This window comes from Paenibacillus lutimineralis (assembly GCF_003991425.1).
Taxonomy (GTDB): Bacteria; Bacillota; Bacilli; order Paenibacillales; family Paenibacillaceae; genus Fontibacillus; species Fontibacillus lutimineralis.
On the sequence record NZ_CP034346.1, the window covers coordinates 4,959,504 to 5,017,174 of the forward strand.

The 57,671-nt window shown below is 46.6% G+C and carries 46 protein-coding genes (2 of these 46 cut by a window edge); 16 read left to right on the forward strand and 30 right to left on the reverse strand.

From position 1 onward, the window contains the following. Positions 1-134, reverse strand: partial view of a Tex family protein gene (locus EI981_RS22040; RefSeq protein WP_227011935.1) — the 5' portion only. 2,020 nt of this gene lie to the left of the window's left edge; 134 of the gene's 2,154 nt are visible here — the first part of the coding sequence; its start codon is at positions 132-134; its stop codon lies beyond the left edge, outside the window. 230 nt (positions 135-364) lie between these two features. Continuing rightward, on the reverse strand, positions 365-733 hold the full coding sequence (locus EI981_RS22045) for a DUF4190 domain-containing protein (RefSeq protein WP_127001914.1): 369 nt from the start codon (positions 731-733) through the stop codon (positions 365-367). Positions 734-1,031: 298 nt separating this feature from the next. Here EI981_RS22045 and EI981_RS22050 point away from each other — a divergent pair, with 298 nt between their 5' ends. The 3 genes from EI981_RS22050 to EI981_RS22060 are packed head-to-tail and all read left to right on the forward strand — an operon-like array spanning position 1,032 to position 4,326. After that, positions 1,032-2,450 (forward strand): efflux RND transporter periplasmic adaptor subunit, encoded by a 1,419-nt coding sequence (locus tag EI981_RS22050; protein ID WP_127001916.1) that lies wholly within the window; start codon positions 1,032-1,034, stop codon positions 2,448-2,450. Further along, the gene (locus tag EI981_RS22055) at positions 2,450-3,157 is read left to right on the forward strand and encodes an ABC transporter ATP-binding protein (RefSeq protein WP_127001918.1); all 708 of its coding nucleotides are present in this window, start codon (positions 2,450-2,452) and stop codon (positions 3,155-3,157) included. The genes EI981_RS22050 and EI981_RS22055 overlap by 1 nt, the downstream gene beginning before the upstream one ends. After that, on the forward strand, positions 3,154-4,326 hold the full coding sequence (locus EI981_RS22060; RefSeq protein WP_127001920.1) for an ABC transporter permease: 1,173 nt from the start codon (positions 3,154-3,156) through the stop codon (positions 4,324-4,326). Before EI981_RS22055 ends, EI981_RS22060 begins: the two co-directional genes overlap by 4 nt. A 142-nt stretch (positions 4,327-4,468) precedes the next feature. On the opposite strand, the gene EI981_RS22065 is transcribed toward EI981_RS22060, so the two are convergent. From EI981_RS22065 to EI981_RS22080, 4 genes are all read right to left on the reverse strand, one after another. Further along, positions 4,469-4,819 (reverse strand): type II toxin-antitoxin system PemK/MazF family toxin, encoded by a 351-nt coding sequence (locus tag EI981_RS22065; protein ID WP_068779893.1) that lies wholly within the window; start codon positions 4,817-4,819, stop codon positions 4,469-4,471. A gap of 3 nt (positions 4,820-4,822) precedes the next feature. After that, positions 4,823-5,104 carry a CopG family ribbon-helix-helix protein gene (locus EI981_RS22070; protein ID WP_082790021.1) on the reverse strand — a complete coding sequence of 94 codons (282 nt, stop codon included), beginning with the start codon at positions 5,102-5,104 and terminating at the stop codon, positions 4,823-4,825. A 243-nt stretch (positions 5,105-5,347) separates the two neighbouring features. Beyond that, positions 5,348-6,532, reverse strand: coding sequence for an alanine racemase (alr, locus tag EI981_RS22075; RefSeq protein ID WP_127004889.1), 1,185 nt, complete (start codon positions 6,530-6,532; stop codon positions 5,348-5,350). 213 nt (positions 6,533-6,745) lie between these two features. Then, complete coding sequence (locus tag EI981_RS22080) at positions 6,746-7,879, reverse strand: outer membrane lipoprotein-sorting protein (protein ID WP_127001923.1); 1,134 nt, start codon at positions 7,877-7,879, stop codon at positions 6,746-6,748. A 645-nt stretch (positions 7,880-8,524) separates the two neighbouring features. Between EI981_RS22080 and trpS the strand changes: the two genes are divergently transcribed. Beyond that, positions 8,525-9,511 (forward strand): tryptophan--tRNA ligase, encoded by a 987-nt coding sequence (trpS, locus tag EI981_RS22085; protein WP_127001925.1) that lies wholly within the window; start codon positions 8,525-8,527, stop codon positions 9,509-9,511. 69 nt (positions 9,512-9,580) lie between these two features. Here the strand turns inward: trpS and EI981_RS22090 are convergent, their stop codons facing one another. From EI981_RS22090 to EI981_RS22125, 8 genes are all read right to left on the reverse strand, one after another. Beyond that, positions 9,581-15,592: an S-layer homology domain-containing protein gene (locus EI981_RS22090; RefSeq protein WP_127001927.1), complete on the reverse strand. Its 6,012-nt coding sequence runs from the start codon at positions 15,590-15,592 to the stop codon at positions 9,581-9,583. A 248-nt stretch (positions 15,593-15,840) separates the two neighbouring features. Beyond that, positions 15,841-16,074, reverse strand: coding sequence for a hypothetical protein (locus EI981_RS22095; protein WP_127001929.1), 234 nt, complete (start codon positions 16,072-16,074; stop codon positions 15,841-15,843). A gap of 128 nt (positions 16,075-16,202) precedes the next feature. Continuing rightward, on the reverse strand, positions 16,203-17,435 hold the full coding sequence (locus tag EI981_RS22100) for an MDR family MFS transporter (protein ID WP_127001931.1): 1,233 nt from the start codon (positions 17,433-17,435) through the stop codon (positions 16,203-16,205). A 117-nt stretch (positions 17,436-17,552) separates the two neighbouring features. Beyond that, on the reverse strand, positions 17,553-19,271 hold the full coding sequence (locus EI981_RS22105) for a cache domain-containing sensor histidine kinase (protein WP_127001933.1): 1,719 nt from the start codon (positions 19,269-19,271) through the stop codon (positions 17,553-17,555). Between the two features lie 72 nt (positions 19,272-19,343). Further along, complete coding sequence (locus EI981_RS22110; protein ID WP_127001935.1) at positions 19,344-20,933, reverse strand: response regulator; 1,590 nt, start codon at positions 20,931-20,933, stop codon at positions 19,344-19,346. Positions 20,934-21,082: 149 nt separating this feature from the next. Then, positions 21,083-22,774, reverse strand: coding sequence for an extracellular solute-binding protein (locus EI981_RS22115; RefSeq protein WP_127001937.1), 1,692 nt, complete (start codon positions 22,772-22,774; stop codon positions 21,083-21,085). 115 nt (positions 22,775-22,889) lie between these two features. Continuing rightward, positions 22,890-23,783 (reverse strand): carbohydrate ABC transporter permease, encoded by an 894-nt coding sequence (locus tag EI981_RS22120; protein WP_127001939.1) that lies wholly within the window; start codon positions 23,781-23,783, stop codon positions 22,890-22,892. 30 nt (positions 23,784-23,813) lie between these two features. Next, complete coding sequence (locus EI981_RS22125; protein WP_127001945.1) at positions 23,814-24,776, reverse strand: ABC transporter permease; 963 nt, start codon at positions 24,774-24,776, stop codon at positions 23,814-23,816. A 365-nt stretch (positions 24,777-25,141) separates the two neighbouring features. Between EI981_RS22125 and EI981_RS22130 the strand changes: the two genes are divergently transcribed. Both EI981_RS22130 and EI981_RS22135 read left to right on the forward strand, forming a co-directional pair. Further along, a complete protein-coding gene (locus EI981_RS22130; protein WP_227011536.1) occupies positions 25,142-26,509 on the forward strand; it encodes an amino acid permease in 1,368 nt (455 codons plus the stop codon). Between the two features lie 160 nt (positions 26,510-26,669). After that, entirely contained in the window at positions 26,670-28,928 is a 2,259-nt protein-coding gene (locus tag EI981_RS22135) for an alpha/beta hydrolase family protein (RefSeq protein ID WP_127001949.1), read from the forward strand. Between the two features lie 129 nt (positions 28,929-29,057). On the opposite strand, the gene EI981_RS22140 is transcribed toward EI981_RS22135, so the two are convergent. Then, on the reverse strand, positions 29,058-29,609 hold the full coding sequence (locus EI981_RS22140) for a GbsR/MarR family transcriptional regulator (protein ID WP_127001951.1): 552 nt from the start codon (positions 29,607-29,609) through the stop codon (positions 29,058-29,060). 385 nt (positions 29,610-29,994) lie between these two features. On the opposite strand from EI981_RS22140, the gene EI981_RS22145 reads away from it, so the two are divergent. The 6 genes from EI981_RS22145 to EI981_RS22165 all read left to right on the forward strand — a co-directional run bounded on the left by EI981_RS22145 (position 29,995) and on the right by EI981_RS22165 (position 34,430). Continuing rightward, entirely contained in the window at positions 29,995-31,215 is a 1,221-nt protein-coding gene (locus EI981_RS22145; RefSeq protein WP_127001953.1) for a quaternary amine ABC transporter ATP-binding protein, read from the forward strand. Beyond that, positions 31,208-32,050, forward strand: coding sequence for an ABC transporter permease (locus EI981_RS22150; RefSeq protein WP_193556397.1), 843 nt, complete (start codon positions 31,208-31,210; stop codon positions 32,048-32,050). Before EI981_RS22145 ends, EI981_RS22150 begins: the two co-directional genes overlap by 8 nt. A 2-nt stretch (positions 32,051-32,052) precedes the next feature. Further along, a complete protein-coding gene (locus EI981_RS22155; protein WP_127001955.1) occupies positions 32,053-32,970 on the forward strand; it encodes a glycine betaine ABC transporter substrate-binding protein in 918 nt (305 codons plus the stop codon). 319 nt (positions 32,971-33,289) lie between these two features. After that, positions 33,290-33,517 carry an LSm family protein gene (locus tag EI981_RS22160; RefSeq protein ID WP_127004893.1) on the forward strand — a complete coding sequence of 76 codons (228 nt, stop codon included), beginning with the start codon at positions 33,290-33,292 and terminating at the stop codon, positions 33,515-33,517. 269 nt (positions 33,518-33,786) lie between these two features. After that, positions 33,787-33,921, forward strand: a complete 135-nt coding sequence (locus EI981_RS30020) for a hypothetical protein (RefSeq protein ID WP_257791996.1) — start codon at positions 33,787-33,789, stop codon at positions 33,919-33,921. A gap of 20 nt (positions 33,922-33,941) precedes the next feature. Further along, positions 33,942-34,430, forward strand: coding sequence for a DUF981 family protein (locus EI981_RS22165; RefSeq protein ID WP_237172677.1), 489 nt, complete (start codon positions 33,942-33,944; stop codon positions 34,428-34,430). A gap of 44 nt (positions 34,431-34,474) precedes the next feature. Here the strand turns inward: EI981_RS22165 and EI981_RS22170 are convergent, their stop codons facing one another. Then, the gene (locus tag EI981_RS22170) at positions 34,475-37,783 is read right to left on the reverse strand and encodes an FtsX-like permease family protein (RefSeq protein WP_127001957.1); all 3,309 of its coding nucleotides are present in this window, start codon (positions 37,781-37,783) and stop codon (positions 34,475-34,477) included. A gap of 13 nt (positions 37,784-37,796) precedes the next feature. Then, entirely contained in the window at positions 37,797-38,498 is a 702-nt protein-coding gene (locus EI981_RS22175; protein WP_127001959.1) for an ABC transporter ATP-binding protein, read from the reverse strand. A gap of 207 nt (positions 38,499-38,705) precedes the next feature. Between EI981_RS22175 and ybaK the strand changes: the two genes are divergently transcribed. Then, positions 38,706-39,176 (forward strand): Cys-tRNA(Pro) deacylase, encoded by a 471-nt coding sequence (ybaK, locus tag EI981_RS22180; RefSeq protein WP_127001961.1) that lies wholly within the window; start codon positions 38,706-38,708, stop codon positions 39,174-39,176. A 12-nt stretch (positions 39,177-39,188) separates the two neighbouring features. Here ybaK and EI981_RS22185 read toward each other — a convergent pair whose 3' ends face one another. The 8 genes from EI981_RS22185 to EI981_RS22220 all read right to left on the reverse strand — a co-directional run bounded on the left by EI981_RS22185 (position 39,189) and on the right by EI981_RS22220 (position 48,944). After that, the gene (locus EI981_RS22185) at positions 39,189-40,511 is read right to left on the reverse strand and encodes a F390 synthetase-related protein (protein ID WP_127001963.1); all 1,323 of its coding nucleotides are present in this window, start codon (positions 40,509-40,511) and stop codon (positions 39,189-39,191) included. Further along, positions 40,508-41,347 (reverse strand): SDR family NAD(P)-dependent oxidoreductase, encoded by an 840-nt coding sequence (locus EI981_RS22190; protein ID WP_127001965.1) that lies wholly within the window; start codon positions 41,345-41,347, stop codon positions 40,508-40,510. The genes EI981_RS22185 and EI981_RS22190 overlap by 4 nt, the downstream gene beginning before the upstream one ends. Then, positions 41,344-42,180 carry an MBL fold metallo-hydrolase gene (locus tag EI981_RS22195; RefSeq protein ID WP_162616245.1) on the reverse strand — a complete coding sequence of 279 codons (837 nt, stop codon included), beginning with the start codon at positions 42,178-42,180 and terminating at the stop codon, positions 41,344-41,346. The genes EI981_RS22190 and EI981_RS22195 overlap by 4 nt, the downstream gene beginning before the upstream one ends. Further along, positions 42,164-43,165 carry an NAD-dependent epimerase/dehydratase family protein gene (locus tag EI981_RS22200; RefSeq protein WP_127001969.1) on the reverse strand — a complete coding sequence of 334 codons (1,002 nt, stop codon included), beginning with the start codon at positions 43,163-43,165 and terminating at the stop codon, positions 42,164-42,166. The genes EI981_RS22195 and EI981_RS22200 overlap by 17 nt, the downstream gene beginning before the upstream one ends. Beyond that, positions 43,162-44,313 (reverse strand): ATP-grasp domain-containing protein, encoded by a 1,152-nt coding sequence (locus EI981_RS22205; protein ID WP_162616246.1) that lies wholly within the window; start codon positions 44,311-44,313, stop codon positions 43,162-43,164. The genes EI981_RS22200 and EI981_RS22205 overlap by 4 nt, the downstream gene beginning before the upstream one ends. After that, complete coding sequence (locus tag EI981_RS22210) at positions 44,303-45,286, reverse strand: beta-ketoacyl-ACP synthase III (RefSeq protein ID WP_127001973.1); 984 nt, start codon at positions 45,284-45,286, stop codon at positions 44,303-44,305. The genes EI981_RS22205 and EI981_RS22210 overlap by 11 nt, the downstream gene beginning before the upstream one ends. Before the next feature lie 197 nt (positions 45,287-45,483). Further along, positions 45,484-47,511, reverse strand: coding sequence for a glycosyl hydrolase family 18 protein (locus EI981_RS22215; protein ID WP_127004895.1), 2,028 nt, complete (start codon positions 47,509-47,511; stop codon positions 45,484-45,486). 530 nt (positions 47,512-48,041) lie between these two features. After that, the gene (locus EI981_RS22220) at positions 48,042-48,944 is read right to left on the reverse strand and encodes a LysR family transcriptional regulator (RefSeq protein WP_127001975.1); all 903 of its coding nucleotides are present in this window, start codon (positions 48,942-48,944) and stop codon (positions 48,042-48,044) included. A gap of 135 nt (positions 48,945-49,079) precedes the next feature. Between EI981_RS22220 and EI981_RS22225 the strand changes: the two genes are divergently transcribed. The 3 genes from EI981_RS22225 to EI981_RS22235 all read left to right on the forward strand — a co-directional run bounded on the left by EI981_RS22225 (position 49,080) and on the right by EI981_RS22235 (position 52,190). Next, positions 49,080-50,090, forward strand: coding sequence for an alpha/beta fold hydrolase (locus EI981_RS22225; protein WP_127001977.1), 1,011 nt, complete (start codon positions 49,080-49,082; stop codon positions 50,088-50,090). 75 nt (positions 50,091-50,165) lie between these two features. After that, entirely contained in the window at positions 50,166-50,984 is an 819-nt protein-coding gene (locus EI981_RS22230) for a MerR family transcriptional regulator (protein ID WP_127001979.1), read from the forward strand. A 24-nt stretch (positions 50,985-51,008) separates the two neighbouring features. Next, entirely contained in the window at positions 51,009-52,190 is a 1,182-nt protein-coding gene (locus EI981_RS22235; RefSeq protein ID WP_127001981.1) for an MFS transporter, read from the forward strand. A gap of 132 nt (positions 52,191-52,322) precedes the next feature. Here EI981_RS22235 and groL read toward each other — a convergent pair whose 3' ends face one another. The 5 genes from groL to EI981_RS22260 all read right to left on the reverse strand — a co-directional run. Then, positions 52,323-53,951, reverse strand: coding sequence for a chaperonin GroEL (gene groL, locus EI981_RS22240; RefSeq protein WP_127001983.1), 1,629 nt, complete (start codon positions 53,949-53,951; stop codon positions 52,323-52,325). A gap of 58 nt (positions 53,952-54,009) precedes the next feature. Then, entirely contained in the window at positions 54,010-54,291 is a 282-nt protein-coding gene (gene groES / locus EI981_RS22245; protein WP_127001985.1) for a co-chaperone GroES, read from the reverse strand. 312 nt (positions 54,292-54,603) lie between these two features. Beyond that, complete coding sequence (locus EI981_RS22250; RefSeq protein ID WP_227011538.1) at positions 54,604-55,731, reverse strand: stalk domain-containing protein; 1,128 nt, start codon at positions 55,729-55,731, stop codon at positions 54,604-54,606. Between the two features lie 328 nt (positions 55,732-56,059). After that, positions 56,060-57,460, reverse strand: coding sequence for a sensor histidine kinase (locus tag EI981_RS22255; protein WP_162616247.1), 1,401 nt, complete (start codon positions 57,458-57,460; stop codon positions 56,060-56,062). Beyond that, positions 57,447-57,671 carry the end of a response regulator transcription factor gene (locus EI981_RS22260; RefSeq protein WP_127001991.1) on the reverse strand. The gene runs 474 nt beyond the window's last position, so only the last 225 of its 699 coding nucleotides appear in the window; the start codon falls outside the window, past its right edge; the stop codon is at positions 57,447-57,449. Before EI981_RS22260 ends, EI981_RS22255 begins: the two co-directional genes overlap by 14 nt.

Genomic DNA, 57,671 nt, shown 5'->3' on the forward strand with positions numbered 1-57,671 from the left:
CGTAGCTGGTTCTCATCAAGCTCTCCGGTCATCTCCTTCCGATAACGGGCAATGAACGGAATGGTGTTGCCCTCATCCAATAATGATGCTGTCGTCCTCACTTGCTTCAGGGACAGATTCAGCTCCTTGGCGATTTGGCGGACAAGTTGCTCCTGCTCCTCAGCCCCTGAATGAACCTGATTTACCGTTGTGGTTACTGTCGTATCCGATTGTGACAAGTGCAATCCCTCTTTCGTATCAAAATACAATTGTCTCTATTATCACAAACTTTCAAGCTCATTTCCAGCATGTTGAGCTTTCACCCAACTAGCTGCAGGATAAAATAATAAAACACCGGGTTCCCCCGATGCTCTATCGCCTTATTTTAGAAATTGGAGTAAATAGCGTTGTCCACACTTCCAGCATAAATAATAAAGACAAACAAAATGATGAAAAGCAAAAGCCCATAAATAATAGTACCGATAATTCCACAAACAAGTCCGGCTATTGCCAAGCCCTTTCCTTGCTCATATCTCCGCTTGAGTTCTTTTAAAGACAAGCTAGAGAAAATAATCGCCATTATCCCCAGAAGAAAACCGACATAAGGAATCAGGAGTGATAAAATTCCCAATACCAAAGCCGCGATCGACTTGCCGTTCGTCTTCTGAACAACCGGAGGTCCCGGCGGAAACGGCGGTGGGTAGTTATTCATCGTTGAATATTGATACTGCTGATCTGACCGATTTTGATCCATTCAAAAAGGTCCTCCCCATAAATATATAGCTTCATTATAACAGATATCCCCAGTAGAGGAGTGAAAAACTCCAATAATTTTACTGACTTTTAGCAAACTACACCTCGTATCTACCATCAAAACAGGGAAATATTGTACTCTCTCCTTTCAGCAAACATTCAGCCTATATTCAGATTACACTCAGCCTAGCTTCACTCTCCTTTCATATTCGCCCAATAAAATAACTGTGAGCCGCTTAACACCTTTACATAAGTTGAGTTGTCGTTCGAACCATATGAAGAAAGCTGAGTGATTCTATTTGAAGAAGAAATGGTTATGGATTGTAATTGTGGTCGTTATATTGGCGCTTATCGCCGTTGCCCTATCGCTGACGCTCCCGTCTAAGAAGAACTCGGCGGAGCCCCCGCAGCAGAGGACGACCAAGGTAATGAAGGGTAATATTACAGTTAGCGTCTCCGGATCGGGCTCCGTTATCTCCACTGATAGCGAAAGTATCCGAACCAAGGACGAAGGCAAGGTAAGCAAGGTGCTCGTCAAAATCGGCGACGTCGTCAAAAAGGGCCAGACTCTGTTGACCTATGAGCCAGAGGATCTATCCGACAAGCTCGAAGACCAGGAGACCACATTGCAGACGCAAAAATGGGATCTCGAGGATCTTCAGGATCAATACAAGCGCAAAGCCCAAGATAGTGACTCCGAGGATGAGTTGAAACAGATCCAGAAATCAATAGATAAGCAGGAATTGAATATCACGAAGACAGAGAAGGATATCGCCACGATAAAAGAGGACATGCTTCCTCCCGATCCGTTGACTTCTCCGATCGCCGGGACGATAACAGCTGTCAACATTACTGCCGGTGAACAAACCAAAGCGGGCAGTGAATTATTCGTCATTACCGATTATCAAAATTTAAGTGTGAAGACCCAGGTCGATGAACTTGATATCCCTGAAGTGAAAAAAGGGTTGAAAGCAACACTCCAACTGGATGCTTTACCAGACCAGACTATTGATGGTACCGTCTTCGATATATCGAATGAAGGTTCTGCCTCTAACGGCGTATCCCTGTTCGATGTCACAATCAAGATGAATCCGACAGATGGCGCGCGCGTCGGAATGACTGCAGAAGCGACCATTATAGTGAATGAGAAGGAAGATATTCTTAAATTGCCGATCGAAGCTGTTCAGAAATTAGGTGAAAAATACTTCGTAATGCTCCCATCTACGGGTACTGAGGCCGAAGAGAATACTCCGACAGCAGCGGATTCGGCAAATGCCCGCAGATCGGCAATTCAAAATAAAGCAGATGTCAGCGCTGAAAGCGGGAACAGTTCCGAAGCAGCCCCGGAAAATCCAGCGGAGCTGACGGACAAGCAGGGGAGCTCAGAAACCACGAGCAATTCTAGGAACGGAAGACGAAGCATGTTAGGTAATACAAAAGAAGTCGAGGTTGGCGTCCATGATGAAAATGATATCGAGATCGTCAGCGGTTTAAATGAAGGCGACGAAGTCGTCATTCCAACTATTATTTCGGAATCAACGAATAATGCCGCTATGGAGCAACTCATTCAAGGCGGAGGGGCAGTTAGATTCGGTGAAGGCAGCTTCCGCGGTGAATCCGGCGGAATGATGCCAAGCGGCAACTTTAACGGAGGTGGCTTCACAGGCGGCAATAGACCTAGCAGCGGAGGCAGCGCTCCTAAAGGCGGTGGACAATAATGGCGGACATCCCATCGGTACCTCCCTTGATTGAAGTGAACCGGCTCGGACACGGCTATATGATGGCGGGCGAGATCATGAAGGTGCTTTCCGATATTTCCTTCATGATTAATTACGGTGAATTCGTCGCAATAATCGGCCCTTCAGGCTCTGGCAAATCTACACTTATGAATATGCTCGGTTGTCTGGATATCGCCAGTGAAGGCTCCTATCACCTGGAAGGCGTTGATGTTAGCAAGCTGTCCGATAATAAACTAGCCAAGATCAGAAATGAGAAAATCGGCTTTATCTTTCAATCCTTTAATTTATTGTCCAAATTAACAGCTTACGAAAATGTGGAGCTTCCGCTGGTATACCGGAATATCCCGCATAAAGATCGAGCGAGAATCGTTGAGGAATCGCTGCGGACGGTCGGCCTTGAGGACCGCATGCACCACAAACCGCCGCAGCTCTCAGGCGGTCAGCAGCAGCGTGTCGCTATCGCCCGCGCCATTGCCGGCAATCCCCCGCTTCTATTGGCTGATGAGCCAACTGGAGCGCTCGATAGCAGAACCGGAATCGAGGTCATGGAACAAATGAAGAAGTTGAATGCCCTTGGTCATACCATCCTAATTATCACGCATGATCTGTCGATTGCACAGCAAGCCACAAGAATCATTCATATCCAAGACGGCAGAATCATTGACGATCAGAGGGAGGCCATATGAATCTGCTGCAGAGCATCAAAATGGCTTGGAAGAGCATCATTGGCTCCAAGGTCAGATCATTGTTAACTATGCTTGGAATTATCATCGGCGTATCCTCGGTCATTATTCTCGTCTCGGTTGGCCAAGGAACGACCTCGCAAATTACTTCCCAGCTGGAAGGACTGGGGACAGATCTGCTTACGGTAAATATTATGGGCCGGGGAGCCTCTACCTCTCTCTCGCTTGACGAAGCGATGGATCTCGGACAAATTGAGGGAGTTAAGGCCGTGTCCCCTGTTATTAGCAATTCCGTAACCGTTAAGAAGGGGACCACCAATGACACCATATCCGTCGAGGGAATTGTCCCTTCCTATGAGGACGTTAATAATTTTCATGTCCAATCGGGTCGCTTCATTCTCGATCTGGATAATGACTTCCGGATGAAGGTCGCTTTAATGGGCAGCGAGGCAGCGCAAACCTTCTTCGGAAATGAGAATCCCGTCGGACAGACGATTCAATTGAATGGTTCCAGCTTCAAGATCGTTGGACTGCTGGAATCCAAGGGCTCGAGTCTTACAGCCTCTAATGACAATAAGATTCTGATTCCCTTGACGACCGCTGAACGAACATTAAGAAGTGGAGGCATTCGTTCGATTACTGTTCAAGCCTCTGACTCGAAGCTAATCAGTACCGTCAAGTCATCCCTGGAAGCCGAGCTGAACAAGAAGTTCCAAAATGCGTCCAATTCCTACAGCATCTTCAACTCTCAGGATATGCTCGATACGGTAAATTCAACGACCCAGACGCTCTCCCTGGCTCTAGGAGGCATCGCAGGAATCTCGCTCTTAGTCGGAGGAATCGGGATCATGAACATTATGCTCGTCTCAGTGAGCGAAAGAACGAGAGAGATCGGAATAAGAAAGGCCATTGGAGCTAAGAAGCGGAATATACTCATGCAGTTCATGGTTGAATCCACCTTCCTCAGCGGATTTGGAGGAATCGTGGGGATCGGGATAGGCTATGGTGTAAGTGCGCTGATTGGGCGTTATACTTCCCTAACTACAACGGTTCCTGTCTATATCGTAATGATCTCTTTCATCTTCTCCTTGTTCATCGGAATTATCTTCGGTATGATCCCGGCGAACAAAGCGGCCAAGCTGCGCCCAATCTATGCCTTACGCAGTGAATAAATTAGCTGCCTTATAAGAATCAACATAAAAGCTGGCAACCGTAGCTTCTACGATGCCAGCTTTTTGATGTTCGATTTATAAAGAAAAAAGCACCCGATGTCTCGGGTGCTAGCTTGAAAGCCTTCGCCTCCAAGCTGTATGATTAAAAATCAATCAAACCTAGACTAATCAACAATGCATCATTCACTTTCTTCATCGTCTCATCGTCTAAATGTGTGATTTTGTCGGTTAATCTTTGTTTGTCGATCGTTCGAATCTGTTCCAGCAAAATGACGGAATCACGATCAAATCCGTGCGTCGCTGCATCAATTTCAACGTGAGTCGGCAGCTTTGCCTTTTGAATTTGAGCTGTGATGGCAGCAACGATCGCCGTTGGGCTAAATCGATTGCCGATATCGTTCTGGATGATTAGCACCGGTCTTACCCCTCCCTGTTCAGAACCAACTACCGGGGAAAGGTCTGCAAAGAATACGTCACCGCGCTTTACGATCAATGGTTACACCCCGCTTACTAGGCGGTCCAGAGTGATGTCTGCATCTTCCTCTGCTTGGAACGCTTCAGAGGCCATGGATAGGTTAATCTTAGCCATTTCCATGTAACCCCGCTGCATCGACTCGCGGATAAATCTCTTCTTTCGCTCGTTCAGATACAGCTTCATGGCTTGCCGAATCAGTTCGCTGCGATTGGAATTCTCCATCGCCACGATCCCATCTACCTCCTGTAAAAGATGATCCGGTAAACTGATCATGATTCGTTTGGTATTGTGCATATTGGCCACCTTTACTTCCACCCCCAAAACCTTATCGACCCAAAACCCTTGTATTAAAACACAGTATAGCATTATTCAAGGGAATTTATACAAGAAAATATATGCCGAGAGTATATCAAGTATGCTGCATATCATTATAAACAAAAATGATAGTACCGTACACACCTGATTCTTTCCATATTTCTATCATTCGATAACCTAGGCATAAAATCCTTCCCAGTCATAAAAGTTTTGTTGGTTTTTGTCAGGTTTTTACGAAATAAGCGGATTTAGTACTGATTCTGTCACGCCTTTACGTGTATACACCCGTGCAACTCGATGGGCCATCATACATACCAGTTCATAATTAATCGTTCCAATCAAGGCAGCCAACTCTTCAGCGGTAATTTCCTCGCCCAATTGCTGACCGATGAGTACAACCTCTTCGCCGGCTTGAATTTCTTCAGCATTTTCAGCCAAAGATTGTAATGACACCATACATTGGTCCATACAAATCGTTCCTACAACAGGGACACGGTATCCGCGTATCAATACCTGCGCCTTACCGCTCATCATCCGGGAATAACCATCAGCATAGCCGATTGGAAGGGTAGCAATCCGCTCTTCCCCATCGGTGATGTATTTGGCTCCGTAGCTAATGGCCGAATCGGGCGGTACTGTCTTCACCCAGACCGCCTGCGTCTTCAACGACAAGATCGGCTTCAGCTGAACCTGCTCCTTCACAACTTCATCTGAAGGATACAGACCATATAATGCGATACCGATCCGATCCATCTGGCAGGTCAATTCCGGTAAATCGATTGCGATAGCGCTATTACCCGTATGTATTATAGGAATATGCATTTCCTGATCCCGAAGCGCATCTACCACGCCCTGAAAACGTTCGTATTGTTCTAATGTATAGCTTTTGTCTCTTTCATCCGCGGTTGCAAAATGAGTAAACAGCCCTTCCACTTCCACATGCGGTATTTGCATCGCCCGACGAATAAAATCAACGGCTTCTTCCCCCGGCTGCAGACCAAGACGTCCCATGCCGGAATCAATTTTGATATGGACCTTCAGCTTATTCGTAAATTCTGCAGGATCTAGCGTCACAATCGTATCAAGTACTTCCTCACTGAACACGTTAAGCGTAATATCGTGTTCCCAAGCGGTCCGCACTCCTTGCGGAGGCGTGTATCCAAGAACCAGTATCGGCAGGGTAATTCCCGCATTTCTTAGCTCCAGTGCTTCATCCAAGAATGCTACGCTAAGATAGTCGGCTCCCAGCGTCTCGAGCTCCCGGGAGATCGGAACCGCTCCATGTCCATAAGCATTGGCCTTTACGCAGGCTAAAAACTTGATTCCTTCAGGCAGTCTGCGGCGAAATGCTTCATAATTGGCACCGAGTGCATCCAGATCTATTTCCGCTCGTGTGGGTCGATAATTCACTTGCACTTTCAAGTCACCTTCTCCATTGTTTTCAAAAAGTCCATGCCAAACGATACAATTATCGTAATGTTATGAGGTTCTCATGTCAATTCCGCTGCAAGCCTCATATTTGCAATTATGTGAAGTAATATTTTGGACAAGGACAAAAAAAGACGGAAATACGGTTCTCCCGCCGGGAAAATACACCGTCAGGATGAACCGTAAACCGCCTTCTCCCCATTATTTACCTGTCTGGTCCTGCATCGAGGATGCGATCTTCACCATTTCCGTAACAGGCAGATTATCGCTTGTAATCCGGAATTCAAGTCCATCAATCGTCCAGCTCAAGGTCTGTAAATCATCGCCTGCGAGCCAGCCTGTCGTGAATCCTAAGTCTACCACTTCACTTGGAACAAGTGATGTAGCCCGATCCGCTGCTCTTGTCTCGGATATCGTAAATTGATAAGCCCCTTCATATCTTTGTATGACAATGCTGCGATCACTATCTTCTACCGCCTTGCTGTCACTGTATACTACTCCTTCTGGTAAATAAGTAGGAACGATGACCCCGAATGGTTCCGAGAGGGCCGGAGAAGATGGTTCTTCAGTCCCTTGCCCGTTCGCCGCAGCATCCGGTGAGCCTGTGTCCGTTCCTGCTCCAGTCTCGTCAGCCGACGGTACTTTCTCAATCAGCATTCCGTTCTCGTCTACCTCAAGCATAGTTCCCTTTGCATCCTGCGCAGCTGCATCCAGATTACGCTGCATATCGAATGATTTGTCATCAAATTTGGTATTGAAATCGAACTTATCGAATTTCACTTCCACAACGACCTTCGCCTGGGCATCAGACACTTGAACCTGCTTCGGTGCGTAGTTCTCCTTGTTCAGCCAAATCTTCTGGCGTACTAAGGCATGAGTATTGTAATTCGCAGCCACATCGAATACATAACTGTCCTTATCGCTTACAAACTGCCGTGAGCTATCGCTTAGAATGCTGCGTATCAATGTCTGGTACAAGTACACCTGACCTTGGTTCTCCGGCCAGTCGCTCTGGAAGCGGAAGCTCTTGTTGAGGCTTGGTGTCAGTACATAGACGCCTTGGTCATTGCGCAGCACGATCTGAGTGATATTCTTCTGCGCGTTCGTGAGTGCTATCCGGTAATAGGATGGCTTCTGATGCCATACCTCCACCTTGTATTCCTGTGGACTATCACCGGTATACAAGGTCATCGTACCGGATGTCTGGTAGCTCTCCAGTTTGGTTACGACTTTGTCCAAATCCTTAACGACACCTGCGGCGTCTTTTTTCCCGCATGCGGTCATTACGATGCCAAACACTATTATGATTGTCAGCATCCACGTGATCCGACGCATGAGATCATCCCCTCTGCAGTTTGTTTTCCTAAACTGATACATGTCTATGAGGGAACTTGGCCGATTATGCAGACTAGCTTGACAAGCCGGCAAGGAAGTATGTGTATTGACCAGAGCGAGGCAAATGGAGTAAACTTCAGTTATATTCAACAACCGTGAAGAAGGGTAAGTAAATTTGCGTCTCAGGGACCTACAGAGAGCCGGTGGAAGCTGCGAACCGGTGTCCAGCGCAATATTGAATGGCCTTCCGAGTTGCTAACCGAACCGCCGCTGTTGCACAGTAGGCTTAGCCGGGCTTCCCACCGTTATCAACGGGAACGGTATCCGAGATTTCATCATTTGATATCTTTCGTACCGTGAAGAGAAATCGCCAATCAGGAACTGTCAGGCTCTACTCAAGGTAGCCTAGTTCTGATGCGCGGTGAATTAAGGTGGTACCACGATAACTTCGTCCTTATTGGAGCGAGGTTTTTTTGTTTTTAAGAGCTTTGTTTAACACGCACTTTAAGGAGGTGATGACCATGGAAGATGGCTGGTGGTGGCAAGCAGATATCATGCAGTTGAATAGTTGCAGCTTTGGCTGCGCCATATCCATAACGGTCATCCCTCAGGATGGCTGTCCCCATTACAAGGAGGAGACTATCCATGAAAGAACGTATCCTAACTGGCGACCGAGTAACCGGCAAGCTCCATCTTGGGCATTATGCAGGAAGCCTGCAAAACCGCGTTGCTCTGCAGAGTCAATATGAATCCTATATCCTACTGGCCGATGTACAGGCACTGACAACCCATTTCGCAAATCCCGAGAGACTTCGTAACGCTCTGAGAGGCATCACGCTCGATTATTTAGCAGTCGGCATTGATCCTGAGCAATCTACGATATTCGTCCAATCGATGATTCCAGAGATCGCCGAGCTGACCGTCTTCTTCTCTATGTTCGTTACCGTCAATTCACTGCGTCATAATCCAACGATTAAGGCCGAATCCAAGAACAGCGGTCTGGACGAAATGTACTACGGCTTTCTGGGCTATCCCATCAGTCAAACTGCAGACATCCTGTTCTGCAAAGCCACGGTTGTGCCTGTGGGCGAGGATCAACTGCCCCATCTGGAATTAACTCGTAAAATTGCCCGCCGGTTCAACGAGTTGTATCGACCGGTATTTGCGGAGCCACGTCCGATCATCAGCGAAAATTCCCGCTTAATCGGTACGGACGGTAACGCCAAAATGAGCAAAAGTCTCGGCAACGCGATCGAGCTTGATTCCACAACGGCGGAGGTTGAGCTGAAGATACGCAAAGCCGTGACGGACCCTTCCCGCATACACAAGCATGACCCCGGGCATCCGGATATTTGTCCAATCTACGCCTATCATCATGCTTTCCGGCCTGAAGGGGCCGCTGAGATTTACGCCGAATGCACCAAAGGAGCGATCGGTTGTACCGAGTGCAAGCAGCGACTTTGCACGGCGCTGAACACCCTTCTGGAACCGATGCGTGAACGCCGTTCCTTCTACGAATCCAGACCGGGTGATGTCGACGATATTCTCAGCTCCGGTACGCGTAGAGCCCGTGCGATTGCACAGGAGACCATGCAGGAAGTTCGAGAAGCGATGAGCATGAATTATTTCTGAATATATGAACGATAAAGAGGGTGTCCCTGGGCCATAGTCATGGCTTGAAAGGACACCCTCTTGGATTAGTTATTGGTTCATAGCGACATAGATTATCTTCGCGACTTCCGCACGGGTGAGCTCACCCTGTGGGTCAAATTGATGATTCCCTTTGCCATTGATCACATTTTGCGTCTGCAGACGGTTTACCGCTTCCTTCGCCCAAGCTGAGATCTCAGCACTATCTTTGAAGACTGTATCCACCGTGCCTGCCGAGGATTTATGCAAATAAGACATCCAGCGGTCTATGACAACAGCTGCTTCCTCACGCGTAATCTCTGCCTGTGGACGGAATGCGCCTCCGCTTCCTTGGATTAGTCCAAGCTCCGAAGCCACTGTCACATACCCCCCGTAGTAAGCGTTTGAGGCTACATCATTAAATGGCGAAGCTCCTTCTTTCGCTTGCAGTCCGGATGCCCGGACGAGAAGCGTGACGAAGTCGGCACGGCTAATCTTCTGATTTGGCTGGAAATGCTGCGAATCAACGCCGGTAATCACATGCTTGGCAGTCAGCTTCTGAATGAATTCCTGGGCCCAAGTACCTGCGACATCCGCAAAAGCCTTATGATACTCAAGTACAGCGAACGAAGATAGCTGATCCGTTGTAAATTCCAGGCTGCCTTTATCAAAGGTACCACCCAAATATGCAGCTTGACCGCCAGAAATCCGATAAATATCGGCATAATCCCAGTTAAGCTGTTCAGGAGCGAGCGTTCTCTCTACCTTAACCGGTCCACCAAGACGCTCAATCGGTATCTCTTGGCCTGCTTTCACAGCAACCATTCGCAGTATATAGACAAGATCCGTGGAGCGATAATCTGCATTACTGTTCAAAATTTTCTGTAAATCGGTCTGAAGAGATGCATTGGTAATCGTCTCGATATACAGAGTCACTTTGTCCGCTTCAATTGCATCGCTTGTCAGTGACGTTGCAGGAATCGTGAGACTGACGGACCCAGCTTCAACTCGAATCGTCAGCTTGCGTTCTTGCAATTGTCCCAATACCGCTGTGTCCAAATCGAGCTTGGCCGCCTCACCCGCCTCCTGCAGTTGAATCAGGATTGTTCCATCTGCGGTTTGGAGCGCCTGTTCCAGAACCGGCTTACTGACAGAATAAGTGCCATCTTTACCTGCTTCAGCTACAATAACTCCATCCTTCAGCTGGCTTGAGGAACCCGGATTTGGAGCAATCCCTCCATTGTTGCCCGCACCCGGAGTGGTTGTTCCCGGATTAGGAGTTGGGTCTGGTTTCGGCTCAGGATTCGGATCTGGACGGCCCGGGTCTGTTACACTCCCTGTATAGAATCCCCAAATATCGGAGGTGGCACTACCGCTAAACTCGTCATTTGCTCTAACATACCACTGATAGTAACGATCAGAGGTGAGACCGCTCCAAACTACTGAAGCATTTGCACCGCTCTCTACCTGCGCCTTCTGACCGATAAGCTGGTCGGTATAGACCTTCACACCAATGTAATCCGTAGCAACGCGCTTCGTCTTCGGCTGCAGATCAAGATCCAGCGAGAACTCGTCTTTGCCTGGGTAAACTTCTGGATCATAATAGTTGTAATCATCTAAGTAAGGTGAGTAAGTCTTCATGTGCAACTTGTTATTCTTCATATCGAACTGCATCAAACGGATATATCCGAGTCCACCTTCCTCTGCACCCTGATAATCAGCCAGCATTTGATACACCTTGCGGTCGCTGATACCGTCCCCGTTATCATCCAGTTCATCAATTTTCAGCTGTGCGTCATGATAATGACCACTCAAGGCAGCAATCACGTTCTTATTAGGCTTAATAACCTTCTCGAAGATTTGATCCGCGATCGGAGCACGATTGTTCGATACTAGCAAGTATTCATGCAAGGCCAGAATCGCCTTTCTCTCCGGATATTTTGCGACGACCTGATTCATCCATTCGATCTCTTTGTCACCCAATCCCCAACCCATATAGACGATGATAAAATCATTGCCTCCTGCGGAAACAAGGTCATAGTGACCGCGGTTATTCTCGTACGAGCCGGCGAATGTCGGCATCTTCCTGAATCTGTCCTCGCCAAAGTATTTCCAGTAGTTCGTATAGTCATTTTGCTGGTGGCCTACATCATGATTGCCAGCCAATACGCCATAAGGAATGTTGGCATCCTCCAGAACCTTCATATCCTTATCTGCTTCCAGCCACTGATATTCCTGGTATTCCTTATCGACGATATCGCCGGTGTGAATCACATATTTTAATTTGATCCTGTCCTTATTGTCAGCGATCCACTCCACATTCTTCTGATAAATATAAGGATAGTCCTGTGAGTAATACTGTGTATCCGACATCCATAAGAAGGAGAAATCATATGGATCATCACTGACCGGCCCTGATTTGGAGGCAGCGATCTCATCCTGAATCATGATCTGTATTGTATTAGCCTTCGCCTGCTTGATCATGTAGTCACCAACCAGGACATTAGCGCTAAGCTCGAAATCCTCTGTTCCAGCAATCTTGTAGACAAGCTGCTCCCATTGCTGCGCAGGCTCGCTCCATGCATACAGACTAACTTTCCGTCCTTCAAGAGAATGCCCATTCCATACGATGTCTACTTGATCGGACGGCTTGATAGACGGATCCAAAGTAATCTCATAACGCTGATATGGGAACTGATCCACCGCATCATTCACCAAATACTTACCATCCACCGCGCGGATATCTTCATATTCCTGTGCAGTTAAAGCCTGTTCGCCTTGCGGAACCATCATCTTTGGCGGTTCGGTATCGGAGGCATTCTTATAACCTTTGAATCCTTCCGAACGATTCCCGTCATATTTATATCCTCGATAGAAGAACACATCCATCGGATCTTCGGTTGGGTCCGTCACTTTCACCGTCAGATCAGGACGAAGAGATACCTTCTCTTGGCCCTGCTGCGGAGATATGAGCTCCGGCAGGTTCGGATTCTCGTTCGGCACGCTGAAGCGAATCGTCTTTTGCGACTTATTGCCCACTTTATCGGCGGCTTCCAGAACGAGAACATGCTCTGCCCCCTTTAATTTTCCTGACGAAGTAGCATAAGGCAAGGCGATGGATTGATCATCCAGCTTCGCATCAAGCCGATCTATCCCTGCTCCATGATCCTCCGCGATCGCATCAATTGTGAACTCACCGCGATATTCCTTGCCGTCCTCTACAGTGGCCTGAATCGAAGGAGCAGTATTATCAACAATAACCGTGGACGTTAATTTATCTGTACCATGCAGCAGCTCAACACTATGCTCTCCATCGGCTACTTTACGAGTATCCCAGGAGTAAGCCTTAGATTTAAGCAGCTCTGGCGACAAATTGAAACGGAAGCCGATCCATTCTTGTTTACCAGCGCTATCTCCCATCTTGATCTCTTTGTCACGTACCGCATAGTTAGGATCCCAGATTTCTGTGCCATCAGCCAGAAGCAACCTAACATTTTTAATCTCAAAATCATCCTTATTCTCTTCTATCCGGTCATCAAAAGGTGAAGACTTGGACCCTGCACGGATATAGATGGTATTATCCTCTCCCAATTGCAGGCGACTGGCTTCAATTGGAAATGATAATGTTGTATAGCTAGTGATCGGATCCATGAACGTATATAAGATCGTCTTGTCTTTTAATGCCGGATCCCCCATCGTAATCGCATTTTTAAAATAATAGTCTACGCTGTTCGCTTCAAATACGAAGTAAGCGTCCTGCTCGAGCGCTGGGAAAGTATCCTGCTCGTTCAAGGCTTGTCCATTTATACGAAGCTGTAATTCGTCGGGACCTGCTTGTTCCGCTGTCCCTTTGAGCGTTATCTCTCCGTGAACAACCTCTCCATCCTTCACATTTAGACGAAGCGGAGAGTGATCGGGGCCGCCGATCACGTTAACCCGTACAGTACTGGACGTGATCTCATTCGTACCGTCCGAGACTACGAAATAATACTCAATATACGAGCGGCCGATTAAATCAGCTGATGTTAATTTATAATGATACAGCTTGTCGTTATAGTCCTCTATCAGATTATGCTGGACGTATTCAGGCTGCTTGTCAGATTTGATAAATACCTGAACAGAGGCCACCTGACGATCATCCTTGGCAAAGGCCTGAAGGTGAATCGTGTCTGCCTGATCGACTACAGTCACTCCGGTCATGTCTTCTATATCCGGTTCGATCGTATCAGGTACCACATGGACTGGAACAGCCGGTACCTGCGTAGGATTCACCATACCAGGCGTAGGCGCGTTGATGCCTGAGCTGATCTTAATCATCGTCGTACTGCCATCTATAGGATATTTGAACTCAATCGTTTTATCTTCTTTCGTCTCATCTCCTGCAGTTCCGTCATCATAGAGTATAGCGCTATTATAGTAAGCGGCCGAGATTTCTCGCCCCGTGTTGGTCTTGATCACGACGCCTCTGGAGCCTGAGTTGGCCATTCCATCGCTCTGAATCTGGAATAGATTATCATTCAATACTAGATTGGTATGATAGAAATTGTTGAAATCTTCTACTGTATAACCGCTGTTCATGCTATTGACGATCCAGAAGACTACCGACTTTTGGGCCGGAATTTTGAAATTAGTATTGGTCGAAGCCCATTTCACATCTGATCCTGGTCCCTTATCAGGGTAGCGATAATAGATTTTATAATTGTTGAAGTTTACTGGCTGATCCGTATTGTTATATATTTCGATAAATTCATAAGCATCGGAAGAAGTCCCCGTTACATTCGTCGAGTTCGGTACAAGCTCTGTCACTAGCAATTGAGGTGCGTGATCGGCATTAAATTCCGGGATATTCACTTTTACAGAATAGCTCTCCACCGTGCTTCTAACCCGGATCTTATAATCCAGTCTAGACTCTGCCAGAGTAGCTGCCGGAATCGTAGCGCGATACTGCTCGCCACCTGAATTGCTCATCGTAACTATTGTATAACGTACCTGTGAAGGCGTTTTGTACAGCAGCTGGACTTCCGGAATAGGATTGACGCCATCAGCAAGGTTCTTCACAGTGGCCAAGATTTCCAAGTCCTGTACATTTACGGCTCCCGCCGGAGAATGAATAATTTCAGGCTGAGTCCCTTCCACTCTCTGAGTCAATTGTTCATCCTGCACAATCCCTGGCGTTGCCGGGGTCTTCCCGGCGGTTGGAAGGAGGACCATATCCACACGGTTCGTATCTGGGAGCTGGTACACGATCCCCTTATTTAACGAGACATGCTCTTTATCATAAGATGCCGATACGATGACGGTGTCATCAACTGCGCTGCGGATTTGAATATTACGAGATGCTGTATTGGCCATCCCCCCGTTACCATTGATCCGGAATAGATTCACACCTTCTACAAGATCAGCGGCCGCACTGAAGTTACGGATAAACTCCTTCTCATCGATCGTCTCGTTCACCCCATTCATAACCCAGAAAACAATAGGTGAATGTGCTGGAATCGAGATATTAGAAGCCGGTGTCCATTTGTCTTTATTATTATAGTAAAAATAGTAATTTTGACCGAATTGAATCGTCTTGTCCGTATTGTTATATACCTCTACATATTCATAGGCGTCTGAGCCAGACACATTGTCCGTATCTGGTACTAGCTCCGTGATTAACAAATCAGGGGAACTGTTAGTTCCTCCCGGCACGCCGCTAATATCCTGAAGCTCTACATGATACCCCGTTGACCGAATCGATGACCCGCCCTCTTCAGCCACCTCGATATAATAATCGAGCTGCTGACCTTCAAGGCTATCTGCCGGGATAACGGCCTGATATGTACTATCTGCTATCCAATCTAGCGAAATCGGAGCTTGTGGTTGTGCATCGACCGCATAATATACCGCTCCCGTTACTGTTTGTCCATTACTAGTAATAGCAGCATCGATCATATAATCCTGCTGCTTATATGCAGCGGAAGGAACGTGATTAATCTGCAAGTCCATCGCCTTCGCTAATCCAGCTGGAACGACCAGTCCCATCAGTAAACAGCTCATGACGAGCAATGAAATCCACCGTGTGCCTCGTACTAAAATTTTCAAGATCTTAACACTCTCCTTAGTCCATAATGTAAGCTCGTTTGATCCCTCGTCTTCTTTCGACACTTCTACTAGGGTACAACCGGTGTATTTGGACAGTATTAAGGATTTGTTAAAAATAGATCTACTAAAAACTAAATGATATTCAGAAATTCATAGAATCTGACCTCTCTAAAAAACAAAACCGGCGGATATAAACTCCACCGGTTTTTCACTCCGTTCTAATATATTCTTCTACTTTTACGGGATCCTCATAACAAGAGGATGATAGCTAGCAAATCGAATAATACGAGCGGCAAAATGAACGGGAAGAAAGTAGCGTGCGCCTTGCTACCCTTATTATGAACCCCGGTCACCTTAAGCAGCAGCTTCTTGTCCGAGACCTTAATGATCGTCCCGTATAGAACAGCGCCTGTCTTTGTCTTGATCTTAACACGCTTATTCACATATTTTCGAGCTTCTCGATAACCGATTGATGTCGCCAAATGCGCTCACCTCCTGTGGTCTTGGCACAATATATGCGCACATCCCCAGTAGAGTGTGGGCTAACACCGGTGAACATCGATATGTTATTGGGCCGATACGAACGACTCTCTATTTAAGTATAAGCCTCTTAGGCCGCCTGATGATCCGTATACCCACTTGTTCGTTGCAGTTGCCGATGTGCTCTGAACAAGAAGGGGATGCCACACACCGTCGTAAGCGCCAAAATGGCGAAGATCAGCGCTGCAGAGGCAGCACCCAAAGAATTAAGCAGCAATCCGCCAAGTAATGGAGCCAATACATTTCCAAAATTGTTAAAGCCGAACACGCCAAAATAGGTGCCCCGTAAATCTGGTTTGGCAATGCGATCGACTAGTACATCTGTCATGGTAAACATCAGTACTTCCCCGATCGTGAATATGACAACTCCAAGCATAAAAGTCCATATCTGATGAAAGCTGCCAAATACGAGCATGCTTATAGCAACTAGAAGATTGCCTGCTATTAGGGGTAGTGCCGGGGAGAAACGACTGACGAATTTGACGATTGGATACTGCACGATCAGCACCACGACAGCGTTCAATGAGATCATGTACCCGAACCATTTCGCACCGTCTGTGACATAGGGGCTCATCTCCATATACTGGGCAAGCGTGGAGTCAAAATATCCGTAACCGAGTACACAAAAAATCATGCCAATCAACACATACATAAAAGTACGGTCTTTACCAGTTACTCGTAAAGCCTCTGACAAGGTTAATCGATCACCGCCTGAAGGCATCGCCCCTCCAATCTCACGATGAGCAAGAAACTGTACGACAAGTAACACGCCATAGCTCAGATACACTATACCCGCGATAAGAAAGCCCAAACCCGATTGTGTCGTTCCTAACCACATGCCGAGCAGCGGTCCAAACACTACCCCGATATTGATGGCCGCATAGCGGAGATTGAAAATGAGTAGCTTGTTCTCCCGTGGTGTAATATCGGCTAGCAGCGCCCTGGAGGTTGGCTCGAACATAGCACGGCATAATCCGTTCAGGGCGTTCATCATGAAGAAGACCCAGATCCGGTCTGCTGCCGCAAAGCCGAAGAAGACAAGCGACCAGCCAAATACCGAAATGAATAGAACCGATTTCCGCCCGATAACATCGGAAATATATCCACCATAGAAGCTGGCGAAGACACCTATCAGAGAGCTGACCGCGACGACCGCCCCCGCTTCTGCCGGAGTCGAATGCAGAAATTTAATCAAATATATCGATAAAAATGGAATGCTCATCGAAGTGGCCATCCTGCCGAAGATCGTTCCAGCAATAATGGTCCAGCATAATGGATGAATCTGCTTCAACTGTGTATTCATTGGATGCCTCCCTTTTGCGAAGTAGTCTATCAGATTATTCCCCTTCACTTGGCTCCTGTCAATAAAAAAAGAAAAGGGCCTGGTATCCCGAATTTCAGGTTCCAGAACCCAATCTATCTATGTCTTGCCGCTCTCTCTAGCAGGAATCACGATCTGCACGGTCGTGCCGATTCCGCGTCCGCTGCCGATTGTAACCCCGTATTCACTACCAAAATGAAGTTGAATTCTACTATGCACATTGCGGATCCCGAAGCCAGTGTTGAGCCCTTCAATCGGATCGAAAATCTGTCTAATCCGTTCTGCTGACATCCCTACTCCGTTATCGATAATTTTGAATATGATCTGTTTCCCTTCAAGACGGCCGACGATACGAATATTTAGAGAATCCCCCATCCGGGCATGCTCGAACGCATTCTCTATAAAAGGCTGTAATATCAATTTGATCGTCTCATATTTCCCGATGGCCGGATCAATATCATAATCAATTGTAACCTCATCGCCGAATTTCGTCTTCTGGATGCTCATATATGCCTCAGCCTGCTCTAGCTCGCTGCGAACGGGAATCAAGGTTCGCCCTTCATTTAAGGACAGTCGGTAGAACTTGGCCAGGTCGAGTACCATTTGCTGCAGCTTGTCGATCTGACCGAACTTGGCCAACCTGCTGATCGATGACAAGGTATTATACAGAAAATGTGGATTGATCTGCGCCTGCAGCGATTCCAGCTCAGCCTCTTTTTTCTCGATCTGGGTCACATATACTTCTTCGATCAGATGATTGATATTTTGTCCCATCTCATTCAAGGCCGAAGCAATCTCTGAGAACTCATCCTTCCCGCTGTACCCCATCCGCTTATGCAACTCACCTTCGCGATAGGCGTTCAGTACAGAGACGACCTTATTCATCCGAATTGAGAAGTAGCGTGAAATAAACATCCCGGCAAAAGTAAATACGACGAGGCAGAGGAGACAGATCGCAATGATGAACATCTTCACCCGGGCCGAGTCACGCTCCATGACTGTCATCGGCACGTAAGCGACCAGTTCCCAATTCTGATTACCGACATTGTCCTTAATAACGAGGTAATTATCTTTATCCACTGTGCCGTTTACCTGATCGATCATATCCGGCATTTGGCCGGACAGGTACATAATGTTCCCGTTCTCATCCCTAATTAAAAGAGCGCCGCCATCTCCAATCTTCGTATAATCTACTGCTTGGAACAGCTCCTGCTTGCGTACGCTGAATCGCATGAATCCGACTTCCTTTAAGTTTAACGGATTTCTCATGTCAACCAAGCGTCTGAGCAATGAAATTCGGCCCAACTCATAGTCGCGCTCTACCTTCTGCCAGACCATGGTCTGTCCTATCTTCTCCTCAGGGAAGTTCTGATGCCAGTTCTTGTCCTCTATACGGTCCAGATGATACAAGTTATAGGTCTTAATCCGCTCTAAGAGATCCGGGTTCTCATTTTCAAAAGAACCATTGTATTTTTCAGGAAGCGTGTCATTGTCAAGAAATATGTACATGGCGATATTGAGTCCCGTCGCATTCAGCGCAATATCGAATTTGGGCATGATAATTTTCGTAATCCGCTCATGGTTGTCCCATCCCATCTTATAGCTCCTGAGTTCGTTACTTAACGAGTAATCGTTATACAGCATATTAGAGATGCGTTCCACATCGGACAATTTATATTCAATATTATCTTTGATCTGGGTGATCGTTCCCTGAATATTGCTCCTTGTCTGCTTGCGGATCGAGTCCTGGTACATCGTATGCGAGAAATAACCGATCGCTATGACCGGAATAATGATAAAGACCATATATGTCAACATTAGCTTATACCCAAAGGGTACAAACTTCATTTTTCTCTGCAATATAGGGGCTGGCATACTCACCCTCCGTCATCATTCTCGTTTGCGATACTCGGCCGGTGTCATTCCGAAGGTCTCTCTGAACTGCTTACTGAAATATGGGATGTAACGGTACCCAACCCGGTCGGCAACCTCGTAAATTTTCAATGTCGGGTCCTTCAACAGCTCGCGTGCCCGTTCCATGCGCATCGTGATGAGCACCTCGCTGAAGCTCTTGCCCACCTCTTCCTTAAATAAATACCCTAAATAGTTCGGGGAAAAAGAAAACTGCTGCGCTATATCCTTCAAGGTGATATTCTCATGCAGCCGTCCCTTGACCATCTTCATAATTTCCCGGATCAGCCTGCTGTTCTTGGACGCTTCCTTCTGGTGAATCATCTCAGAAATTTCAAACACGCGCCTGATTAACCAGGAACGAATATCCTCCATCATTTCAAACTCTAGTACAACATCGAGACTATCCAGCTCCATCCCAAGCATCTCGAACAAGTCCTCGTCTATGGTATGTAAATATTGATCCAATTTGAAAATGATGTAGGTGGCCAGATTGTAGATCGTGAACTTGGATCGCAATGTCGATGCAGACAGAAATAAATTATCAATCTCATCGTGAATTCTAACTAGATCATATGTAACCATCGCCTTGAAAAGAGCGTCAAGTCGAATGTCGAGCGTTCTGGCATCCTTGAGTTCCGGAGCCTTGCGGACATCCTCATACCTAATCAATTGGCCACGCCCGAAGAACATCTTGCCGTCCAGCGCTTCAAGCGCCTGCTTATAGGAGGGAGACAATCGAAAAATATCTTCTACCTTCCCGCCTAAGCCGATTGTAATGGGTACAGCTATTTCAAAGTTCAGAGCAGAGCGCATTTCTTCCATGCTTCGCTCTAGCTGCGGGCTATGAAGCACTACCGCCAGCCGATTCCTTGACAATTTGCACCAATGCATTCCTTGATCCTGGATAACCTCTTGCAGCTGCTGCAAACTCCAATCCGGCAAGCGAGCGATTGATTCTTGTACCTTGTTCCATTCATTCCGGGCAGACTTCAGATTAAGCTCATCGATCTCCAGCACCGCTACAGATAGTGGCGCTTCAAGGTAATCTAGCCCATAGGCTGAGACCAGCTTCTTCATCTGCTCGTTCGTTCCCAAGACCGGCTCGCCTTCAAGCAAGCGGAATAGCAGATCATTCTTAGCCATCGGCTTCAAATGTTGGAACTGCTCCTCGGTCTCCTTGCGACGCTTCTCCTCCCTGAGCTCCTCAATAATGCTCTTTAGCGAGGCGATCAATTCATTATCGTCCATAGGCTTGAGTACATAGCTGCAGGCTTTCAGCGACAGAGCTTGCTTCACATAATGAAAATCCTGATAACCGCTTACGAAAATAATCCGTATATTCGCGCTCTTCTGGATCGCGATTCTAGCCAGTTCAAGACCGGACATATTCGGCATATTAACATCGGTAACCAGAATATCTATCTCCTGCTGTTCCAGCACTTCACAAGCGGAAAATCCGTTGCTTACTGCCGCAACGACTTCAAGCCCCAGGTCAGACCAGGGGATAAACTGCTTCATGCCTTCAAGGTCCAGTATTTCGTCATCAGCCAACAATACTTTATACATGCTGACTACGCCTCCTGATGATTGGTTGTATATTCCAGTATACTCTGTCCTATTATTCCTGAATAGATATCCTTATGTATCTACCCCATAACTTTACAACAAATTAGCAAAGAAGGGACCCATAATACGAGTCCCTTCCAGTTTATTAATTAGTTGCCGTTCATAAGTGCTTTATTCTCATTCCATTTTTGCACGTAGAAGTCCATCACTTTCTCGAATCCTGCAGCCATCGAATCATCGTGTGCTCTGTCCAGAAGCGCAAGCGTCTCTTCATCCGACTTCGTATACAAAGTTTGTGCTCTTACTTGCAACCAGATATCCTTTACACGCTGATAGGCAATACCTTCCTCAGTATCCGGCAATGGCGTCATATTCACGAACTGCGTAGCATCACCCTGAGTCTTCCACGTAATTTGATATTGCCAGTACGTTGCCCAGTTCCGCTCATCTTCGGCTAATGTCGATTCGTATTTACCCTTTGTATCATCGGCAAATACGGTGTTACCTACCCACATAACCGGGTCCATATCCTTCTGATACTTCGACAACGGATCTCTTTGCGTTACATACTTCTCAGTAAACTTAGGCGTGTATCCGTCTTCCTCATATCCTTGCCAGTACTCACCTTCAAGACCCCAGAATTGAAGCGTTGTACCTTCAGGACCGGTCCACCAATCCAGGAATGCAAATACAGCTTCTGGATTTTTTGCACTAGTCGTAATTACGGCTGCGTTCCAGCCTAACTTATTATAAGTCCCCGGATAAATCTTGTTCTTATCAAGTCCTTCTTTATGAATCGGCCATACCATGAAATAGCCGTCTGTCGGATCTTTCTTTCTCAGTTCTGCGTCAGCCGTCATTGCATATACGGTAGGGTTAGCTGATGCATATACAGCTACACGGCCGTTAATCAATTTCTCATCCACCTGGTCACGTGTTTGAGTCATTGCGTCCTGCGTCATCAAACCTTCGCGGAACAATTTAGCAGCAAACACGACGGATTCACGGAACGGTTCATCCTTATAGATTGACTTCATCTTATCTCCGTCCGGTACAGCGAAGAATCTAGTAAAGGTAAAGTTGTCTTCCTTGAATGCAGAGTAAATTTGATCCAGACCATGTCCTTCTTTCGCCAGGTCGGTCTCGAACGGAACTACTTTAGGGAACTTCTCCTTAACCTGCTTCAAGTAAGCGTACAGATCATCGGTAGTCTCCAGCTTAGGCTCGCCAAGCTCTTTATAGATCTTCTTATTCACTACCCAGCCTGCATTCCCGTTCGGACGATTTGTATACCAGTTCGGGAATTGATACAGTTTACCATCTGGAGAGCGAAGCATATTAAGAGCTACTGGGTCAAGCCATTTTTTCAAGTTAGGATATTTATCGATATAATCATCCAGCGGTACAAGCAAGCCAGCTTCACGCAGACGTTCTACGTCCGCACCACGTTCACCCCAAATAATGTCGGGAAGTTCACCAGAAGCAATCATAGTGTTCAACTTTTGTGCAGCGTTGCCTCCGTTAGGAATCTCGGTAACTGTTACTTTCTTGTTATCCTGCACCCACTTGGTTGCAGAAATAGGATCTTCGCCCCACTTCGGCATTGTGTACCAGTCATAGTTACCGTACAAGGTAATGTTCAGCGGCTCCTTGCCCAGTTCATAAAGAGCTGGTCCTTCGCTCTGAGCATTGTTCTGAGCATTCTGCTCCTGTTTATTCCCCGTATTAGAACTATTAGGTTCTTGCGCGGTGTTACCGCCTTTGCCGGAACAACCTGCGATTAACGCAACAATCATCAGCACCGACAAGACATTGACGATCAGCCTACTCCTTTTCTTCATACGCTGTTTCTTCCCCTTTCAAACACTAATTTTATTTATGTTTAAAGCAAGCGCTCTAAACCCTCTCCAAGGCGATGTTAATTATAACATCTAAATTACTGTTGAATTCCCAAGACTACTCTTTCAAAGAACCTACCAGAACACCCTTCACGAAGTACTTCTGAACGAACGGATATACACTGATGATTGGAAGAGTCGCAACCATCATTGTAGCCATTGACAACGATTTGCTAGTTACAGTCTTGGCCTGTTGCATACGAGCAAGTGAGGCGGAATCTAAATTCGCTGCTGTTTCACTTACGATATTAGATAGCAGAATCTGCCTTAGAATTGTCTGAATCGGATATAGATTCTGATCCGATATATAGATCCCGGCCAAGAACCATTCATTCCAGTGTGCAACAGCTGTGAACAGTGCCAGCGTCGCGATAACTGGGCCAGACAAAGGAAGTACAATGCGGAATAAAGTACCCCAGTTGCCGCAGCCGTCAATTTTGGCCGACTCCTCAAGACCGTTAGGCAGGCCGTTGAAGAAGGTTCGGAAGATGATCATATTCCAGACCCCTATCAATCCAGGAATGATATATACCCAGAAAGAGTTCATTAAGCCGAGGTTGCGAATCAGCATGAAAGTAGGAATCAATCCGCCCCCGAAGTACATCGTAATAATACACATAACCATATAGTATTTACGGCCCATAAGCTCGCGCTTCGACATACCGTAAGCGAATATTGCGGTGCATAGAATCGATGTGATAGTGCCGATAATTGTACGTAGCACTGAGATTACAAACCCGCTCATCAACCGTTCGTCTTTGAACACAAATTTATAGTTCTCAAATGTGAATACTCTAGGCCAGATAGTAAGTCCACCCTTGGAGGTATCCAGCCCCTGGTTGAACGAAATGGCCAGGGCATTCAAGAATGGATATAACGTTGTTATTGCGAACAAGATCAAAAATGTATAGATGCATATGACCATGATGCGGTCCCCAAGGCTATCGCGCATGTCCCAATTCCTCCTCTGTTCGTGTGCCTTTTACCATAAGCTGTTGCCGCTCTTTCTGGCCACAAAGTTCGCTATTGTGAGCAAGCCGACGCTAACCACTGCCTTAAACACGCCTACAGCAGTCGCATAAGAATAACGGTAATTGGTAATACCGACTCGAACGACATAAGTATCCAGCACATCAGATACATCGCGAATTGCCGGATCAGCAGCCAGGATCAAAATATCTTCAAAACCTGCGCTAACCAAATTGCCGATAGCCAGAATCATAAAGATCGAGACGACTGGCATTATCGAAGGAAGTGTGATCATATAGATCTGCTTGAAACGGCTCGCACCATCGATTGACGCTGCTTCATAAGTGTGGGGATCTACCCCTGCAATCGCAGCCAGATATACAATGGAACCGAAGCCAATTTCTTTCCACACATTCGTCGTTACGAGAATTCCCCAGAAATATTCTGGCAACGACAAGAAGGTAATCGGCTTGTCGATTAAATTCAGCTTCTCCAGCAGCATATTTATGCTGCCCCCATCCACCGCAAGCATGGTAGTAACCAAGCCGCCAAGAATTACCCAGGACATAAAGTGCGGTAAATAGGTGATCGTCTGTACAACGCGCTTGAACGCCATCTTTCTAACTTCGTTCAGTATCAGCGCCAGGAAGATCGGTGCCGGAAATCCTATTAAGAACTTCAGCAAGCTGATCACGATCGTATTGCGCATGACCGTTCCAAATTCAGGTGAATTAAAGAAATAAATAAAATGCTTCATCCCTACCCAAGGGCTGCTCGAAAAGCTATGTCCGATCTTGTAATCCTGAAAAGCAATCATAATCCCATACATCGGAATATAACTAAAAATAAAGATTAAGATTAAAGCGGGTATGACCATAAGCTGCAAATCAAGCTGCCTGTAAAACCGGACAAGCCCCGCCTTAAACTTTCCCTTTGGCTCAGAATTGATCGTCTGCTTCATGGAAAGCTGTGCCATGACTAGTTCCTCCCCATATCATTCTTTGTCTACATTTATTGTAGATAATGATGAAACCGTTTACTACCTGACCAATCAACGAAATGTGATACTTATCAACAAGAAAATAATACTTATCAATGAGCCCGTAACAGAGACCCCTAGCATCCCGATTTGTGAGGAACATACGATAAAAAAATAGCCTTATCATCACTCAGGTGATGAAAGGCTGCCCTTCTATAATTAAATATAAGAACGTGTAAACAGATGGAAAATGTCGAAAATATATGCTTTTACCACGTGTTATATCACTTTCGACGGATCGCAATTTATTGTATGATGGGACTCGATATATTTTTTCATCACATCACCTGGGAGGACTCTCATTGAACAACACAAATAACGAAGAACCATCATCCTTGCAGAAGAAGCTGCTTCCGCGCCATATTAGCTTCATGGCCATGGGCGGTGTAATCGGCACAGGTATATTTAAAGGGAGCGCCGAGACGGTTGGTATCGCGGGTCCGGGGGTGATCTTCTCTTATATCTTCGCGGGGCTATTGCTCCTCGTCGTGATGAGCGCGATCGCTGAAATGGCAACGATTTATAAAGGGAAAAATATGAAGGAATTCATCCGCGAAGCATTCGGAGAACGCTTTTCCTTTGTCATAGGCTGGTTGTATTGCTTCATGTGGCTGTCGGTCTGCGTAATTGAGATCATCGCAGCCGGAAGCTTCCTGCAATACTGGATGCCGGAGGTTCCTCTCTGGCTGTTGAGCCTGGCCTGCGCAGCGTTCATTATCATCATTAATACGATGAGTGTTGGCGGCTATGGGGAATTCGAATTTTGGCTTGCTGGAATCAAGATTGCCATGATTATTGTCTTTATCGTGCTTGGAGTATGCATTCTGTTCGGCATCATCCCTGGCACGAACTCGCCGATGCTGCATAACTTCACTGGTAATGGCGGCTTCTTCCCTAATGGCTGGACAGCCATCTTCTCTGCACTCCTGGTCGTCATGTTCTCTTACGGCGGTTCAGAACTGATCGGGTTAACGCTGTCGGAGACGCAGGATGCTGAGAAGGTACTGCCTCGTGTCGTAAAAAGCTTCATCTTAAGAGTTATTTTGTTCTATACGCTGCCAATTCTTATCATTTGCGGATTAGTTCCGTGGAATAGTCTGAATGAGCATACAAGTCCATTCGTACAGGTACTGACTTCTGCTGGATTGCAAGGTGCGGCCCACCTTATTAATTTCATTCTCATTACCGCAGTATTGTCCGCAGCAAATTCCGGAATTTATGGAGCAACGCGGATGCTGCATTCGATGGCCAAGGATGGAGAAGCTCCTGCTGCACTCGGCCGCCTGTCCAAGAAAGGCGTTCCAATCAACAGTCTCAAGCTGAGCGGAATCGTACTAATTGCTGGCTCCATGATCGCCTATCTTACGCAGGAAGGGCTGTTTAGACTACTGATGGCCGTACCGGGCTTTGTCGTGATTCTGGTATGGATCAGCATCTGTATGGCTCAGTTCAAACTGAGAAGAACCTATCCGCATGAACCTGGCTTCAAGGTATGGGGATATCCCTATATCACTCTGATCACCATTTTCTGTCTGTCCTTGATCGCGCTCATGTTCATATTCGATGCCCAAAATCGTATCAGCATCGGGGTATGCCTGGGAGTACTATTCATTCTGATCATCTATTCCTTCCTGAAGTTCAGAACCAGCAACAAAAGGACAAGCAGTTAAAGAAGTGGCAATCTCAGCTCCATTACTTCGATCAGTTTTCTTATCAAAGGGGGACTTTTAAGACAACCTCTATAAGAATGGAAGCATTTTAAATCTTTTCTCCTTTGGAACTCCCGGACTAAAAATGTTACAATAATGTCATCTAAGGACGGGAGAAAATATGGATTTACAAATACAAACTGAATTTTCTTTACGGAAACCGACGCTTCGTTCAAGAATGATGCGCCGCATACGGCGGACGTATCAATATGACACTCGCTTCTGGAGAATAAGCATTGCCGGTCCTTGGGGAGCCGGCATGTTCGCTTTTGCTCTTGCTGCGCTCGGCCTGCCGACCGGACTCGGTCTGGGGCTGGATCTGCTATTGTTCCTCTTCACAGCAACAATAGGGATGTTCTTCGTCGCTCATACGATCGCTGTTCTTCTGGCCCTAATCGGATTGCCGGTACCGCGTCTTTTTATCGGTACCGTGCTATTCGATCTTGGAGCCGCCTACTTTATTTTCGATAATGAAGAGTCCTTTAAGATCTCTATCATTGTGGCCGTGATCCTTACGTTAGTTGGCGTTATCGCTGGGCTTATAACTGGACTACTCTTCAAGCTTTATTACAGTAGTCGGACAGCAAGCCGCTCCAGAACAGGGATGAAAATAATCGGGGCACTCAGTATATTTATCGTCATTGGATTGGTCGTTAGCGGAAGCACGAAATCAATTCAAAGCGTTGCCGATTCTGATCAGACCGTAGCCAATCCAGCGGAGCCTGGAACCTACGCTGTTACTACCTTTAATTACGGCAGTGGGAAGGATATTTGGCAGCCAGAGTTCGGCGCAAAGACAGACTTGATCTCTCAATCCGTTGATGCCAGCGCCTACATTACAAATTGGTCCAAATATCGCACGATGTATCTCAGATATGACCAGAAGGCTCTGCCGCTGAATGGCCGCGTCTGGATGCCTGAAGGCAGTGGCGATGAGGCTTATCCGCTCATTCTAATCGTTCATGGCAACCATCTGATGGAGGATTATTCTGATGGCGGCTACGCCTATCTGGGTGAGCTACTTGCCAGCCGAGGTTTTATTGCGGTATCTGTCGATGAGAATTTTCTGAATTACTCTGCATGGACGGGAATCCCCAATAATGATATGAAGGTAAGAGCCTGGGTGCTGCTGAAGCATCTGCAGCAGATCCATACCTTCGCCCAGTCTCCAGGCACGCCCTTCTTTGGCAAGGTTGATATGAACCGGATCGGCCTGATCGGTCATTCACGTGGCGGGCAAGCGATCGCGATGGCAGCAGATTATGCAAGCTGGTTCGAATCCGATGCTACTCTCGATAGCGTGAAGGATTTCAATATCAAGGCGTTGGCCGCCATTGCCCCAACCGATAAGAAGGTTGACAGTATTAATGCCAAATTGAAAGATATCAACTACTTGACCATTCAAGGGGCTAATGATGGCGATGTCAGTGATTTCGATGGAGATCGCCAATACAATCGTTCCTCCTTCACTAAGGGGACAGATTTCTTCAAAGCTTCTTTATATGTACAGGGGGCAAACCACAGCCAATTCAATACAGACTGGGGATTGCGCGATATCAGCTTCCCAACGGGAATCTTATTGAATAGGAATCAATTCCTAAATGGTGTAAGTCAGAGAATGATCGCAAAACTGTATATATCCGCCTTTATGGAGACATCGCTGCATGAGCAGACACGGTATATGCCATTATTCCGCGATTATCGCGAAGCCCTTCCCTTTATGCCGGAGACGACCTATATTAATCAGTATGAAGATGGTCATTTCACGGTGTGGACGCGGTTTGAGGAGGATTCGAACCGGCAGAGCCTGCCGAAGAACGGAACTGCCGAAGGTAAGAATATCATATGGCGTGAAGTAGAGACGAAGAATCGCGGTAAATCTAATAAAGGCGATCACGCTCTAATCTTGGAAAGAACTCAGCCTAGCCAAGAGGAGTCTGTCTATAATATGAGTTGGCCATATCGAGCACCACAGCCGACCAGCGGACCGCCCGAGATGCTCTCCTTCGCACTGGCGGATCAGAGTAAAGAGTTAGATGAGATACAAGAGCAAGAGAATACGAAGATGGACCGTTTTGCTATTGGAATCGAGCTTACGGACATAAACGGTATGAAGTCGCGCTTACCTCTATCTCAATTCCGGGAATTACCCGTATTATCAGAAGTGCAATTTACGCTTCATCCTTGGCTTGAGCTCCATATGTCTGACGGCAAATATAACAATCCGACCGAAGCGATATTTCAGACATTTCAACTGCCGATGGCTGAGTTTGTAAGAGTCAATCCCGAGTTTGCTCCCGACAAAGGCATTAAGTCGCTCTCATTCATACTCATAGGTGACCGGGGCAAAATTATGCTCGACGATATCGGCATATATTGATCTTATGTAACCCCATGCATTATAAATATAGCCTCTACCTTGTGAAGATCGCTTATCATTAAGCGTTCCACACAGGTGAGGCTATTTTAATGCGTCCTTCAGACCCTATAAATTCGATAAGATCAAATATTACTCCTCTTTGGGTACTAGATCGTAAATATCGCCGTTCTCCATCGCATCAATCAGACGATCAAGCCAGCTATAATATTTAACTGCCTCATTCATCTTGTGAATATCCTCCTCAAGGACACTTCGTAAAGCTGGATCTATATCCTCAGTTAAATACTTGTTCATTTCTTTGATGGAACGCTTAAGCACCAGAATATTTCCCTCAACCGCCTTCCGCCATTTGATCGCGAAGAAGTCAGTAAACGTCTGATACCAGTCATACTCCACTTCATATAAATCCTTGCGAGATCCCTTCTCCCACACTTTATTAACCATCTTCATATCGAGCAAGGTTCTTACTCCTGTACTCATGCTCGTCTTGCTCATTTTCATCCCCATTCCCATCTCATCAAGGGTCATCGGTTTATCAGCAAAAAAGAGCAACCCATACAGATGTCCCGTTGATAACGGAATTCCATACAGATTCATATTCCTTCCTATCGCTTCAATAACCCGCTTACGTACGTTAAGTACCGCCGTTTGTTGTTCCGGGCTGAGCTGGTCCAAGCTCATGCTTGCAACCTCCTATCGTTCCGATCAAGCTATCTTGGTGTAATACAATTTCCTAAACCTTCAGCATTTATTTAAATGATATTTTTATCTTAAGAAAAGGATGCCCAAAAGTAAAGCAGCGAATCATACCGCAATTTTGAGCATATGGGAGTATTAATAAGATTCCATTCGTTCAGTTTTTTCTGTACGTTCTATACGTACGGATATTACCTTTGATTAATTTCCTATCCTTTTGTTACACTATAGAACAGCTAAGCACGCCACATCGCAACGTTTTAACTTTATGTGCAAATAATATGTGCAAATAAATAGTTACGAATTACAGAAAGCTGCGAAGAACTCGTGAACCCAGCGAACTGTTAGCGGAACTTGAAGAGGTGAGTATATGGAACAAAGTATTCTAGAAATTAGAAAGGTAAGCAAATTGTTCGGTCCTAATGCCGAACAAGGCGTTCGGCTGCTTGAGCAAGGTTATAACAAAGAGAAACTAGCCAAAGAAAAAGGAATCACCGTTGGGGTCAACCAAATGAGTCTCAGCGTCCATAAGGGAGAAATATTCGTCATTATGGGCCTGTCCGGTAGCGGCAAGTCGACACTCGTCCGGATGCTGAACCGACTCATAGAGCCTACTTCAGGAGAAATCCTGCTGCATGGTCAAGATTTGTTGAAAATGAACAAAGCACAGTTAAGAGAAGTTCGGCGCAAGAAGATTACGATGGTCTTCCAGAAATTCGCGTTATTCCCACACCGCACTGTGTTGCACAACGTGGAGTATGGTCTTGAGATCCAGAAAGTCAATAAGGAAGAACGTAAGCAGAAAGCTCTACAAGCGTTAGAACTTGTCGGACTCAAAGGCTGGGAGGACAAATTGCCTGATCAGCTGAGCGGAGGTATGCAGCAACGGGTCGGTCTGGCTAGAGCATTAGCCAATGATCCGGAAATCCTGCTTATGGACGAAGCGTTCAGCGCACTCGATCCATTAATCCGCCGCGATATGCAGGATGAGCTGCTTGAGCTGCAAGAGAAAATGAAGAAGACGATCATCTTCATTACCCATGACTTAGACGAAGCGCTGCGGCTTGGGGATCGCATTGCACTCATGAAGGATGGAGCGCTTGTACAGCTTGGGACGCCGGAAGAGATGCTAACACAGCCGGCTGACCGTTATGTTGAACGCTTTATTGAAGACGTGGATCTATCCAAAGTTATTACGGCATCACGGGTTATGCGACGTCCTGAGACGGTTGCCCTTGATCGCGGCCCTCGCGTTGCGCTTCAGTTAATGCGTGAACGAGGAATTTCCAATCTGTTCGTCATTGATCGCGGCAAGCGGCTGCTCGGCGTGATTACCGCCGAAGATGCTTCCAAAGCATTGAAGGCGGGACAAGGATTGCAAGACATTCTGATTACCGACGGTCCGCGGGTTTCGCCAGATACATTGCTTGGTGATCTGTTCGAGGTGACAAGCTCGGCCAAAGTGCCGCTTGCGGTCGTAGCGGACGACAATCGATTGCTTGGCGTTATCGTGCGCGGGGCTGTACTGGGAGCGCTGGCTGGTGAGCTTAGCGATGAAATTAGCGTCTTGGAGGTGAAGGACAATGGATAATATCCCAAAGATACCCATAGCGGATTGGATTGAAAACATCGTCGATTGGATGGAGACGGCGCTAGGTGGGTTCTTCGACGGTCTAGCAATGGTCATCGAATGGGTCGTTAATCTCTTCTCTGGTCTGTTCCTTCTTCCGCATCCTCTGTTATTTATCGCTATTCTGAGCGTGCTTGCCTACCTCGTCGGTCGATGGCCGCTTACACTCTTTACTGCGATCGGATTCCTGTTAATTGATAATCTTGGCTATTGGACAGAGACGATGAATACGCTGGGCCTTGTTATTACTTCAGGACTGATCTCGATTCTATTCGGGATTCCGATCGGCATTTGGAGCGCCTATAGCAAGACGACACACCGGATCGTATTCCCGCTGCTGGACTTCATGCAGACGATGCCAGCATTCGTCTATTTGCTTCCGGCAGTTACTTTCTTCAGTCTTGGAGTCGTACCTGGTGTAATTGCCTCAGTGATCTTCGCCATTCCGCCAACGATTCGCCTGACTACACTGGGAATCCAGCAAGTATCCGGCGAGCTCTCTGAGGCGGCAGATGCCTTCGGCTCGACTTCTTGGCAGAAGCTGTTCAAGGTTGAATTACCGCTTGCCATGCCGACGATGATGACTGGCGTCAATCAGACCATTATGCTCTCGCTCTCGATGGTCGTCATTGCTTCCATGATCGGCGCTCAAGGGATCGGCGCAACAGTATACCGCGCTGTCACTCAATTGAAGATTGGTCAGGGCTTTGAGGCCGGGCTTGCTGTCGTCATCCTGGCGATCGTACTGGATCGGTTCACACAGGGCCTATTCAAAACTAGAAAAAGGGGAGAATAATTATGAAGTTATCTAAGAAACTTTTGCTTATCGGTGGTCTTGCCTCTGTGCTCGCGCTGTCCGCTTGCGGTCAAGCAGCTAACAAGAACGGGAATAGCAATACGTCTGGGAATGGTGAAGCAGCTTCCATCGGGAAGCAAGTCAATTATCAAATTATCGGCATTGATCCCGGTGCAGGGATTATGAAAGCCACGGATGAAGCGATCAAGCAATATGATCTGAAGGATTGGAAGTTGGTCGAAGGATCAAGCGCGGCCATGACTGCAATGCTGGATAAGTCGATTAAGAAGAAGGAACCGATCATTATTACCGGTTGGACACCACACTGGATGTTCTCTAAATATGATCTTAAATTCCTCGATGATTCGAAAAAAGTATACGGGGATGCGGAAGAGATTCATACCATCGCCCGCAAAGGCTTGAAGGAAGAGCAGCCGATAGCCTATGAATTCCTTAGCCGCTTTGAATGGACCTCCGATGAAATGGGCGAGATCATGTCTGCGATCCAGGATGGCAAGGACCCTGAAGCCGCAGCCAAGGAATGGGCGGACAGCCATAGCGACCGTGTTGATTCCTGGACAAAAGATCTGTCTCCAGTAAATGGAGAGCAGCTTAAACTAAGCTATGTGGCCTGGGATTCTGAAATCGCCAGCACGAATCTGTTGAAATACGTACTTGAGAGCAAGCTTGGCTATAAAGTTACAGCGCTTCAGGTTGAAGCTGGACCGATGTGGACTGGTGTGGCCAGCGGTGATATAGATGCCATGGCAGCAGCATGGCTCCCATTGACTCACGCCGATTATTGGGCCAAGTATAAAGCACAGGTTGAAGATCTCGGCGCTAACATGACCGGAGTTCGTACCGGACTAGTCGTTCCCGCCTATGTGGATATCAATTCTATTGAAGATTTGAACAAATAATTAGGTAATCCAAGTCTCCGATATATCCGAAGACAATCCCTAAAACAAGAGGAAACCATCCCCAACACGGGATGGTTTCTTTGTGTATTTATATATAATGAAGAAGAGGGAGTATCTTTACTGTAACATTGCATCCTTAATAGAACCTTACTGCAACCTGAAAATTAAATTAAAATATTCAGATCATGGAAATTTACCCGTGCATCAGGGTACTTGCCGTTACTGATAACCATTCTCCTCATACTTTATTAAGAGGTGATTTAAAAGGCCTGGTCAAGATTTTTGAACAGCCTTTTACAGAAGGAGGAGAAAGCGATTGATGGAAGCCTATTATAACTGTATGCGCTGTAAGAACAAGCGTGTCCGTATCTTGACAGCAGACAGACGGCATTTTGTAGGAACGATTGTGGATGTAGATTGCAATAACGTTTATCTTCGTGTTGATAGGGATTGCGAAGTGAGAACCTCCGCATTCTTTCCTGGTACTAGTGGGTCCGATATTATAACCTTGAGCCTGTTCGTACTGCTTGCTATCGCTTTAATATAATCATCTGCATTCGCACTGAAGGCCCTGCTATTAGCAGGGCCTTCACACATATATCATTTATGGGGTACCTTTATGCTACCTCTCCAACCTTAGAATTGGCTTAAAAGAACATGAGAATACAATAAATAATTGATGCTCAAGTGGTTACAATAAATTACATTAGATAAATCATTTCCCTCCCTTGAAACGATATTTCTGCAGAAATTTTGTGTCTACTATGTTAAAACATAATTGTTAAATATATAGCTGCAGGGGTAGCTCTGCTTCAATTGGTGAGATTTGGATGGCTGCTCAACCGCGACAAGTCCGTAAGCCTTGAAGGGTGGTCCATCGGTTTTGCAATTAATGGTGTAATTCTTACACTGCTTGGTCTTAACATGACACTTGGCCGTTATCCAAGGTAGGATTTCCGTTTGACGATATTATTTTCGGCGAGCCTTCCCTAGCCTTTGGAATTCTATTGCTAGCCGCCGCCGTCATTTTATGGCGCAAATCGAATCTGTTATTAAAATCTGAGGAACTAGCTAAAATGGTTAAAGAAGACTCCAGAAAGCTTATTCCTGATCTGATAGAAATGACGCGCCCTTTGTCCTATTTTGCTGCTGTAATTGGTCTCGGGCTCATTGCTATCGCGTTTGCAGGTGTTACATTCCAGCTCTTCGCTGCACCGCCTGAAGAACCGATCTCGGGACGATTCGCCGATTATCCAATGCTGGAGGCCACCTTTATTTCTGGATTGTACGCCCTCACTGGTATCGGAGCGGTCTTGTTCCCATTTGGATTAGCCAAGAAGGAATCGAAGATACTTACGGTAACAGGGGTTCTCTGGGCCGTTGTCGGAGTTGCGTTAGCCCTCTTCGGTGCCATGAATTATTTCACCCATATCGGATTGATCGTTAATACGATGAGTTAAACTTATAGAAAAATCCCCTCTCTTTTCTAGAAAGGGGATTTTTTTTACTCGACTGATTTTAAGGCTTCAATCATATCGATATGCTTCAGCTTGTAATGCATCGTGACCATCACGATTCCTGAGAACAGTAGAGTCAGCGCTGCCGCATAGCCGTAGCTGAACCAATGTATCGTAGGGCTGAACATCATCACATCGACTTCTGCCGTCTTCAGTACGAAACGGTGCAGAACGATGCCGAGGAAATCCCCAGCTATAATTCCGAGTATCGTCAGGATCATATTCTCACGATAAATATACATCGTGACCTCTTGATCATAGAACCCCAGCACCTTGATCGTCGACAGCTCGCGAATCCGCTCGGACACGTTGATATTGGTCAGATTGTAGAGCACAACGAAGGCCAATGCAGCGGCTGAGATAATCAATACAATGACGACCACATTCATACTGTCCATCGTATCTTCGAACGATCCACTTACCCCACTTGTGAAGCTGACCATAGCTACCCGCTCATTTCCCGTCAATTGTTCACCGAACTGATCCTCGAACGAGGGCTCATGATTGCTGTAATTAATCAACTCCATATTCGACTGTGGTTGTTTGCCGAAGATGCTCTCATAATAACGCGGTGTCATGTAGGCATAGTGCATAGTGTAGTTCTCGGAAATGCCAGCTACTTTCAATTCAAAGGAATCATTGCTGTTGTTCTGAATGACCAACTTACTACCGATATGCAGATTGAATAACTTAGCCAGCTTCTCAGTAACAATCGCTCCATCATCCGGTAAATTCAGGATTTGCTTCTGTCCTCGCTCTCTTAACACCACAAAATCAGAGAAATGCTCTGTAGATTCGGGAATGAATAGATGAATATCCTGACTATTGACTCCTTTACGAACGGCCTGCATCACTTCCTGGGACACATTGAGCGTGCCTGTGATTCCCGGGGTATCCTCGATAAGCTTATGATAGGATGCTTCCCCAGCAGGATTAGACTCATCTTTAAAAATGATTGCCGCATTATATTTCATGATCTTGCCATACTGCAATGGAGCGATGTCCCGGATAGAGTCTTTGAGTCCGAATCCAGTTAAAATGAGCGCTGTACAGCCAGCCACGCCGCATACCGTCATGAACATCCGCTGTTTATAGCGGAACAGATTCCGTGCCGTGACTTTGCCAGTGAAATTAAGCTGCCGCCATATTAGCGGAATCCGCTCCAGGAAGATGCGCGATCCGCTCTTAGGAGCTTTCGGTCGCATCAGCACTGCAGCTCCACTGCGCAGCTCCACGCGTGCCGCGGTAAAGGCTGTCACCGTTGTACATAACACAGCAACGATCAAGGACATCAGACTATAACTGAGGTAGAAATTAAGCCGAACCTCCGGCAAATTGTACAACGAACCGTATGCATTATAGATGATCGTTGGAAATAGTGTAAATCCCACTGTAAGACCGGCGCCTGTCGCCAATACGCTTGCGAGCGTACCGTAGACGAGGAACTTCCTCATAATATCGCCATTGCTATAGCCTAACGCTTTTAACGTCCCGATCTGCAATCTCTGCTCCTCGACCATCCGTGTCATCGTCGTCAAACTGACCAAGGCGGCGATGAGGAAGAAAAATACCGGAAATGCCTTGGCAATTGAGGCCAGTCTCTCGGCATTATCTTCAAACTCGGTATAACCGGGATTGGAATCACGATCCAGCACATAGACCTTTGGCAGCTTCAAGTCATCCAGCTTCTGATGTCCTTCGGTCAGATCGTGCTCACCATCTGCGATCTTCGCATCAGCGTCCTGCTTCTCCTCGCGGTAGGTGCGAAGGCCCTCCTCATAATCGCGGCGCCCTTGATCTAAATCCGCCTTCGCTTTGGCCAATTTGGCCTCTCCTTCTTGCTTGGCTTTGGCCAGTTCTTCTTTTCCTTGCTTCCAGTCCAGCTCTCCTTGAGCCAGCTTCTTGTCCGCAGCCTTCAGCTGTGCAGCCCCGGACTCGAGCTCCTTCGCTTTGGAATTCAGCCCCTTCTCAGCCGCTTCCAGCTTCTGTTCCGCCTGATTCAGGCCCTGTTCGAATGCGCCTGCTGCTTGTTTCAATGCAGCGGCGTCCACCTCACCCGCCATATATCCGGCGACGGCCTGTCCTAGTGCGGAATCGGCCGCTTTAGAACCAGCAACCAATTGATCTCGCTGTGACTGCGGAATGCTGTCCGGAGGAACCGCAGCAATCTGCTGCAGTGATCCGGCAAGCTCTCGTCCTCCCGCCAGCTTCGGCTGGATCTCTTTCTTCTGAACATTCAATAGTTCCCGAGCTTCCTGTAGCTTCGCCTGTCCGGAACTTATTTTCTGCTTATTCTGAGCCAGCTGAGCCCGGCCTTGATCAAGCTCCCTAGCCGCTTTATCCAGTTTACCCTGGCCTTTGACCAGCTCGGATTGCAGCTTGTCCACGCCTTCCTGATAGCTGGTCTCGCCTTCATCCAGCTTAAGCTTGGCATCGCTAAGCTTCTTCTCGGCATCAGCAAGCTGCTGCTTGGCGTCAGCGATTTTCTGCTTCGCCTCATCTAGCTTGGCCTGTCCTTCCTCCCGCACCTCGCTAAGGCGCTCCTCCGGCATCCCTGTCAACGCCTGCTCAACTGCCTTCGTATGCGCCTCGATCCGATCCGCATACTCATCAGAATAGGAGCGTAATCCTGCACTATCCTTGAAGGTCATATAGGCTTCTGTATATACAGACATATGGAAATCCTGTTCAGGAATCACAGCGAATACATCGGTCGTTCCTTTGCCAATTTGGCTCGTCCCTCGTCCGATCGTATTAATATACTGCGGACTTTGTACGAAGCCAACCACCTTATAGCTCAGTGTATGAAATGTATCATTTAAATCAACTTCAGTATCAGGGTTCGTAAAGGTAATTGTATCACCTAACTTGTAGTGCTTCGTCTTCCCGCTCTTATCGAGTGCAATTTCTCCCGAGGTCTCAGGCAATCTTCCTTGGGTGATCAGATAACGATTGATGATATTACCTGGTTGATAAGAGCGGATATTTGCGATTAGGCCGCTATCGTCCAGGAATACATCCGAACTATAGCCAGGCTGTACTGCTTCCACGTCAGGTACTTTCTTTAGTTCATCGATATCGACTGACTTCAACCCATACGTCGTCTGGACTTTCACATCCATCAAATTTAACTCTTCGTAATAATGCTCAGCTGTATCCAGCATATCTGGTCCAGTCGCCTTGATCCCTACAAAGAAGCCGACGCCGAGCATGATGATCGCAAAGATCGACAGAAACCTCGCCTTTGTTCGCCATATTTCCCGGAAAATATCTTTCCATAGCGCTTTTTTCTGCATGCTGTACAGCTCCTTACCACTCAATGTCGTCTACAGAGACCGGATTCGGGTTCATGACCATTTTACGTACTTTGGCATTATTTATTTCAATGACCCGATTCGCCATTGGCGCGATCGCCGAGTTATGCGTTATGACAATAACTGTCGTTCCCGTATTGCGGCAAGTATCCTGCAGAAGCTTCAACACCTGCTTGCCTGTATTGTAATCGAGCGCACCCGTAGGCTCATCGCATAGAAGCAGCTTGGGCTGCTTCGCCAACGCCCTGGCTATCGCCACCCGCTGCTGCTCCCCACCGGAGAGCTGGGCTGGAAAGTTGTTCAGTCGTTCACCAAGCCCGACATCACGCAGCACCTGCTCGGCATCAAGAGCCCGTGGAGAGATTTGCGCTGCTAGCTCTACATTTTCCTTTGTCGTTAAGTTCGGCACCAGATTATAAAATTGAAACACGAAGCCAACATCATTACGGCGATAACCAGTAAGTTCTTTACGATTAAACTTGGCAATATCTGTCCCGTCAACAAGCACCTGGCCTTCATCTGCCGTATCCATCCCGCCGAGAATATTCAGCACTGTTGATTTCCCGGCACCGCTGGGGCCAACAATAACCGCAAATTCGCCCTTTTCAATCTCAAAATTGATGCCGTCATTGGCAACAATCGTCGTCTCGCCCATTTGGTAACGCTTGTACTCATCCTTGATCACTACGAATGCCATATGCCCACTCCCTTTATCATCCTAACGAAGCGATCGATATCGCCGATTCTCGTATATCTATCTCTAGATCTAGTGTATCATAATCAACTATGTGAATAAAAACTCATGAGGGAAGGACTACTTTTCCCCCTTAGAGCAAGATTTGGTATGATAGTAGGACGGTATACTCACAAAATAACGAACTCAAAATGTATAGGGTGGTAAACAATGGAGTTTAAGACAAATGTCATGAGAATCTTGGACAAGCTGAAGGTGGAATATAGCAGTTATAGCTACGCGGGTACGGATGCGATTAGTGGTACCGAGGTGGCTGAGACTCTGGGGCAGAATCCGGATCAAGTATTCAAGACCTTAGTCACCATCGGAAAGTCGAAGAAATACTACGTATTTATGATCCCAGTTGCCAAGGAGCTTGAATTGAAAAAAGCCGCGCAAGCGGTTGGGGAGAAATCGATTGAGATGATCAAATCGAAGGATTTACTGCCGATTACCGGATATATTCACGGAGGCTGCTCCCCGATCGGTATGAAGAAGAGCTTCACCACGACAATCGATGCATCAGCCGCCGCTTATCCGACGATTATTTTCAGTGCAGGCAAAATTGGCTATCAGGTCGAACTAAGCTTGGATGATCTACAAAAGGCCATTTCCTTCCAGTTGGAAGACATTTCACAATAAGTGCTTACAACCTTATAGGCGCTCGATTCTCTTTAGCTTTTTTAACCCCTGATGCGGCTCATATGGCGTAAAATTAATATTTGGAACGACGCCGCCATGGGAACGAATTGTTCTTGTTAATGATGCAGTAATAGTATCCTCTTGAATTGGAGCGTCCCCTTGCACCTGTATTTGCACTTCTAAATCACGGGACGGGTGCTGAAGCACCTTGTATTCGTCAATCCTGTCCGAGCCCGAGTAAATGCTCTGCCGAATAAAGTCTGGGAAAATAGATACCTTTTCCTCGCCACTAGATGACAGAAACTCAAATATATCATCACTACGTCCTTCAATTTGGGAGATGGCCGTTAGTGGTGATCCGCAAGGACATGGATCTTCCCGGAGCGTCAAAATATCATTAAGCCGATAATTAATAATCGGTTGAGAAGAACGGAACAGATCCGTTACGATCGGCATAAACTTCTTCCTGTCTGCTGTCACATACTCCCTCTTGACATAGAGCAAGTCCTCGTTCAAATGCAATGTTCCATGCTCGCATGTCGCTCCCAGAAGCCCTTCGGTACATTGATAGACCTGGTGGACAGTCTGTCCAAACTGTCGCCCGATAAACTCCTCATCTAGCGGATCCAGCACTTCAGCAACACTAATGACCTTACGAGGAGCGATCGTCAGCTTGGAGTCCGCCTGCTGCACAGCCAGCATTCTTAACATCGAGGGCGGTGCAACGAGGATGGTCGGCTGCAACTGCTGCAGGTTATCTACATGCTGCTGCAAGGAATGGAGCAAGTCATAAAAGTGAAACTTAATCGTTCCGGACTGAACAGATTCATATAAATTGCTATTAGCCCGTAAAAAGAAAGCGATTCGCTCTTTTGCCAACAACCCGTGTGGCAGTAACTTGGCTAGAATAATTCCCGCCCATTGGCTCTGCTCGTCATCGGACACGAGGAAGAGCCCGCGATTCCCTGAAGTTCCAGAGGACATCCCTATCGTCATAGTCCCTATTCGCGGCGAAAAGTCCCGCGTCTCTTCACTCGACAGCGCCATCATGAACGCTTCCTCCTTCTGAATCCCGACCGTATTCAATGTATCAAAGTGATCCATCATCACTCTTTTATCAATCGGCGTCAGAGATGCAAGCAATTCTTTAGCGGAATAGCCATTTGTAGAAGGCAGTTGCAAGTAGTATGAGTAAAAAAGAGAATGGTCGCTGACAAAGCGCAAATGCCTTTTCAACTGACGCTCTTGCCATTCCATTAATGCCCGCTCGTCGCGAAAGCGACGAAAATACTTCGTCCTCATATACCATTGCAGTACACGCAGTTTGTTGGTCATTTGGCTACCCTCCCTTTTAAGAAGCGATAGACATATCCTTCAATCCAGCTCCAGGCCAGCCACCGTTTTCCGATAGCTAGAGCCTTTGCTCCCTTGCCGACGGGATAGCGAAATTTCGGTCTCTCCTTTTGGGCTATTTTCGCCACTAATCTGGCAACTTCCCGGGGATCAGCCCCGTTATCTCTAGATTTCATCGCTTCTTTAACTAAATTTTCCTGAAAGGCATTCTCGATCTGCTGCTCTGCGACTTTCTCCAGTCCTCGCTCCCAAATCTTCGTCTGATAGGCAGCTGGCTGAACGAGTGACACCCATATCCCCTCATTTAGCAGCTCCAGCCGCAGACTTTCACCCCAGCCCTCCAGTGCAAATTTCGAAGACGCATATGCAGACATCCCTGGAAAACCAAAAAATCCGCTCACACTGCTGATTGCAATCATTTTGCCGCTTCCATCTCTCGGTATGAATGGCAGCAAAGTCTTCGTCGTCCGCACGGCGCCAAAAAAGTTCGTCTGGAACTGGCTTTGCCACTCCTCCTCCGTTAGATCCTGAAAGAAACCGCCTTGGCAGTACCCCGCATTATTCACTAACACTTGAATCTGTATGGAATGCTGTTCAAGATATGCAGCCACCAAGTCTAAATCCTCCTGCTTTGTCACATCAAGCTGCAATACGGTAAGTCTCCCCAGAACCGATAGCTCTTGGGCAAGCGCTTCGATCTGGGTGCGATTGTTAACATCCCGCATCGTGGCCAGAACATGAAATCCTTGATGGGCCAGCTCCAATGCCGTGTACATCCCAAAGCCACTGCTCGTCCCAGTCACAAGTGCATATTTCATTCGAGTCCCTCCACTTCCCGACAATGAAAAGGAATCAATTGAACCGTCGGTTGTGTAATATGAAACTGATGAAGCTTATGTAATGTTTCCAGATACTCACTTCGGTCAGACAAAATAAGCGATGTCACCCTCATTGGGGGTGAATTGTCGCGGATTGCCGCACTGTCCCATGCCCCATCTGCCGCCAACAATACTTGCCGTTGCTCTGCCCTACATAGAAATCCCATCTGTCCTTCGGCATGGCCTGACAAATCGAAAGCTACGACCGTACCATCATGGAAAATATCGTATATTTCCGTCTCGAACACAGCCAGCTGCTGCCCAATAGAAGAATCTTGTGATACGGCATAGTCTTCTATAAATGATAACCTGCTCTCAAAATCATCGGGTAATAGAGAAGGAATAAAAGCTTTTTTTAAAGCTAGCAAACCGGACTGTCCTCTGACAGACTCATACCCGCGTCTAGAGCAAAGAAAGGTCGCGTTCGGGAAATCCTTCAGGCCGGCAATATGGTCAGCATGGAAATGTGTAATTAATATCTTACGGATCTCCGACGGCTGAATTCCCCTCCGTTGCAATTGACTCGCCGCACTTTGTTCATCGCTAAAGTGAATAGGCGTTAATATCGCATACAGTTTATAGGGAAAACGGCTTGTCGCCGTACGAAAATGTGTCGCATAGCCCGTATCTACCAGTATATGACCTTCTGTCGGGTGTTCGAGGTGAAAGAATCGCGCTGGAAATTGCACGTGATGCAGCGGTTTCGTCCGATTCGTCAGTTTCTCTAGTTGTCCACAGGACCCGGTTGTATACATTTTAAGTTTCACGTACATCTGTTTGTCCTTTCCACCATTGGGCAAATAACTCAATTCCCTCTTCGATTGATATCTTCGGCTCATAGCCGAGCTCCTGACGCGCTTTCTCAATATTCAGTGTCTGCGTCCTGGCTAATACCGTCACTGTATATCTGGTTAGAGTGGGCTCCTGGCCTTGTTGAAAAGTCCGGGAATACCATTCTAGAAAATGAGCAACTCGAAAAAGCAATTTTTCGTTCATTTTTTTTAGCCGCAGCGGTTCTCCGATACGTTCGAATAATAATTGCAATACCTTTACTAGCGAAATTGGCTCGCCATTGGTGATGTTGTATTTTTGGCCGAGTGTCCGCTGCTCTGAGGTTAAACTTAAGCAGATCGCATCGACCACGTTATCAACATACGTTAGATCAATCTGGACATCAGGATTCATGAACGGAACAAACTTACGTCTATTCACTTCGATCAAGCGTGGAATAATAGCATTGTCTTCAGGTCCGAACAAAGCTCTTGGCCTTAGGGTAATGACGGGGAGCCCTCGCACAAAGGCATCATCAATACGCTGCTCCGCTATACATTTAGTTTCCGTATAATGATTCATAAACTTCTGCGGCAGCGCCTCGTCTTCCCGCACATTGACCCGGTCTTCGTTATGAAAGTACAGGCTTGGGGTCGATATATGTACGAACCGCTGTACGTTAGCGCGTAATGCCCCTTCAATCATATGCTCTGTGCCAAGCACATTCGCCTGATAGAATGAATCATAGGGCCCCCACGGTGAAGAAAGCGCACCGCTGTGCACAATAAGCTGCTGACCACTGCAGGCTTCTATAACTCGCTTGCGATCCTCCAGGTCGGCCTGAAAGAAGCGAATGCCTTCCTTTTCCAGTTCCATTCCAATCGCCCGATTGCGTCCCAGACCAGTTACTGTATGCCCCATCTTTATAAGACGCCTGCAGGCTGCTTTGCCTAGAAAGCCCGTGGCCCCTGTTACCAATATGTTCATTGCCTCTCACCATCCCATACAATATCAGCCGTTGTTGCCTCCAGCACTGAAATCCTTTGTCGCTTTGCTATTTTGGCGAACTGATAGGAAGCGTTAAGCTGGTACATAAACGGACACCAGTCCTGTCTATGAAACACCGCATCCTCTGAATCTCGCAGGGCTTGAATATATTTTCGTAGACCATGTTGCTTCACTTGTTGTCCCGCAAAAATACACATGGCTCCTATAAGTGAAACTCTCCTGTTAGAAGTAGGTATCAGGATTCCTCCAGAACCAGTTACAAACTTCTCCACCAGCGCGGTGTGACGAAATAGATGAATGCCACTCGTTAAACGCGGGTTGCACTCGATCGGATAACAACGGCCGTCGCTATGGCAAATGAAATCAAAGGCAATTTGTCCCGTCCAGTTCGTCTTTCTAACAAACTCCCGAACCCATTGTTCAATTTCTTCTTGCCTCTCATGTTGGAAAGATATCGTTGCCCCTGCACCAACACGAAACTCACTTTTATACGTCGTATGTGCGATGACTTCTCCATTTCTAGCAAATGAATATGTGCAATACTGATCCCCTTGGAGCAACGGTTGAATAACCCATCCCTTTTTATAATTGATCGGCTTCTCTCGGTCCATAGGTAAGTAGATCAGCTCACTCGAGGACCTTGTATACACGGGCTTGGCGATATATTTCTCATTGGCAGGCAAGTCATCCAGCTGATTGTACCACTGTTCCTCCGAATCAATATAATAGGTTTCTGGAACGAGCAGACCTAATCGCTTCGCCCATTCGATAAACTCAAATTTATGGTGTACACGAAGCAATCGGTCCGCACGTTCCGCCAGAAGCGTACAGCTTGCCGGGAACGAATCTTGAAATTGTGCAATCGTAAAGATCTCTTCACAAGTTGGTATGAGTAGATCGATCTGCTCTGCAACGACAATTTTTACGAGTTCATCTATAAAAGCTTGAGGCCGCTGCTTCGCGGCAGGAACATCATGAAAGGCTTCAATCGCCTTGCTCACTCTGCATAGTGCATATGGAAAGCTATCTGCCACATGCACATAATAACCTTGTTGGGAAAACAGCCGTGCAAGCTCCAATGTTGCCGGAGCGCGTCCGCCTGTTAACAAGACTCTATTAATATTCAAACACAATTCCCCCAATGGATAACCCGGCAGAGGTACCCAACAATAAAGCCTTCTGCCCTCTTAGCAAGCGGTCGCTCTGAATGGCTTCATGCAAGGTAAGCGGAATGGAAGACGCGATGGTATTTCCGTAGTTTTCGATGATTTGGATAAAACGTTCCTGTTTCACGCCGATTTTCTTCTGCATGATGCGCAGAGCCATCCCGCTCGCTTGATGCGGAATCACAGCATCCATATCCTGTATAGTCATAGGTGTATTCGCATAGAGCTTGTCTAAAAATCCTAAAATATGCTTGGAGCTCAGCCTGAACACGCCCTGCCCATCCATGGAAAATAAATAGTCCTCTTTGACCGGATGGGAGTTCGGATGATTTTTAGTTCCACCACCGCGTATTTCTGTTAATTGCGCTCCTTCACTATATGTCTCCATATAGGATCCTAAAATGCCACAAGTGTCCTCTGCTTCTGCACGTGCCAACACACAAGCCGCGGCTGCATCGCCGAACAATATATAGCTCTCCTTCTGCTTCGGATTAATTCCGACAGAGGCAATATCCGCAGAGACAATTAACACCTTCTCATAGGAGCCGCCCGCAATCATTTGAGACACAATATCAAAAGCCGTAACAAAGCTTAGACAGGTCGAATTAATATCAAATGCCGGGATCGGCCTAGATGGTGCTAGTTTTTGATGGATCAGGGACGCTGTACATGGTATCGGCTGCTCCATCGTACCGCTTGCGCAGACAATCGCATCGATCTCATCCAGCTCCAATGAAGCATCGCTCAGAGCTTGCAGTGCTGCCTTCGCTCCCATAGATGAAGCATGTTCTCCCTTTGCGTAATAGCGTGTTTTGACACCCGACTTTTTCTCCGCCCATCCCCTCGGCAACTGCAGCATCTGATCCAGTTCTGCCGAATCTACTTTATGCTCAGGGATATACTTACCTGTACCCATGATTTTTACTTTGCGCATAAGATGTCCTCTCTAGAAATAAATAAAAGTTATGTATGATTACGTATGTTACCAAACTTTCCAAGTTGAATCATGGTTAAGAAGTCCCTGATGTATCGACAAAAGCCCCAAATATTCGACCGAAGACGGAATAACACAAAGAGAGCTTTCCTCAGTAAGCAGATTTCTACTTCTGGGAAAGCCCTGGCTTTTATCGGTTAATGCGGTAAGTCATTGGAGACGACGGACTGTAAAGTGCGGTTTCTGTCTGCGTTTAATTCCCAGAACATCGCGCCGCGCAATCCTTTGGTTTTGATAAACTCATTTTTCAAATGGATGGATTGCTCGTCATCATACGTAATGAAGATTTTCGTAGAAGGATTGTAGAGGAATGGAGTCTGTGTCACACTGTTCCAATAGCGGGTATAACCTTGGCCAGCCACGGTATATTTACCACTAGAATCAGCGGATAGCAGGCCCGTATTTTGCATAAAGGCGAAGTCATATGTCGAGCCGTCGGAACCACCTGTGGCTTCACCGTTACAGCTTTGATACAACCCGTTGTTATTGGGACCCGCATTACATCCCTTCCAGCCGTAGCCATAGAACGGTTCGCCTACGGTTAGTTTATTGGCAGGGATGCTCTTGTTCAAATAGTTAGTTACCGTGGAATTAATGTTGAATTGACTGTTGCCATTCGTGTTGGCCGGGTCATTGTACAATGGCGATACGATACCGCTTGTAGCGTCCCATGGACCATAGTAGTCGTATGTCATGATATTGATCCAGTCTAGATACTGCACAGCGTTGGACAACCAGTTGTTCGTACCGCCTGCATCGGCAAGGAAGCTGGAGTTCGCGCTGGAAGCGATTGTAATATAGTAATGCTTGCCATCTTGTTGTCCGGCTGTATCAAGGGCTTGACGAAGTGTCTGCAGAAGCAGGACGTAGTTCGCTTTGTCGGCTGTACGTTGGCATGTTTGACCTGATGCGCAAGGTACGCCAATGCTGTTCGGATATTCCCAGTCGATATCGATCCCGTCGAATTGATATTGACGCAAGAAGTTGACAGCGGAAGTGGCGAAGTTGCTTCTTGTTACCGGGTCATTCGCCGTGTTGGAGAATTGGTTGGACCAAGTCCAGCCGCCGACAGAGGCGAACAATTTAAGATTTGGATTTGTATTTTTAAGCTGTCTTATCGTAACTAATTGGTTGTAACCGCCATCGGCTGTCCCGTCGGTGAATGGATCTCCAAGCACGATAGAACCGTTCGGTGCATTACTGGCTGTGCCATCGCCGTTTTGACAGGTCCATGTGTTGGGATTGGGGTTATCCGTACTCTTGGAAGGATTGCCATGTTTGCCGTTCCAACAAATATCCAGGAAGGCATAGTTGATAACAGTTACTTTTGTGGGGTCAATATTGGCAGGGGTAAAGGACGGCGTATCGTAAGCAGCCCAACTTGGGAAGTAACCAATGATCTCATATTGGGTTGAGTTTTGAGAAAGGGTTGTAACGGTGAGCGCATTACTAGCGGGGGAAACATTACCTGCTGCATCCTTTGCTTTCACTATAAAAGTGTAAGAGGTGTTCGCAGTTAAGCCTGTTACCGTGTAGGAAGTTGTATTCGAAGAGCCAGCCAGCGTCGTGCCATTATAAATATCGTAGCCCGTGACGCCGATGTTGTCTGTCGAGGCGGTCCAGCTTAGGGATACCGAGCTTGTAGTTACTGTAGGTGCTGTTAGGTTATTAGGTGCTGTTGGCGGCTCTGTGTCTACAACAGGCGCTCCTGTCGTGACGTTGACTGGTGCGCTGGCTGCTGATACGTTGCCGGCAGCATCTTTTGCTGTGACAGTGAACGTGTAGGCTGTACTAGCGCTTAATCCCGTAACTGTATAGGAAGTCGTTGCCGAAGAACCGGCGATCGTAGAACCGTTGTACACATCATACCCCGTAACACCCACATTATCCGTTGAAGCCGTCCAAGTTAATGTAACGGTACTACTTGTCACGTTGCTCGCTATTACATTAGTAGGCGCCGTTGGTGGCTGCGTATCCGCAGGAGATGATTGTTTGCTCCAAAGCGCCGGAACATTCGGCGGTTCCCATCCAACGAGAGAGGTATGTCCTTGTACACATTGGTAAGTATCTGTTCCATAGGTGACAATATCGCCTGTTTTATAAGTAGTATTAGGTTCCCAAGGTGCCGCACCCAGGGCGGTTAATGGTACGGCTGTGAATACCATGATGATAACAAGAAGCAAGATAGCGCTAACTTTTTTGACTTTTCTCAATTCTGATCACACTCCGCTTATATTAGTTGAGGTTTGTCAGACCTCTGGAGTACGTGACATCTCTCCTTTCATTTATTAATCTATGTAATCGCATTCCAAATTCAACAGAATGATAGAAGAACACACGATGGTGTGGAATGCGAAATTACAAGCTACTTAGGGATTATGAGTTTATCAGTACCTATGAATCCATGTATGTAAGAAGCGCGGTAGAAATTCATGTACACGCTGCTCACTGGCACAGTTGATATCTGATTAACGCGAACGAATTGGATAAAACTCGAATGGAGTTTGGGATGCTTAGCGGAAGGAAGTCAAAACTGAGTCAAATCGGGGGAATCGAAATTAAAAGTATTCCAGATAAACGTTGTATCACGAAACTAAATATATGCAGATATGGAATGGAGTATGAACTTCCTGGATAAAGAGCACGCAAAAAAAGCCCCACCACAGTTCAGTGAACTTATGTGAGGCTTCCATAATCAAAGTGAGGTGTTATTTTTCAAAAATGTATCTCGGGTCAAGTTCAAAAAGGCTTCGATCGCAGGCGAGATCCACTTCTCCTCATGCCAAAACATTTGGGTTGCAAACGATGTCGCGCTCAAATCCCACGGTAACCGAACCAGTTCTCCTCGATTCACTTCTGCCGTCACGGCCATCTCAGGCAATATGGCGATACCCATTCCTATTATCGCACATTGTTTAATCGCCTCAGCGCTGTTAAATTCCAATTCGGTAATTCCCCCCATACCCTTCTGTGAAAGACTTCGCTCGAAAAACGTGCGATAGGAACATCCCTTCTCCGTCAACAAAAAGGTCTCGCCATTAAAATCTTCAATGGACAATGTTGTACGTGCAGCCAAGGGATGATCGGGCGCTGCCAATACATAAAAAAGCTCGTCTAGCATTTTTTCTCCACAGAATCCTGTTTCGCCCTTGTTCTCATCCAGCATAAAGATAATGTCCGCTCCCCCTTCCCGCAAGCTCTGTTTGAGGTTCGGATTAGCCAGCGGTCGAAACATCAACCGAATCCCCGGATAGCGCAAGCGGAACTGGCGCAGTACCACCGGCAGCCGATACGTGCACAGCGTTTCATCCGCGCTTATAACCACCGTACCCGTTAACTCGCCAGATTGCTTGACGGCATGCTGCGCTTCTTCAAGTTCACCGAGTATGTTGTCTACATAGCGTAGAAAATTTCTCCCCGCATCGGTCAGGATCACATTTTTACCTAATCTGTCCACCAGCTTGACACCCAGTTCTTCCTCCAAGGATTTCATCTGCATCGTAACCGTTGAGGGGACATAGTTCTGCACTTCTGCAGCACGGGTAAAGCTGAGTGTGGAGGCAAGCGTATGAAAGGTTTTTAGTTGGCGCAATTCCAAGCAACATCCCACCCTTAATTCAAAAAAAATGAACGTTTTATTCATAAACGTTTCTTTGACTTAACAATAACATCATCGTAGAGTGATGACAAGAATGGCGCCATTCATCTTTAGCTATGAAAAGGAGATTTTCACATGAGAGATTATGAAATTTATGAATTGGGAGACGTGCTGCTGCAATCCGGCGATACCCTGCCACATGCCGTTCTCGCCTATAAAACCTACGGAACGCTAAATGCAGAAAAAAATAATGTTATCCTTTATCCTACCTGGTTTGCAGGCCAGCATACTGATAATGAATGGTTAATTGGACCTGGCAAGGCATTGGACCCGGAAAAGTATTTTATCATCATCCCCAACATGCTAGGCAATGGATTATCCTCCTCGCCAAGCAATACACCACCGCCTTACCATCAATCTAATTTCCCGCTGGTTTCGATTTATGATAATGTGCGGCTGCAGCATCAACTGGTTACCCAGAAGTTTGGTATTACGAAAATCGCCCTCGTCGTAGGATGGTCGCTCGGAGCTGTGCAGACATTTCAGTGGGGGGCAAGTTATCCGGACATGGTCGAACGAATCGCTCCATTTGGAGGAACGGCCATGACCCGACCGCATGCAAAGGTTGTATTTGAAGGAATGATTGCAGCACTTCAGGCTGATTCTGCCTGGAAGAATGGCCTTTACACGCAGCAGCCTAAAGTGGGTTTGGCAGCCATGGGACGAGTCTATGCGGCTTGGGGCTTCTCCCAGGCTTATTATCTAGAGCAACTCTATCAGCAAGAGGGCTACGATACACTGGAGGAATATCTTATAGATTACTGGGATCAAGTATTTTTGACCTTTGATGCCAATGACCTGATCACGATGCTGCGCACTGGAATTACCGGTGACATTAGCGCAAATCCAGCGCATAACGGTGATTTTGAACTAGCACTAAGCAGAATAAAAGCACGAGCACTGGTCATGCCGGGAAGTACAGACCTTTTCTTTCCTCCCCAAGATAACAAATATGAGACGCAGTTTATGCCCAATGCACTCTTCCTCCCAATTGAATCGAAGTGGGGACATTGCGCAGGTATCGGACAGCATGAACCAGATTCCATATTTATAGATAATAGCCTGAAAAAGTTCTTACTTGAATGATACCTACGCACACTTGACTTTCCCCTGCAGGGGAAACTATATACTTCCATTATGTTATAGATTGGAGGTGATCATTTGTTTAAAATCAGTGAGTTTTCAAGGCTAAGTAAGGTCTCCTTAAAAACATTGCGCTATTATGACCAGATTGGCATGCTAAAGCCGAGAAAAGTAGATCATGACACCGGCTACCGTTACTATTCAGCAGACCAGTTGCTTGAGCTGAACCGAATCTTCATCTATAAGGAATTGGGGTTCACCTTGCCACAAATTATACAGTTGCTCCGCGAAGATATTACACTGGAGCATATTCAAGGGATGTTTAAGCTGAAAAAAAATGAAATCCAGCAGATCATTGATATGGAACAAGCCAAACTCGCCAGGATCGAGGAGCGCATGCAGCTTATAAAAAGTGAGGGGCAAGTGGAAAAAGGACAAGAAATCAGGATCAAAGCAGAAGTTGCTCAACCGTTTCTTTCTTTGAAGGCGCACGGGAGAGAAGAAGACATTCCAGAACTCTTTCGTACATTTAATCAATTGTTAACAAAGGAAACTCGCCAATTGGCTCAAAGTCCCCAGGTTGTTTTGTGGAAAGAAATCGACGAAAAAGAAGATGAGTTTGAATTTGAAGTCGGGTATTTTTTGACCCGAGAGCTTCCAGCATTTTCAGATACTCTTCAACTATGTACTCTTCCTTCTGAGCCGATGATGGCCACAATGGCCTTTCGTTCAGATTCTAACTTTGCTTGTACTGCCTGTGTTGATCTAGCGAAATGGATTGAGGAAAATAACTATCTGATCAAGGAAAACGAGCCCGGCAGGGAAATATATTCACCGTTATCCACAAAACAAAATGAACAACTAATGGAAATACAAATTCCAATTACAAGTAGGTAATAGGAGGAGGAGGAGAGTCTTCATTTGAAAAGAAACCTGATCATCTGTGTCCTCGCACTCGCTGTTTTTCTGATCGGCACCATTGAATACATTATTACAGGAATCATTGAAATGATCGCCGTGGACTTGGGAGTATCTACTTCCAAAGTTGGGCTTTTAGTAACTGTATTTGCTCTTGCAGCAGCTATTATCGCACCGATTCTGATTGCTTTAACGATAAATGTGGATCGCAAGAAACTACTTATGGCTACCCTTAGTGTGTTTATAGCCAGCAACGGACTCATGTTTGTAAACCTTTCTTACGAAACAGTAATATGGATACGAATTATTCAAGGGGTTAGCGGAGGAATCTCTACGGTGGTAGCCATGGCTGTAGCGACACGACTGGTTGATAAAGAAAGAAGAGGTAGAGCCATTGGTATTATTTTAATGGGGCTCAGCAGTTCGCTCGTGCTGGGGGTTCCCATTGGTACATTTTTTAGTGAGATGTTTGGCTGGAGAGTTTTATTTATTCTGATCGGTTTATTAAGCGTACTTCCATTGCTCATCATCTATAAAAAGGTTCCGGCAATCAAAGAGGAAGATAAAGTTACCCTCAGGATGCAACTCTCTATCTTAAAAAACCCAAAAATTTTGACTGCCTTGGTTATTACTTTATTTTATATCGGCGGTTATTCAACACTCTTCACTTATATTACGCCCTTCTTGCAAGCGACATCCTCCCTTTCCATAACTGAAATTAGCGCTGTTCTATTCCTGGCGGGAATTTGCAGCTTCGTTGGATCAAGAGTGGGCGGACAATTGGCAGATGCAAAGGGATCGAAATTCACGATTTGTCTCGGGCTCCTGTTACAAGGAGCAACTCTCCTCTTGTTTGCTCTAGCCGGTGTCAATCTCTTTGTATTGATCTTAGTTTTAATGATCTTTATGTTAGCAACCTGGAGTATTTCCCCTGCCCAACAGCTATATCTGGTTACTCTGGCACCTCGAAATCCGGACATTGCCCTAAGCGTAAATACTTCCTTCATCCAATTTGGTTTTGCACTGGGATCTGGATTAGGCGGGCTTGTCATCAGCCGTACATCTGTCCTGTATTTGAATTGGCTGGGCCTTGCTGCTGTATGCATAGCTTTACTTCTTGCGATCTTGCTATTCAAAAAAATGAGCAGTGATATTGGAACACCTATTGTTACTAATGAACAATGAAATCGTCGTTCCAAATGAATTAAAAAAGGCTTCTCACCAAGTTCAAATTCGAACCTGTGAGAAGCCTCTTTTATGGTCAAACGGTACTTCCGATAGCGGAAGCCCTTGATGCATAAGGCTACGTAGGCCTTATTACATCATTCCGCCCATTCCACCCATGCCGCCCATGTCAGGCATAGCTGGTGCAGCTGGTTCTGGCTTATCAGCGACTACCGCTTCAGTAGTCAGGAACAGACCTGCTACGGATGCTGCATATTGTAGAGCGGAACGCGTTACCTTCGCAGGGTCAACGATACCCGCGTCGAACATGTTCACCCATTCGCCAGTAGCTGCGTTGTAACCTACGCCTACTTCTTCCTTCTTCAGGCGTTCTACGATAACGGAGCCCTCTTCACCTGCATTCGCTGCGATCGTGCGAACTGGCTCTTCCAGAGCGCGAAGCACGATACTTGCGCCTGTCTTCTCGTCGCCGCTCAGGTCAAGTGCTGCGACTGCGTTATATACGTTCACGAGCGCTACGCCGCCGCCCGATACGATCCCTTCTTCAACCGCTGCGCGAGTTGCGTTCAGGGCATCTTCGATGCGAAGCTTGCGTTCTTTCAATTCGGTTTCTGTAGCTGCACCAACTTTGATAACCGCTACGCCGCCAGCCAGTTTAGCCAGACGCTCTTGCAGTTTCTCCTTGTCGAACTCGGAAGTCGTCTCTTCCAGTTGCGCACGGATTTGGTTCACACGAGCATCGATATCGGCTTTGTCGCCGTTTCCGTCAACGATTGTCGTGTTTTCTTTAGTTACGATAACTTGGCGTGCATTACCCAGTTGCTCGATTGTTGTGCTCTTCAGATCCAAACCAAGTTTCTCGGTGATCACTTGGCCGCCAGTCAAGGCTGCGATATCCTGTAACATTGCTTCACGGCGGTCGCCGAAGCCAGGCGCCTTAACAGCTACCGCGTTGAACGTTCCACGCAGTTTGTTCACGATCAGCATCGCTTGTGCTTCGCCTTCGAGATCTTCGGCGATCACAAGCAGTGGTCTCGATTGTTGAACGATCTTCTCAAGCAACGGCAAGATTTCTTGCGTGCTGCTAATCTTCTTGTCGGTGATCAAGATGTATGGATTGTCGAGGACGGCTTCCATCTTATCGGTATCTGTGATCATGTATGGAGATACATAGCCACGGTCGAATTGCATACCTTCTACCACTTCAAGCTCAGTTAAGAAACCACGGGATTCTTCAACAGTGATAACACCATCTTTGCCCACTTTTTCCATTGCTTCGGCGATTTGTTCGCCGATTTCTTCGTCTGCTGCAGAGATCGCAGCTACTTGAGCGATCGATTGCTTGCCTTCGATCGACTTGGAGATCTTTTGCAGCTCTTCAACCGCTACTTTCACGGCTTTGTCGATCCCTTTGCGAAGACCGATTGGGCTAGCGCCTGCAGTTACGTTCTTCAAGCCTTCACGAATCAGTGCTTGAGCAAGTACAGTTGCTGTTGTCGTACCGTCACCAGCGACATCATTTGTCTTCGTCGCTACTTCTTTGACGAGCTGAGCCCCCATGTTCTCAAATGCATCTTCCAGTTCGATCTCTTTCGCGATTGTTACACCATCATTGGTGATCAACGGGCTGCCGAATTTCTTCTCCAATACAACGTTGCGGCCCTTTGGTCCAAGTGTTACTTTTACTGCATCAGCCAAAGTATCTACACCACGAAGCATTGCGCGACGTGCTTCTTCACTAAATTTAATTACTTTTGCCATCGTTACGATTCCTCCTTAAGTATATTAGAGCGTGACCGAATTGACCGAGAAAGGCCTATTAACCGACAATCGCGTGGATGTCGCTTTCCTTCATGATCAAATACTCTTTGCCTTCATATTTCACTTCAGTACCTGCATATTTGGAGAACAACACGCGGTCGCCTTCCTTCACTTCCAGAGGAACACGGACGCCATCCTTCAATGCGCCGCTACCTACGGCTACAACTTTGCCTTCTTGCGGCTTTTCCTTTGCTGTATCTGGAAGCACGATGCCGAAAGCCGTCGTTTCTTCTTGTTCGATTGGTTCTACCAATACACGTTCACCTAATGGTCTAATCATGAGAAATAGCCTCCTTATTAATATGTTGTAATGAAATCGTAGACATATTCTTCTATGTATTAGCACTCGACATATTCAAGTGCTAATAACCAATATTATGATACTCAAATTATGGACAAATTTCAAGTTCCTAATTGTATTTTTTATCAGACCAACCACTCATTCAGAGGATAATCTCATCTGATGCAGAGGCTAGTAGAAATAAATCCAACAAATAAGAAAAGAGCAATCTCAATATATATTTTTATTTGAGACTGCTCTTTATTTTCTTTTCTAACCTTGTTACTGAATATGCTTATCAATCTGATTTAATTATTTAAGCGTTACGTTAAGCGCTCCGTTCTCTGCCTTTTCGATAGTACCTTGAAGCACTTTGCTTACGAATTCCGCAGGAACATACATATTCTTGTTATGCAGCTCTGGAGCCGTGCCAAGGGAGAACGGCGCTACCTTGTTGAAGAAATATTGATCCTTATCGAGCTCAATCGATGTAAATACGGCATCTTTGGTCAGGTCTGCTCTTTTCTCCTTTGCATTCCAGGTCAACTTGAAGCCAAGGCCTTCAATCGTGGAACGCAGCGGAATCATAACCTGCCCATCTGCTTTTGTGTAGTAATCGCTCTTGTTGATGACAACACTTGCCTCTGCAGCTTCATTATCTCCACCTTTGGCGGAAAGGGCAATGCTGAATTCCGGTGTTCCTGCAGCACCTGGTGCGATCGAGTATTTAGGGAATACGATCACTGCTTTGCTGTCCTTCACATAGAAATCTTCTTCTTGCCCAGCATCGATTCCTTTGAACTCATCCGCGAAATAATCGTCCGGCTGCATAGCGATTTGCTCGCGAATTTGCTTGTTCAGCGCTGCCTTGTAGTCGGTGCCGAACAATTCCTCAAGCGTCACCCGTTCGGCCTCGGCTTTATTCCATACATTGTAGAAATATTTGATCGGCATGGAAGTACCTCCGCTAAAACCCTCTTGAGTAACTACGAACGAGAGCAATTGCTGCGGATTAGCAGCAGCAGAGCCGTCTGATTTCACCTCATAGTCGATATACAATTCATACGGACGGAATTCATATTTATTCTCTTTCGCATCCTTGGCTCCTTCCGTAGCCAGCTTCTCCCACTCTTGGATCGCTTTATCCGCATTGCGTTCAATAATATCATTCATTTCTAGGCCATATTGTGTATCCTTCAAGCCCTCAACGACTGGAATTTTCACCTGGGCCTTCAAATAAGGGCTATTTGAAGTGAGAGTTTTCGTCTTAATAGTAACCTTCTGTTCTTGCTTATTTGAGAGTTCTGCCTCAACCACGCTCTTGGCGGAAGGTGCAACGCCTTGAGCCGCTTGTACCGGATATGCCAGCTGGGTAAAAACTGCGCCGCTGATCAGGATTCCACCAGCCACTCCTAAAGCAATAATCGATTTTTTAGTCATCCATGTTTTCATATCCATCGCCCTTTCCTAAGTTGAACTATAGTTTCTGAAGTTAGCCTGAATTTACAAGTAACATGAGAGTTCAAAAAGATCGGTTTTCAGCACCGAGAAGGTTGGATGAAGCTAGGGATTGAGGAGCGGAGCGTACGTAGTTTGTACGTGAGCACCGGAAATCCCGGCTGAATTCAAGATTCGATGCCGAGTAAGCTTCTTGATTCACTTCGTGATCAAAAGCGGGCTTTTTGAACTACCATTATAATGGACTAATCTTCCTGTGAACCTATCGTAACAGGGGCGGTGAAAGAGATAGTTACAAATCGACAACAGCCTACGTCAGCAGCGATGAAGCAGAAGGCAATTTAATAGTTACCGTTGTCCCCTTATGTAACTCGCTGTCTATCTTCATGCTTCCCCCATGCATTTCCACAATCTCCTTAGACAGAGCGAGCCCGATTCCGCTGCCGGACTGCTTGCTCTTGCCCTTGAAAAATTTGGTCATCATCTTCTCCAGATCAGCAGGCGCGATCCCCTCGCCTTCATCGACAACTTCAAGCTTCAGCCTCTGCTCAAGCCGCTGCGCTCTAAGCAATACTTCTCCGCCTTCATGTGAAAATTTGATCGCATTGTCGAGCAGATTGATAAGCACCTGCTTCATCCGGTTGCGATCTGCGGTAATGTATCCGGCACTAGCGTCATACTCGGTTCGCAGAGTAACCCCCTTCTGCTCGAGATGGGCCGAGAATTGTATTTTCAGTTCATGCAGCAATTCTCCGACATTCCAGCGCGTTGGATGCATCTCCAGATGTTTCGCCTGCAGCTTGGAGAAGTCCAGCAGATCATTGACCATGCCGTTGAGCCGCTTCGCCTCATCACGAATCGTCTGCAGCCCGTCGAGCAGTTCTTCTCTATCCTGCATATCTCCAGTAAGCAGCGTCTCCGACCAGCCCTGAATAGAAGTAAGCGGCGTCCTTAATTCATGGGACACCGTAGAAATAAACTCATGCTTTAGCTTGTCAGTCTTCAAAATTTCCTCGGCCATTACATTCATCGTCTGACCAAGCACGGCAATCTCATCGCGCTGCCGATTCTCGGAACGGACATGGAAATCCCCTCTGATATACGCATTGGCTATGCGCCGCAATTCAAGCAGGGGGCCCACCATTCTGCTCGACAGAAATAAACTGACGATAAAGGAAGCGGCAATAATGCCGAGACTAAGCGTCAGCGTCACCAGGACGATCTCCGCATACAGTTTATCAACCGCAGCCAAGGATGTAACAAACCGAACGACGCCGACGGTATTCTCCTCCCGGTATAGGGCATAGCTGTACGCTATCACATGCTCGCCGTCCTGCTCTGTCTGTCCGGACCATGACCCTTCTCCATCCTGAATAGCTCTGGCAATATCCGGCGAGGACAAGTGCCCCTTCTGCTCGAAGCCATTGGCGTCCATCAGCACCTTTCCCGACAGATCAAGCACCTGAACACTCATATAATCAGCGGCCGGAAGCTGCTGGAAGATCTCCGTCGCTTTTTCACGCAGCGTCTCATCGTTAATGAACTTATTGTAGTAGGAAGACAGCACATTAACCCGCTCCGCGAACGCTTCCTTCGCCCCCTGGTAATAATAGCGGTGGACACCATACAGAAAGACAGTTGAGAACAGGGTCGTAACGAGCAAAATAATAAAGAAATGGCTTAATAACAGCTTGCTCTTAATGCTCTTCATACTGCGAGCTCCATTTGTAGCCATGTCCCCACACCGTATGAATCCAGTGCGGATGGGAAGGATCCTCCTCAATCTTGTTGCGCAAACGCCGCATATGTACGTCGACAGTCTTCACCTCACCCGTATAATCCTGTCCCCATACTGCATTGAGAATGTCATCCCTGCTTAGACTGGCATCTGCATGCTCCAGGAACAATTTCATCAACGCATA

Coding starts and splice junctions, on each gene's coding strand:
- EI981_RS22100 (WP_127001931.1), bottom strand. CDS start 17,435: ATGAATACACAGTTGAAGCAGATTCATCCATTATGCTGGACCATTATT.
- EI981_RS22080 (WP_127001923.1), bottom strand. CDS start 7,879: ATGCGTCGGATCACGTGGATGCTGACAATCATAATAGTGTTTGGCATC.
- EI981_RS22120 (WP_127001939.1), bottom strand. CDS start 23,783: ATGCGCGATAGCCTTGGGGACCGCATCATGGTCATATGCATCTATACA.
- EI981_RS22055 (WP_127001918.1), top strand. CDS start 2,450: ATGGCGGACATCCCATCGGTACCTCCCTTGATTGAAGTGAACCGGCTC.
- EI981_RS22200 (WP_127001969.1), bottom strand. CDS start 43,165: ATGAACATATTGGTAACAGGGGCCACGGGCTTTCTAGGCAAAGCAGCC.
- EI981_RS22105 (WP_127001933.1), bottom strand. CDS start 19,271: ATGTTGACATATATGGTCTTTATCATTATTCCGGTCATAGCGATCGGT.
- EI981_RS22170 (WP_127001957.1), bottom strand. CDS start 37,783: ATGCAGAAAAAAGCGCTATGGAAAGATATTTTCCGGGAAATATGGCGA.
- EI981_RS22045 (WP_127001914.1), bottom strand. CDS start 733: ATGGATCAAAATCGGTCAGATCAGCAGTATCAATATTCAACGATGAAT.
- EI981_RS22125 (WP_127001945.1), bottom strand. CDS start 24,776: ATGGCACAGCTTTCCATGAAGCAGACGATCAATTCTGAGCCAAAGGGA.
- EI981_RS22155 (WP_127001955.1), top strand. CDS start 32,053: ATGAAGTTATCTAAGAAACTTTTGCTTATCGGTGGTCTTGCCTCTGTG.
- groES (WP_127001985.1), bottom strand. CDS start 54,291: ATGATTAGACCATTAGGTGAACGTGTATTGGTAGAACCAATCGAACAA.
- EI981_RS22215 (WP_127004895.1), bottom strand. CDS start 47,511: ATGGTATTCACAGCCGTACCATTAACCGCCCTGGGTGCGGCACCTTGG.
- EI981_RS22060 (WP_127001920.1), top strand. CDS start 3,154: ATGAATCTGCTGCAGAGCATCAAAATGGCTTGGAAGAGCATCATTGGC.
- trpS (WP_127001925.1), top strand. CDS start 8,525: ATGAAAGAACGTATCCTAACTGGCGACCGAGTAACCGGCAAGCTCCAT.
- groL (WP_127001983.1), bottom strand. CDS start 53,951: ATGGCAAAAGTAATTAAATTTAGTGAAGAAGCACGTCGCGCAATGCTT.
- EI981_RS22250 (WP_227011538.1), bottom strand. CDS start 55,731: ATGACTAAAAAATCGATTATTGCTTTAGGAGTGGCTGGTGGAATCCTG.
- EI981_RS22115 (WP_127001937.1), bottom strand. CDS start 22,774: ATGAAGAAAAGGAGTAGGCTGATCGTCAATGTCTTGTCGGTGCTGATG.
- ybaK (WP_127001961.1), top strand. CDS start 38,706: ATGGAGTTTAAGACAAATGTCATGAGAATCTTGGACAAGCTGAAGGTG.
- EI981_RS22150 (WP_193556397.1), top strand. CDS start 31,208: ATGGATAATATCCCAAAGATACCCATAGCGGATTGGATTGAAAACATC.
- EI981_RS22195 (WP_162616245.1), bottom strand. CDS start 42,180: ATGTACGTGAAACTTAAAATGTATACAACCGGGTCCTGTGGACAACTA.
- EI981_RS22135 (WP_127001949.1), top strand. CDS start 26,670: ATGGATTTACAAATACAAACTGAATTTTCTTTACGGAAACCGACGCTT.
- EI981_RS22160 (WP_127004893.1), top strand. CDS start 33,290: ATGGAAGCCTATTATAACTGTATGCGCTGTAAGAACAAGCGTGTCCGT.
- EI981_RS22110 (WP_127001935.1), bottom strand. CDS start 20,933: ATGTATAAAGTATTGTTGGCTGATGACGAAATACTGGACCTTGAAGGC.
- EI981_RS22225 (WP_127001977.1), top strand. CDS start 49,080: ATGAGAGATTATGAAATTTATGAATTGGGAGACGTGCTGCTGCAATCC.
- EI981_RS22145 (WP_127001953.1), top strand. CDS start 29,995: ATGGAACAAAGTATTCTAGAAATTAGAAAGGTAAGCAAATTGTTCGGT.
- EI981_RS22255 (WP_162616247.1), bottom strand. CDS start 57,460: ATGAAGAGCATTAAGAGCAAGCTGTTATTAAGCCATTTCTTTATTATT.
- EI981_RS22185 (WP_127001963.1), bottom strand. CDS start 40,511: ATGACCAACAAACTGCGTGTACTGCAATGGTATATGAGGACGAAGTAT.
- EI981_RS22190 (WP_127001965.1), bottom strand. CDS start 41,347: ATGAAATATGCACTTGTGACTGGGACGAGCAGTGGCTTTGGGATGTAC.
- EI981_RS22175 (WP_127001959.1), bottom strand. CDS start 38,498: ATGGCATTCGTAGTGATCAAGGATGAGTACAAGCGTTACCAAATGGGC.
- EI981_RS22140 (WP_127001951.1), bottom strand. CDS start 29,609: ATGAGCTTGGACCAGCTCAGCCCGGAACAACAAACGGCGGTACTTAAC.
- EI981_RS22210 (WP_127001973.1), bottom strand. CDS start 45,286: ATGCGCAAAGTAAAAATCATGGGTACAGGTAAGTATATCCCTGAGCAT.